46 protein-coding genes and 2 tRNA genes are annotated in these 52,144 nt (G+C 61.5%); 46 read left to right on the forward strand and 2 right to left on the reverse strand.

The features are described 5' to 3' along the window. Positions 1-317 precede the first annotated feature (317 nt). The 13 genes from HMPREF1136_RS09135 (at position 318) to HMPREF1136_RS09195 (ending at position 19,699) form a co-directional block, all read left to right on the forward strand. Positions 318-393: transfer RNA gene (locus HMPREF1136_RS09135), tRNA-Ala, on the forward strand. Positions 394-722: 329 nt separating this feature from the next. Then, positions 723-1,931 carry an IS1249 family transposase gene (locus HMPREF1136_RS09140; protein ID WP_442852137.1) on the forward strand — a complete coding sequence of 403 codons (1,209 nt, stop codon included), beginning with the start codon at positions 723-725 and terminating at the stop codon, positions 1,929-1,931. Positions 1,932-2,198: 267 nt separating this feature from the next. Beyond that, the gene (locus HMPREF1136_RS09145; protein WP_009649072.1) at positions 2,199-2,897 is read left to right on the forward strand and encodes a co-chaperone GrpE; all 699 of its coding nucleotides are present in this window, start codon (positions 2,199-2,201) and stop codon (positions 2,895-2,897) included. Positions 2,898-2,917: 20 nt separating this feature from the next. Further along, positions 2,918-4,534, forward strand: a complete 1,617-nt coding sequence (locus tag HMPREF1136_RS09150) for an Hsp70 family protein (RefSeq protein WP_009649100.1) — start codon at positions 2,918-2,920, stop codon at positions 4,532-4,534. 32 nt (positions 4,535-4,566) lie between these two features. Then, positions 4,567-7,305 carry a fibronectin type III domain-containing protein gene (locus HMPREF1136_RS09155; protein WP_009649079.1) on the forward strand — a complete coding sequence of 913 codons (2,739 nt, stop codon included), beginning with the start codon at positions 4,567-4,569 and terminating at the stop codon, positions 7,303-7,305. A 324-nt stretch (positions 7,306-7,629) separates the two neighbouring features. After that, a complete protein-coding gene (locus HMPREF1136_RS09160; RefSeq protein WP_009649078.1) occupies positions 7,630-8,520 on the forward strand; it encodes a GTPase domain-containing protein in 891 nt (296 codons plus the stop codon). Between the two features lie 4 nt (positions 8,521-8,524). Beyond that, positions 8,525-10,951 (forward strand): GAP1-N2 domain-containing protein, encoded by a 2,427-nt coding sequence (locus HMPREF1136_RS09165; RefSeq protein ID WP_034505679.1) that lies wholly within the window; start codon positions 8,525-8,527, stop codon positions 10,949-10,951. Next, positions 10,951-12,684, forward strand: a complete 1,734-nt coding sequence (locus tag HMPREF1136_RS09170) for a TRAFAC clade GTPase domain-containing protein (protein WP_009649070.1) — start codon at positions 10,951-10,953, stop codon at positions 12,682-12,684. The genes HMPREF1136_RS09165 and HMPREF1136_RS09170 overlap by 1 nt, the downstream gene beginning before the upstream one ends. A 451-nt stretch (positions 12,685-13,135) precedes the next feature. Further along, a complete protein-coding gene (locus HMPREF1136_RS09180; RefSeq protein WP_156791887.1) occupies positions 13,136-13,717 on the forward strand; it encodes a hypothetical protein in 582 nt (193 codons plus the stop codon). A 12-nt stretch (positions 13,718-13,729) separates the two neighbouring features. Next, positions 13,730-14,428: a toxin glutamine deamidase domain-containing protein gene (locus tag HMPREF1136_RS09185; RefSeq protein WP_009649077.1), complete on the forward strand. Its 699-nt coding sequence runs from the start codon at positions 13,730-13,732 to the stop codon at positions 14,426-14,428. A 940-nt stretch (positions 14,429-15,368) separates the two neighbouring features. Then, complete coding sequence (locus HMPREF1136_RS10745; RefSeq protein WP_269528463.1) at positions 15,369-17,453, forward strand: ATP-binding protein; 2,085 nt, start codon at positions 15,369-15,371, stop codon at positions 17,451-17,453. A 27-nt stretch (positions 17,454-17,480) separates the two neighbouring features. After that, positions 17,481-19,028 carry an Hsp70 family protein gene (locus HMPREF1136_RS09190; protein WP_034505663.1) on the forward strand — a complete coding sequence of 516 codons (1,548 nt, stop codon included), beginning with the start codon at positions 17,481-17,483 and terminating at the stop codon, positions 19,026-19,028. A gap of 56 nt (positions 19,029-19,084) precedes the next feature. Then, positions 19,085-19,699 (forward strand): vWA domain-containing protein, encoded by a 615-nt coding sequence (locus tag HMPREF1136_RS09195; protein WP_034505665.1) that lies wholly within the window; start codon positions 19,085-19,087, stop codon positions 19,697-19,699. Positions 19,700-19,838: 139 nt separating this feature from the next. Here HMPREF1136_RS09195 and HMPREF1136_RS09200 read toward each other — a convergent pair whose 3' ends face one another. Continuing rightward, complete coding sequence (locus HMPREF1136_RS09200) at positions 19,839-21,842, reverse strand: GmrSD restriction endonuclease domain-containing protein (protein WP_009649102.1); 2,004 nt, start codon at positions 21,840-21,842, stop codon at positions 19,839-19,841. Positions 21,843-22,042: 200 nt separating this feature from the next. Between HMPREF1136_RS09200 and HMPREF1136_RS09205 the strand changes: the two genes are divergently transcribed. Next, the gene (locus HMPREF1136_RS09205) at positions 22,043-22,900 is read left to right on the forward strand and encodes a fructosamine kinase family protein (protein ID WP_034505667.1); all 858 of its coding nucleotides are present in this window, start codon (positions 22,043-22,045) and stop codon (positions 22,898-22,900) included. 78 nt (positions 22,901-22,978) lie between these two features. Here HMPREF1136_RS09205 and HMPREF1136_RS09210 read toward each other — a convergent pair whose 3' ends face one another. Continuing rightward, a complete protein-coding gene (locus HMPREF1136_RS09210; protein WP_009649068.1) occupies positions 22,979-24,721 on the reverse strand; it encodes a pyruvate dehydrogenase in 1,743 nt (580 codons plus the stop codon). Positions 24,722-24,861: 140 nt separating this feature from the next. Between HMPREF1136_RS09210 and HMPREF1136_RS09215 the strand changes: the two genes are divergently transcribed. The 32 genes from HMPREF1136_RS09215 (at position 24,862) to HMPREF1136_RS09370 (ending at position 51,826) form a co-directional block, all read left to right on the forward strand. Next, positions 24,862-24,935: transfer RNA gene (locus HMPREF1136_RS09215), tRNA-Ile, on the forward strand. A 146-nt stretch (positions 24,936-25,081) separates the two neighbouring features. After that, on the forward strand, positions 25,082-25,273 hold the full coding sequence (locus HMPREF1136_RS09220) for a hypothetical protein (RefSeq protein ID WP_009649103.1): 192 nt from the start codon (positions 25,082-25,084) through the stop codon (positions 25,271-25,273). A gap of 397 nt (positions 25,274-25,670) precedes the next feature. Further along, on the forward strand, positions 25,671-29,147 hold the full coding sequence (gene rpoB / locus HMPREF1136_RS09225; RefSeq protein ID WP_009649082.1) for a DNA-directed RNA polymerase subunit beta: 3,477 nt from the start codon (positions 25,671-25,673) through the stop codon (positions 29,145-29,147). Between the two features lie 15 nt (positions 29,148-29,162). Continuing rightward, a complete protein-coding gene (locus HMPREF1136_RS09230; protein ID WP_009649080.1) occupies positions 29,163-33,065 on the forward strand; it encodes a DNA-directed RNA polymerase subunit beta' in 3,903 nt (1,300 codons plus the stop codon). Positions 33,066-33,675: 610 nt separating this feature from the next. Further along, on the forward strand, positions 33,676-34,050 hold the full coding sequence (gene rpsL, locus HMPREF1136_RS09235; RefSeq protein ID WP_003790639.1) for a 30S ribosomal protein S12: 375 nt from the start codon (positions 33,676-33,678) through the stop codon (positions 34,048-34,050). Continuing rightward, the gene (gene rpsG / locus HMPREF1136_RS09240) at positions 34,050-34,520 is read left to right on the forward strand and encodes a 30S ribosomal protein S7 (protein ID WP_003790637.1); all 471 of its coding nucleotides are present in this window, start codon (positions 34,050-34,052) and stop codon (positions 34,518-34,520) included. The genes rpsL and rpsG overlap by 1 nt, the downstream gene beginning before the upstream one ends. Before the next feature lie 80 nt (positions 34,521-34,600). Beyond that, complete coding sequence (fusA, locus tag HMPREF1136_RS09245) at positions 34,601-36,724, forward strand: elongation factor G (RefSeq protein ID WP_009649097.1); 2,124 nt, start codon at positions 34,601-34,603, stop codon at positions 36,722-36,724. A gap of 149 nt (positions 36,725-36,873) precedes the next feature. After that, on the forward strand, positions 36,874-38,061 hold the full coding sequence (gene tuf / locus HMPREF1136_RS09250; protein WP_009649075.1) for an elongation factor Tu: 1,188 nt from the start codon (positions 36,874-36,876) through the stop codon (positions 38,059-38,061). A gap of 1,109 nt (positions 38,062-39,170) precedes the next feature. Then, positions 39,171-39,479, forward strand: coding sequence for a 30S ribosomal protein S10 (gene rpsJ, locus HMPREF1136_RS09255; RefSeq protein WP_003790631.1), 309 nt, complete (start codon positions 39,171-39,173; stop codon positions 39,477-39,479). Positions 39,480-39,490: 11 nt separating this feature from the next. Beyond that, complete coding sequence (rplC, locus tag HMPREF1136_RS09260) at positions 39,491-40,156, forward strand: 50S ribosomal protein L3 (RefSeq protein ID WP_009649101.1); 666 nt, start codon at positions 39,491-39,493, stop codon at positions 40,154-40,156. A 2-nt stretch (positions 40,157-40,158) separates the two neighbouring features. Then, a complete protein-coding gene (rplD, locus tag HMPREF1136_RS09265) occupies positions 40,159-40,803 on the forward strand; it encodes a 50S ribosomal protein L4 (protein ID WP_009649086.1) in 645 nt (214 codons plus the stop codon). Continuing rightward, entirely contained in the window at positions 40,800-41,105 is a 306-nt protein-coding gene (gene rplW / locus HMPREF1136_RS09270; protein ID WP_003790626.1) for a 50S ribosomal protein L23, read from the forward strand. Before rplD ends, rplW begins: the two co-directional genes overlap by 4 nt. A gap of 22 nt (positions 41,106-41,127) precedes the next feature. Further along, positions 41,128-41,964, forward strand: a complete 837-nt coding sequence (rplB, locus tag HMPREF1136_RS09275; protein WP_009649090.1) for a 50S ribosomal protein L2 — start codon at positions 41,128-41,130, stop codon at positions 41,962-41,964. 16 nt (positions 41,965-41,980) lie between these two features. After that, a complete protein-coding gene (gene rpsS / locus HMPREF1136_RS09280) occupies positions 41,981-42,262 on the forward strand; it encodes a 30S ribosomal protein S19 (protein WP_003790621.1) in 282 nt (93 codons plus the stop codon). A 29-nt stretch (positions 42,263-42,291) separates the two neighbouring features. Further along, positions 42,292-42,663 (forward strand): 50S ribosomal protein L22, encoded by a 372-nt coding sequence (gene rplV / locus HMPREF1136_RS09285; RefSeq protein ID WP_003790620.1) that lies wholly within the window; start codon positions 42,292-42,294, stop codon positions 42,661-42,663. Between the two features lies 1 nt (position 42,664). Next, on the forward strand, positions 42,665-43,474 hold the full coding sequence (gene rpsC, locus HMPREF1136_RS09290; protein ID WP_009649095.1) for a 30S ribosomal protein S3: 810 nt from the start codon (positions 42,665-42,667) through the stop codon (positions 43,472-43,474). Between the two features lie 5 nt (positions 43,475-43,479). Next, positions 43,480-43,899, forward strand: coding sequence for a 50S ribosomal protein L16 (gene rplP, locus HMPREF1136_RS09295; RefSeq protein WP_009649094.1), 420 nt, complete (start codon positions 43,480-43,482; stop codon positions 43,897-43,899). Continuing rightward, positions 43,899-44,132, forward strand: a complete 234-nt coding sequence (gene rpmC / locus HMPREF1136_RS09300) for a 50S ribosomal protein L29 (protein ID WP_009649092.1) — start codon at positions 43,899-43,901, stop codon at positions 44,130-44,132. Before rplP ends, rpmC begins: the two co-directional genes overlap by 1 nt. A gap of 5 nt (positions 44,133-44,137) precedes the next feature. Continuing rightward, positions 44,138-44,404: a 30S ribosomal protein S17 gene (gene rpsQ / locus HMPREF1136_RS09305; protein WP_003790611.1), complete on the forward strand. Its 267-nt coding sequence runs from the start codon at positions 44,138-44,140 to the stop codon at positions 44,402-44,404. Between the two features lie 88 nt (positions 44,405-44,492). Next, on the forward strand, positions 44,493-44,861 hold the full coding sequence (gene rplN, locus HMPREF1136_RS09310; RefSeq protein WP_003790609.1) for a 50S ribosomal protein L14: 369 nt from the start codon (positions 44,493-44,495) through the stop codon (positions 44,859-44,861). Between the two features lie 3 nt (positions 44,862-44,864). Further along, positions 44,865-45,296, forward strand: a complete 432-nt coding sequence (gene rplX / locus HMPREF1136_RS09315) for a 50S ribosomal protein L24 (protein ID WP_009649081.1) — start codon at positions 44,865-44,867, stop codon at positions 45,294-45,296. Positions 45,297-45,298: 2 nt separating this feature from the next. Then, entirely contained in the window at positions 45,299-45,844 is a 546-nt protein-coding gene (gene rplE / locus HMPREF1136_RS09320; RefSeq protein WP_009058550.1) for a 50S ribosomal protein L5, read from the forward strand. A gap of 3 nt (positions 45,845-45,847) precedes the next feature. Continuing rightward, positions 45,848-46,033: a type Z 30S ribosomal protein S14 gene (locus tag HMPREF1136_RS09325; RefSeq protein WP_003790603.1), complete on the forward strand. Its 186-nt coding sequence runs from the start codon at positions 45,848-45,850 to the stop codon at positions 46,031-46,033. 62 nt (positions 46,034-46,095) lie between these two features. Continuing rightward, positions 46,096-46,494, forward strand: a complete 399-nt coding sequence (gene rpsH / locus HMPREF1136_RS09330; RefSeq protein ID WP_009649076.1) for a 30S ribosomal protein S8 — start codon at positions 46,096-46,098, stop codon at positions 46,492-46,494. Positions 46,495-46,509: 15 nt separating this feature from the next. Continuing rightward, complete coding sequence (gene rplF / locus HMPREF1136_RS09335; RefSeq protein ID WP_009649093.1) at positions 46,510-47,052, forward strand: 50S ribosomal protein L6; 543 nt, start codon at positions 46,510-46,512, stop codon at positions 47,050-47,052. After that, positions 47,052-47,423, forward strand: a complete 372-nt coding sequence (rplR, locus tag HMPREF1136_RS09340; protein ID WP_009649074.1) for a 50S ribosomal protein L18 — start codon at positions 47,052-47,054, stop codon at positions 47,421-47,423. The genes rplF and rplR overlap by 1 nt, the downstream gene beginning before the upstream one ends. Positions 47,424-47,451: 28 nt before the next feature. Continuing rightward, complete coding sequence (rpsE, locus tag HMPREF1136_RS09345; protein WP_009054680.1) at positions 47,452-48,141, forward strand: 30S ribosomal protein S5; 690 nt, start codon at positions 47,452-47,454, stop codon at positions 48,139-48,141. Continuing rightward, entirely contained in the window at positions 48,141-48,326 is a 186-nt protein-coding gene (rpmD, locus tag HMPREF1136_RS09350) for a 50S ribosomal protein L30 (protein ID WP_034505670.1), read from the forward strand. Before rpsE ends, rpmD begins: the two co-directional genes overlap by 1 nt. Positions 48,327-48,328: 2 nt before the next feature. After that, complete coding sequence (rplO, locus tag HMPREF1136_RS09355) at positions 48,329-48,793, forward strand: 50S ribosomal protein L15 (protein ID WP_009649091.1); 465 nt, start codon at positions 48,329-48,331, stop codon at positions 48,791-48,793. 256 nt (positions 48,794-49,049) lie between these two features. Beyond that, positions 49,050-50,342 (forward strand): preprotein translocase subunit SecY, encoded by a 1,293-nt coding sequence (gene secY / locus HMPREF1136_RS09360; RefSeq protein WP_009649087.1) that lies wholly within the window; start codon positions 49,050-49,052, stop codon positions 50,340-50,342. Next, complete coding sequence (locus HMPREF1136_RS09365; protein ID WP_009649085.1) at positions 50,339-50,914, forward strand: adenylate kinase; 576 nt, start codon at positions 50,339-50,341, stop codon at positions 50,912-50,914. The genes secY and HMPREF1136_RS09365 overlap by 4 nt, the downstream gene beginning before the upstream one ends. Before the next feature lie 3 nt (positions 50,915-50,917). Continuing rightward, positions 50,918-51,826 carry a type I methionyl aminopeptidase gene (locus tag HMPREF1136_RS09370; protein ID WP_009649066.1) on the forward strand — a complete coding sequence of 303 codons (909 nt, stop codon included), beginning with the start codon at positions 50,918-50,920 and terminating at the stop codon, positions 51,824-51,826. Positions 51,827-52,144: the final 318 nt, after the last annotated feature.

Consider the following 52,144-nt stretch of genomic DNA (forward strand, 5'->3'; position numbering starts at 1 on the left):
TCTTTTGTCGCTCATTGGTGACGCGGGGTTGTTCGCTGCGCTGTCCCCTCAATCCGGGGCGAGGTGGCCGGTGGAGTAGACATGCGGGGCATCCGCTTGTCTGTGGCGCGTTGACGAGTGCAGTGTGGTTGCGTGTGGTTTCGTTGCCTGTTGCCTGTTGCCTGTTGCCTGTTGCCTGTTGCCTGTTGAATGAAGGTGGGGGAGTATATCCCGACTGCTTATCGGTCGTTTTGTCGTGCGGTCTTCGGTGTGAAGCCTCGCTGATCGTTGTCGGTTTGCGTGAAGGCTTCGGAGGGTGCTAAGGTATATCCGTCCTTGGGGCTATGGCGCAGTTGGTAGCGCGTCTCGTTCGCAATGAGAAGGTCGGGGGTTCGAATCCCCCTAGCTCCACCACAGACCGGCATCCGATAGTGGGTGTCGGTTTTTCGTATGTGTGGGCCTGGTGTCGACCTGGTTCCGTGTGCTGCATGGCTGGTGTGGGTGTGCCAGTGCTGTGTGCTGAAGGAGGTTTGGGCGCTTCGAACGCACGTGGACCCTCTACCTGGAGCGCCGTCTCCCTCTTCTGCATGTGAATCTGGGGTTAAAGGAGGGCTATAGGACACTACGTGTTGTTGGAGGGGTAACTTTGGGTTAAAGGACAAAACGTGTTGGTTTTGTGGCGGGTTTTCGGCTTGCTGGTGCGGGAAAATCAACATTGAAGGTGGTTGTTTCATCGTGGGGGTATGAATACCCCTAAATGCCCGGCGTGTGGGCGAGTGATGACCAGGTATGGGCACTTAGCGTCAGGGGCGCAGCGATGGCGCTGCTCCCTGTGCAATATCAGCCAGGTCAGCCGCATTAATTCCATGGCGAAGCATCTGGATGAGTTCTTGGCGTGGCTCCTTGGAAGGCGCCGTCAGGCGGACATGCCGGGTGGGGGTCGTTCGTTTCGTCGGCGTTGTGAGCCGTTGTGGCAGTTATGGCCATTCAGCCCGATCATCGATGAGGTCCATGACGTCATCTTCGTCGACGGCATCCACCTGGGCCGAAACGCTGTGGTCCTTATCGCCCAAACACCCGATTGCGTGCTGGGCTGGTACGCGGCCAGGAGCGAGAACTCTCGGGCCTGGGGCGCGCTCATGAGCCGGATCGCACCCCCGGCCCTGGTCGTGACCGACGGGGGCAGCGGGTTCGCGAAAGCCTGCAAGAGAATCTGGCCGACCACGCGCGTTCAACGCTGCACTTTCCACGCGTATTGTCGTATCCGCCAAGCCACCACAATGCGCCCCAAACTGGAAGCCTCACGCAGGCTATACGCTCTGGGGCGCCAGCTCACCCACGTGACAGACATTGAAGGCGCCCAGGAATGGATAGGTGCCTACCAGGGGTGGTGCACGCGCTGGAAGGACTTCTGGGAGGAGAAAACACGTAGGCCTGAGGGGGGATGGGAATACACCCACGAACGTCTCGTGCGGGCTCGTAACAGCCTCAACAAGCTCATCTCCCAGGGGCTCCTGTTCACCTACCTGGACCCCACCTGGACACACCAGATGCCCGCGATGACCAACCAGATCGAAAGCACGAACGCCCAATTACGCCAGATACTGCGCGACCACCGCGGCATGCGCCTAACCCGACGCATGAAAGCCGTGTTTTGGTGGTACTACATCCACTCAGCTCACCCGCAACCAGCAGCGACGATCCTGGCGACCATGCCCACCGACGCAGCCCTCGAAAATGCCTGGTACCACGCCAGCCAAACACACCAAGCCACCGGCACCATCCCCGTCTGGGGCGACGCAATCTGCTTCAACGAACTCCACCACACCACCCCCTACCACAACACCTGGGACCAACCCCCAACCAACACGTTTTGTCCTACAACCCCCGTGTTGCTGGGGCCTAGATCCTATATTTCAGGGTTGCTATTGTATAAGTTGTTGGACAAATGAGTGCTAGACAAGTATAGATACGTGATGTAAGCTATATCTAGCTTAGAATTACGAAGTCATAACCAAAGATAGGGGTGTAGGTTAGATTACGGAGAGATTTGTGGGTGTTTTGTCAACTCGTTGCAATATTTCGTTCATTAAAGGGTATTGTGACAAAGAGTGATACTTGGAGATAGAGGCACAGCGAATCATATGTATTGACCTGCATGTACGTCGTTTTGGGATGACTTGTCTGGTTGGCCATTTGATCATCGAAGGAGATATGCGATGAGTGATTCAACAAGTGTCGTTCCGGACAGTGAGGCGACCTCACCAGCTTTTGAGACCGAGAGCGATACGGGTGCGGTTTTGGGAAACAGCGTCGATGATGCTTCTGTTAACGCGGCTAAATCGGTCGCGGATACGCTGCCTACGATGCGCAATGCGTATGACGAGTTCGGCAAGGCAGACATTGCTGAGCTTCTCTCTGGGGTGCGTGCGGATGTACAGGCTTTTTCCGAACGGGCAGAGTTCTATGAGAATCTGGTACGTCAGCTTCAAAGTCGCATTGAATTGCTCAGGGCCGATCAGATACAGCAGTTCTTCGGTCCTGTTTTGACAAGGATGGCCCTCCTATTGACCCAGGCCGCAGACTCTGCAGCGCTGGCACGTGCACAGGGGGAGGGGTATAAGGCGGATGTTGAATTCGACTACTTCCATGATGTGCTCATCGAGTCGCTTGACCTACTGGGAGTGGAATCTGTCGGTGTTAGGGTCGGTGATGCTTTCGACAGGGTTCTCCATGCCGCGCGGAAGACTACGCGAACGGGTGTGCGTGATCTGGATTGGACGGTGGCCAGGGTTCTGCGTCAAGGCCTGAAGCGCTCGGGAGCCGAGCGTGCTTTCCTACCTGCGCAGGTAACTGTGTACCGCTATGACGCTATGTTGGAAACAACATCTGACGAAGCAACAACAAACACGGAATGACATAAGGAAGGAACTATCGCATGAGTGACAAAGTCTATGGGATCGACCTGGGAACGACATACTCTGCTGTCGCCCTTGTTAATGACGATGGAATGCCTGAAATTGTCAAGAATTTTGTCGGTGAAGACACGACTCCGTCGGTTGTTTTCTTCGATGAAGACGGCACCGTTGTCATTGGCAGCCAGGCGAAGCAGACGCAGGTTAGCGACCCTGAGAATGCCTGTTCCCTTATCAAGCGCCACATGGGCGAGGAATTCCCGCTAGAATTCCGGGGGCGGGAGTACACTCCGGAGTCCATCTCTGCCTTGATCTTGAAAGAGCTGGTCAGCGACGCCAACAGCCAGAATAACCTGGATATCAGCAAGGTTGTTATCACTGTCCCGGCATATTTTGGAACCCAGGAAAGGCAAGCGACCAAGCAAGCCGGAGAGATCGCCGGTCTGGAAGTTGTCGGCATTATCCCGGAGCCGGTCGCGGCTGCCATCTCCCTGTGTGCCCGACAGGAGCAAGAACAGACCCTGCTTATCTTCGATCTCGGCGGTGGTACTTTCGATACGACCATCCTAAAGTCGTGTGCGGGGCAAGTAGAAGTTGTTGCTATCGACGGCAATCGTCTGCTTGGTGGTGCCGACTGGGACCAGTGCCTGGAGGATATATTCTTGGATCGTTTCAAGGAACAGGCGGGCCTTGACGATGACAATGATCCCTCGTTCGATGAAGACTTCATGACCGAGCTTCGAGTGGAAGTCGAAGACGCGAAGAAGACGTTGACCCAACGTGCATCTGCCAACATTCTTCTCCGGTACCAGGACAAGAAGGAACATGTCAAAGTCACGCGTGAAGAGTTCGAAGAAGCGACGTCACACCTTGTGGCACAAACCATTGAAATCACCCGGCGAGTCATCGAAACAGCGCAGAATAAGTTCCCGGGTCTGACCGTTGATCGTTACCTCCTCGTTGGTGGGTCCTCGCGTATGCCGATGATTAGGACAACGCTCGCAGAAGCGGGTTTTAACGCCGAAAATACTGACTTTGATCTGTCGGTGGCCAAGGGTGCCGCGATCTTCGGGCAGGGAGAGCTTCCCGATCCGGGCTTCGCAGAAATCGGTGCGGGGGCGACAGACAATACATCGGCTGATTTCGGCGATTCGAAGCCGATGTTCGGCATTGGCCCTGGCCGGACCGTGGTAACCAACGTGCTCTCGCGAGGGCTGGGAGTGCGACTCGTCAGGGAGAATGACAAGGGCAAGTTTGAGGAGTATGTCAATTTCCTCGCGCACGCAAATGAGACGCTTCCACTCGTTGCCTCGTTGACTGGTGGCATCGTTGAAGACGGGCAGTCGAGCGTCGAGGTCTCTCTCTTCGAACAAGGTGGTGAAGTGGAGTCCGAAGACACGCGGGATAACAAGGCGATGATTTCTGGACCGAGTACAACCATCGAGGGACTTCCCCCGATGCGAAGGGGAGATCCCATCGAGGTGACCCTGGAAGTGTCGGAGGAAGGCGTTGCAACCCTGCTCGTTGTCGAACCGGCAACAGGCCGGTCCTTTAAGGCGGAGGCAGCAGTCTCTGTCTTGAGTCAGGAGGACGTCAAGAAGGCAAGGAAGCAGATCGCCCAGATCATGACTCGGTCGTAGGCACCATCCCCGGGAGTGAGGCAGAGAGCATAATGTTCGACAAAAAGGCGTATCAGGATTCTGTTCTGAAACCTCTGAGCACTAATGCGGCGCAACAGTCCGCAATCAATGGCGCGCTGCGTGCGCTCAGCGGTGCGCAGGACGAAACAACGGTAATTGAAGCCCTGTGTAAGGCAGATATAGCCGCGCTCTTTGCCATCACTCCCGGCATGTCAAAAAATGAGCTAACAAAGCATGTTCAGGGGCTAGAGAGACATCTGAACGCCGCTCGTGTTCCAGTTGCAAAGCTGGTTAAACAGCTACTCGCAGCGGTAAATAAGGTGCTTGAGCAACATGTGTGCGACCCTGAATTTTGGGAAGAATTATCGCATTGCGCAGCGGAGATTGGCCAGGCGGAGTTGAATGACTTTGCACAGGCAGTTAAGCAGGATAATCCCCTCGCTGTCGTAACTGCTGAGCAATTGCGCCAAGCGGCATCGGCTTACGGAATTGCCGCGAGTGTGACGGATGCCGAGCTGGCGGGTGCTGTCAAAGGGCAGGGGGTCCGCGTGTGCCCTGACTTTGAGGTGCCAGTAAGCAAGGCGGCTAACGCATGGTCCAAAGGGAACTTGCCGCCTGGCATGACTAACATTGTTGAGGTATTGCTGTTACACGAACGATCAGAACACCCACGTGATATTCGTGTGATCGATGAGTTGAGCGCTGTCGTCGCCGGAAACAGACGGCGCGTGGTAGGGATCGCTGATCTGCGCCAGTCTAAGTCGGCCGTGAACACTAGGTCCGGCGACTCTATGGAAAGTGCGAAGAAGGTTCTCACTAAAATCGGAGAAGAGTGTACGACAGACTCCGATGTGCGTGACCTTATTCTTGCATGGTGGGCGAAATTGGCGGAACAACTTGTGCGGACTCAAGGGTTGACGCCAACGCTTGCACTCAACCGTCTGATGGCCATTGGCCTTGCTGATCTCGACGCGCGTAGATTGCTCGCGGGTGTAGCCACAGGTGGATCGGGACCCGACATTGCCAAGGTGAAGGATTTGATCGCAGCTGGGGATCTATCGGGTGCGCGCAGGCTTTACCTCGCGCTGGTCGGCGGGGATGAAGATAAAGCGCAATCCCCTATTGCCCGAGAGGCAGCCGAAGCGCTTACAGCTGCAGAGGAACGCAAAAGTGCCGCGATGGAGGCGTATCGCCAAGCGATAGCGGTGAAGGACCTTTCCGGAGCTCGTGCAGCGCTTGGGGATGCACGTTCGGTGGACCATGAAGATACGGAAATCACCCGTCTCTTGTCTCAGATTCCTCCCGACCAGCCAACGGGTCTGGACGTGAGCTATTCCCCGAGTAGGAAAGGTGTTGCCCTTGCGTGGCGAGGCGCGCAGGACCCTGATATCAGGTATACCGTGGTTCGCAGCGAATCGGGTACACCGGCGAATCCTAAGGTAGGACTGACGATTGCGGCAGCGACAGCTGATCAGGCGGCCTTCGATCCTTCGCCGCTCGTCGCACACCAGGCGGTCTACGCAGTTTTCGCGTTCCGTCAGGGGGCTAGCTACTCAGCTCCGGCGGTTTCGCGGATAACGGTCCTGCCACCGCCCTCCGATGCGCGCACGGTCGTGACCTCAGACGACGTGACGGTCTTCTGGCAAGCACCAGCTCAGGTTGCGGGTGTGTCGGGAGAGCTGATCAGCGCAGACGGAACGCGCAGGGCATTCCCCACGACGACACAGGGGCGATTGCGCATCGAAGGGCTTCAACTCGGACAGAAATACACTGTTGTTCTGAGAGCCCATTACGTGGTGAACGGACAGTCCGTTCTTTCTGAATCGACCACCCTCGACGCGACGCCACGCGGTACTGTCCATGCAGTACGCGATCTGAGCATCGGCAGTACCAGGATGCCGGATGGAAAACCCGGGGTACGTGCTGAATGGACCGAGGTCCCGGGCTACGCCACGGAATTATGGTCACTGCCTATCGACATGGCAGTGGAGACTGGGGCACGCGTTACTGCAGATCGACTTGACGTATTGACTGGGAAACGGGTCATGGGCGCAATCCGGAGTAGTGGAGTGCGCCAGACGATGGACTTCTACGTGCTGCCCGATGTGCGTTCGTTTGTGCCTGTCACATGGGATGGGACCGAGGGAATCGTCGGAGGGGCAGTCGTTGCCGGCGCAGCGCCACCACCTCGTGACGTGGAGGCGGTGCGTCTCGGCTCCGAACTGAACGTCTCGTGGGTGTGGCCCCACGGTGATTACTTGATGGACGTGACGTGGTCTGCCGTCAATGGGAAGAGCGGGCACAAGCGTGTTGATCGGTTTGTCTACAGACGCGACGGCGGTGTGCGTATTCCAAATGCTGAGCTGATCACCGAAGTGTCAGTTGGAACAGTAGTGCCAAGTCTTGGCAAAGAGCACACATTCGCGCCTGTTACCGTTCGCCTGAAAGCCGTACCTCCGAGTATACGGTATCAGCTCAAGCTGCCTCGAGGTCCCTTCGGGGGGCGCGAAGCGCGCGTAAGTGTCACGAGTGATGGATTCCGCGGCGAAGCGGATCTGGTTGCCGTGATGGCCGCTGGCGCGTTCATGCCGTCTCGTCCTGAAGACGGGCAACAGATAGCGAGCCTTCACTTCGATTTTTCAACGGACCTCACCCACTATCGTAGCTTTTCCATCCCGAAGATCAAAGGCGGCTATTGGGTACGTCTCTTTGCGGACTCGGCTTCACCAATCATTCTCAATGATCCGTCCACTTCATCGATGAAAGGATGACCGATGCCTCTACCGGGTTTTGTAGCGTCGTGCCCCTATTGCTATACGGATATCGACCTGCGTAAGGCGTCCTTCCGTTGCTTGGGACGCCCGGCAGCGGGGAAGCAACCGTGTATCAAAGTAGTCGATAGCGCACGAGAACGGTATTTCGGTGACCTGAACGAATACTATCCGGCCTTCACTCCTTTGACTCCGTCGATGCTTCGGGAGGTGCGGAGAGCAGAATGTCCGAAGTGTTTCGGGCCGACGGGTGTGCGTTTGTGCCCCCAATGCCATTCGCGGCTGCCCGACGGTTTCTCGAGTGATTCTCCGCTGTTTGGTCTGGTGGGCGCGCGTTCCTCGGGTAAAACCGTGATGCTGGCGGTTCTCATGCGTGAGCTGGCAACCAACGGGCCGATCGGCCGACGTTTCAAGCACGTTATCACGGTCTATGGTGCTGGTGAAGAAAACGGTCAGGCAGCAAAGCTCAAGAACCTTCTCGACCAGATGGAATCCACATCCGGTCAGCTTCCTCCACAGACCCAGCAAGCAGCCGGAGAAAAGACAACACCAGTGGTGTTTGAATGGAAGATTCCGCGCGACGGGATCGCGAAGGCCGCACTTGGTGACTACAAGTCGACGGTATTTTCGTTCTACGACACTGCGGGTGAGGATCTCGCCGTCGACGAGCGCGCTTTGAGTATGACGTACCTGCTGGCGACCGATGGGATTATTCTGCTCCTCGATCCCTTTAGCTTTCCGGGGAATGCGGGCCGCAGCAAAGCCTTAGATGATCAGCGGGTTGAGACTTCGCCGGAGAATGTTCTGCACGCCATCACGGAAGTCCTTCGGCAAAACGAGCGAGTCAAGCGCAATCGGAAGATTAAGCAGCCGGTTGCTGTCGTCATCTCTAAGATCGATGCTTTCTGGGAGGAAGTGCCCCAGAACAATCCGATACGGCATCCTTCGTCCAAGCTTCCCTATTTTGATGAGGAGGAGGCGAAATCCATGCATGATCACATTGCTTCCCTGGTTTCTCATTGGGGTGGGGATGGCCTGCTCACGATGCTCGATACGAACTACGCGAACTACAGGTTCTTCGGCTTATCTGCCTTGGGATCTGAACCGAATTACTCGACTCAGCGTATTGACGAGCGTGGCATCATCCCCCACAGGGTGGGTGAACCGCTGCTGTGGCTTATGGCTGAACGTGGGTTTATCCCACGCCAGGGGTGACGTGATGTTTGATGTAGCGATTTACACGGACACTCGGGCAAATGAGGCTGTCGATGGCATTGACGGATTCAACTTTCAGGCCCTTTCCGAGGGAATGACAGCACAGGACCGTCAGGTTATCCGTGACTACATGCTTCACCGCGTGGTTGTCGGCTGGAACGTCGATCACGATCCGCTGGAGCACCCGGCCTCCTTTGCTTACCGCGCGCACGCGGGGCGTTACTACCTCTCGCGGGGTATTTCGACGGGTGTCACCAACAATGGGAGACCCGGTAACCTTCTGACTCAAGCGATCGCGACGTCTGATCCAGACGACTTTGGAATGATGCGCCCTGCGCAGTTTCTTGGCGCGCGAAACTGGTCTCTTGAAAAGGCGCCGAGCCAGACACTAACTCAGTGGGCAGCGCCGCTCGAAGTAACGCGGGACTTTGAAGCCGACGCACTGCGTGACATGGTCAAGAATGATGCCTGGGCAGTCGCTCACTTCGCGGAATTTCTCACGATGGTCGAGCAAGTGACCGATGAGACTTCCAAGCGTCTGGTGATCGTCACCGCTGACGAGGCCCTCGCACGCAAGTGGATCGCACTCGGTACCCTTTTCATCGAGAGGGAACGTTCTCTCTCGCTCAGCATCCGGGGCCTCGTGCAGGATCCGATGATCACAAAGGCCGACATTGTGGCCGCCAGTCCCGCATTTGGCCCACAGCCGGATCCGAGTGTACCCCGGGCCGGGGTCAACGTGATTGATCTCGATCGTCGCCTTATTGCCCCACTGGAGGCGAGTGAGTCTGCGCTTACACAAGCGGACTGGTTCTTGCATGAAGATTCCGCCACTGCGCTTGCCGCGATTGATGTCGCGCGGTGCTGGGAGGGCTTTCTTGGGCGTGACCTGGCTACGCGTGCTGCTGCACTGGCGTCTTTCCCCCAGAACGTTGGGGATCATCGAAACTGGCTTGTCGCTATGCAAGCGCTACGAGGCCTAGCCATTACCAGGCAAGACGACGATCTTATGTTCTATGGGGATGATCTGCTGGATCTAGCCGTGACGTGTGCCGTGGAAACGCCCGAAGATGCGAAGTTGGCTGGGGAAACTATCGCTGCGCTTATGAGCACAGAGAGCCAGGACCTGGCTGCTGGTGTTCTCATGTCGGTGCTTGAGTCTGTGAGCGGAATTCCCCGTGCATCCGAGGCACTCCTACTGGCTCTGTCAAGCGCTCGTCCGCATGGACGTCTCACTTGGAAAGACGAGGGTGCCAGAGCGCAGGCCTCGATCCTTCTCTCGCAGGTGGCGGAGACCTCGGAAGATGTTCTCCTGCCTGCAACTCTGACAGTCGCTCGCGCTTGTGACGTACCTATCGCGGATGTGAGCCGAGCAGAAATCGTAGCGCGCGTTGCTCGGCTGTGGGCATCCAGCCCGGATTTGACCGAGCAAAGCGCGAGCTGGGAACACAGAGAGGAGATTGTTGAAGAACTCGCTCGCGTTCTCGTTCGCCGTTGGTGTTCGGGTGGCCAGGACGATCTCCGTACGCTCATGCAAGGAACGTGGACATGGCTGACGAGGAATTCCGCTTTGACACCAGCGATGCGGGTATGCGTCGAGCAATGGAACAGCGCTGTGATTGTTGCCAGGCTGCCCATCGGTGCACGCGCTGCTCAGCTGCGCACCATGGGACAGATCCCACCTGACAGCTGGCGGCTCGTGTGGTCTCAAGCGAAGCTGCCCGCCAATTACGAACTCTTCATGATGTGGGCGCAGACTCAGCGCGAAATCACGGACGAAGCAGGGGAATGGTTATTTGACCAGATCGCAGCTGCCCTGAAAACAGGCGAGCCAGCGGTGAGCCTTCGGGAACTTCTTGTGAGCTTGCATGAGTCGGGGATTGTCGTGCGTTATCGGAGGCTGAGTGAATACGCCGCGCAGGTGCATACTGTGGCGCAGTATTGCTGCGCAGCCCTCGGCTCGTCAACGAATCCGAATCCCTATCTGCCGACGGTGATCGCCTACGTTCCCACGATGTCGCCTCTCATGTTGGACTTCCTGGGTGCGATTATTCTGAGGTGCCCCGATACAGGTGGAGTCGCACATCTAGTTGGCGCTTATGAAGAATGGGCGCGTGAATCCGTCTATTACTTCCTGAACACCAGGGAGAACACCGTGTGTGGGATGGCAGAAACTATTTCGTTGGCGGTTGGTGCTATACAGGGCAGACTTAATGCTCCTGCCGTGGGTGCGGAGGACTTCCTGCTTGAAGTATGCGATGACCGTGTGCGCAGAGGCTTGGTGTATCAGGCTGCCACAGAGCAACTGGTGGATCGACGGGTCCTCGCAGCTTTCGAAGACTTCGCGAGAGATGCGAAAAAAGGACGTTTCAAGCGGAAGCTGTCGCGCGTAGCCATCGGATTTCTCAATCGGAAAGGACGGGATAACTAATGGATGACGGGTGTCTGGAAATCGTTTTCATTTTCTTTGCCGTAATCGTTGGTATTGGCTTGGCGATATGGATCGTCATCGCTACATTCTTGCGAATCTTGGCTTGGCTTGTCTTCTACTGGTGTTGCGCCTTCCTCATTGCTGCTATTGTCGGCTTGATTGTGGGCCTTTTTGTTCCCCTGCGTGTGCTGAGCGGGCACTCACGGACACAACCGGATATTGCGACACCCGACGAAGTTGCGGCGGAGCGTGTTATCAAGCATGCGCCGCGAGGGTTTACCAAGCACTTTGGGTGGGATAAAGCATGGCCTGAGTACAACCCCTATCAGGCACAGCGAGACGTCGTTGCCGTGGCCGCTGAGTTGCGAGTTCTTGCGTCGTGGCTGTGGCTCAAGGCTGGTGGCTCCGTGTGGAATCGAGCTTCGCGAGGCAAGGATGCCGACCAGAAGGGGAACCTCTCGGATGCAGCGATTGGTGCTCTTTCACGGCTCGCATGGGTAGCGGGGGTCCTCGTTCCATTCGTAGGTTTCGTTCTCGCGTTGTATACGTCTTTCATTGTGTGGCTACTCGTCATGCTGGTCATCGGTGGCGCAGTTTATTTGTGCCAGCAGCTGTTGACTCTGGGATACCGTTTGTGGGACCGCGGCATGATGTTCCGTGTCCGAGCAAAGGTGAAGTGTCCCCACTGCTATGAAACCAATCCGCGGCCTAGCTATCACTGCCCTAATTCGGATTGCTCGATCATCCACCGCGACGTGTCGCCGGGGCCGCTCGGTGTTGTCAAACGTCGTTGTGCTTGTGGGACAAGCTTCCGGACAACGATTAGTGCGGCTTCGAAGGTCCTCGTTGCGCTGTGTCCAAGCTGTGGAGAGCCACTTGTGAAAGGTAGCGGTGCGCGTCGGACTGTGCAACTCCCAGCATTCGGATCAGTCGGAGCCGGGAAGACTCGATTTTTTGCGGCGGCTCTTACTGCAGTAGGCCGTCAGCTTGATTCGGTTCACGGTTCACTTGAGGGACTCAACACCGAGGCGGAGGGTTTCCTTCGGGCCTCTGAACGGGCTATCGACTCAGGAACCGCCACCGAGAAGACGATCCACACAATGCGCCCCGAAGGACGTCCGCTCAAGTTGACGGATGCCTCGGGTAAGGTGCTTGAGCTGCAGGTTATGGACGCCGCAGGTGAGAGCTTCACAAGCCTCCAGGCCACTGAAGAACTCACTTATGTGAACGCTGCGATGACGATGGTATTTGTTCTTGACCCTCTTGCCCTGCCGCGCGTGCAGGTGGACATGCGAGCTGCGCGTGACCTGCCGGATATTCTGGTTGCATCCGGGGATCAAGAAGCGGCATACGCCTCAGTGGTCGACAGGATCCGATCAGAGGCTGTTGATCTCACGAAGCGGCATCTGGCGGTAGTCCTGACGAAAACGGAAGTACTCCAGAAGCTTCCGTCGGGAATGTCATTGGATCCTGAGAACTCGGACGGAATTCGTGATTGGCTCATTGACGTTGAGCAAGACGGACTCGTTCGGCGGATTGAAAGTGATTTCAGGGATGTTCGTTACTTTGCGATTGACTCGTTGGTATTGCGAGAACCACATGATCCTCTCAACCCCATGCGGGTCATTGACTGGGTGTTGAGTTCTCAGAAGGTCCCGATTACGCTAGTCCCACCTGTGGAAGAAGAGGCTAGCGTTACTTCCTCGGATAGGGAGAAAGCGAGCGCATCATGAAAAATGGGATTCCGATGTTGTATTGGATCTTTCGCTGGTCCTGGAGCCTCGTGCACCTCATTATCTTGGGTGTTTTCGCCTACCTCGTCCTCGATTGGGCGCTCACGGATAACCATGCCATAGATGCTCTGACAGATTGGCTGAACTGGAGTGAATCGCTTCGAGAGTATCTGAGTGGTTTGGTGCGGTATCCGTGGGAGTGACGATGAATGCTGATATCTGTCCTGATTGTGGTGGGAAACGAACGGTTAGGAAGGGAGTTTGTTTCAGGTGTGGTTATCGCCAACCGCGTGAAGCCACAACCGTGCGACCTGCTCGTCCTCTTCCGCCTCCCGCTACCTCTTCGCCCCCAGCCCCACATTGGTCTTCGGCCCCCCAACAGTCGCCGGTCGTTCCTACGACGCCCATACCGGCATCGCGCACTGGATCTACGGTCTCAAAGAAATCGCAGGTGGAGGGGCATGTGGTTGGCCGGGTCACGACTATGGGTATGCAAAGGACGGAGCTTGTTGTCCTCAAATGGGGTGACCTTCTGACGCGCACATTTGTTCGACTTGCGGTCGTTGTCGGTGCTGTCGTGTTTGTGAAGGCGTATCTTCCCTTTGTGATTGTGGTAGGTTTAGCGATCCTGTTCTTTGCGTCCGTTCGCTCGTTTCTCCCTGTTTTTTTGATGCCGATGCTCTCTGGGCGTGGAAGGGAAAGGCAACGTCAGGAACGGGAAATTGAAGTTTTGATTCAACCGTTTACCATTACTGTATCTGATGGAAAAGAGAAAGAAGTGATACTCCGCGGTGAGCTTCGTGGCGGAAGCCCACATTTGGGGGATTGCGTCGAGGTTTCAGGTAAGGAGATGCGAGATGGAACTATTCGTGCGCGCTCCGTGTACAACACGTCGACAGGTGCACGGATTACGATGAGAGAGCATCCGGCCATTGTGCGCTCGCGCGTGAAAGTCGTTGGGAGTCTCCTGGGAATCGCCATCCTTGGGTATGTGCTCGTTGTTTCGCTTCAATTTCTTTCTCAATTGGTGTGAGGAGACGTCGCGATGTCGGAACTTGATAACACATCGAACATGATGGAACAAGGGTGGCAAGAGGGGAACGAAATGCTGGATGAAGTAGGTGAGTGTTCGACCACTGAAGGTGCTACTGCACTTCATGGTGCGGAGGATCCGCGTACTTTTCGGCTGGAACGTTCGGAAGAGTATATCGAACCAATGAGTCGCGTTCGTGAAGTGGATCCTTTCCAAGATCCGAGTGCGACTGTTGAGCGTATCAATCCCCTCTACGATCCTGAGTGCGGTGACGATCCGTATACCGTGAACTGTGCGGACTGTGCGCGGTGCTTCGAAGCGACGTGGCGTGGGCTGGAACAAGAGGCAGCGGGGCGTGCTGTTCAGCTCGATGAGCAAGGTGGATTAGAGGTCGCGGGGGAAGCCTCGGAGCAGACCGAGGAATGGGCTCATGAGGAGTTTGAATTGGTTCGTGCCCCTGAGTTAAGGAGTGCTCTTGAAGCGGGAGGACATGGCTCCAGTGCCATCGTGCATTCCACGTGGGAGGGGACGATGCCAGGCGGTCATGCGTACAACGTCGTCAACTATGAGGGACAAATCATTACTGTCGACTCTCAAGAAGGCAAAGTCTTCGAATACTCGGACCGGGAGATCTATGCGGATCTTGAGACAATGCCAAGAGTATCGCATCGTGCGATAGTGTGGGACTCGAAGGGAAGGAGAATCCTATGAGTAGGATTACTGAGAATGAGGCGCGTGCACTTTTGGCGAGCACTGGTAGCCAAGCTGCTTCTCCGGAACGATACTCTGCGATACGGTGTGCCGGAGGATGGGCATTTGCTTGGGCAGATACGTCGCGACCGATCCCGATGGGTGTTCGAGGAATCGTGGTCACTGACGAAGGGCGTATCGGTCGGGCCAGGATAGGAGAGACTGCGGAGCAGGCCCTTCGGCGGTTAAAGGGATAGCTTTCATGGCATACCCGAGGTTAGCAAGCGTTATAGGGGACCCTGCGGAAGCGAGTTCTCCCGACGAGCGCGCTCAGAATATCCTCGACAGCCTAAAGTATGGGTTCAATCAAGGATTTGAGTGTGGCACCCCTTCTGTGGTGGCGAAGCACTGGGGAAAGGTGCAGATCCTTGAACGGTGGTCACCGGAGGACGGTGCGCCACCCTTCGAGCGCCTGACATCGGCCCTCGCTGGTATAATGACATTCACAGAGCTAGCGCTGGTCGGCATCGACGGTGAGCTGGGGCTGCTGCTCGGTTTCGAGGGTGCTGACGAGTTAGAACGCGCCCGTTTGCTGCTTGCTCCTGGAATTCGTATCGTCCCATCATCCCCTCCCACAGTTGCATTCCAACATGCGGTTGGAGTTACTCACAGACCGCAAGGGGAGGTTTTGGATTCCTCCGAGCAAGCGCTAGGGGATACCCTTATTGATCGCCTCGATGGGATCGAAGGTCGCTGGACATTGTTCATACGATGTGAGAGCGTGTCAATGCTCGATGTGCTCAATACGAGATATCGACTAGATGCTCTGGCGACGGAGGCTTCATCGTATGTCGAGATGACCAGCCAGGTGAGCGAAACGATGACGACTCGCGCGGTTTCCCATCGTTGGACACGCGTTCAGGACTGGACCGGGGTCATCGCAAGACTTATTTCACAGGGTATGGGTGTGGGTCTGTGGACTGTGGATACATGGGCGTCCTCTGACGACGACATTACAGCACGTCTTGTTGCGGGTGCCTTGCACACTGCAATTCCCAGTGATCAGGGGCGGTGCTATGAGACCTTGTCGTTCGATGACACCAAGCCGGGTGCTCCCCCTCCCACATCTGTGTTGACGAGTAGGGATATCGGTTGGCTCCTTGCGCCTCCCCGCTCGGGAAAACCTGGTCTCGCGGTGCGACCCGCACCTCCTGCGGGGCGACGTCCCTGCACGTCGGGTGCGCGTGTTTCAATCGGGACATATGAGGGGACAAATGTTGCGGCTTCTATCGGTGTGAGTGATTTTGAGGGGCACGCGTTTGTTACTGGAACAACGGGTTCGGGTAAATCCACGACTGTACATAAGCTTCTTGCAGACATGTGGAATCAGCACCGTATCCCCTTCCTGGTTCTTGACCCGGTTAAAGATGACTACTCAGAAGTGTCTGCACATTTTTCGGGAGGACTCCAGGTGGTGCGGGGTGCGGATCTCCATCTCAATTTGCTCGAGGCCTGGCCGGGTGAGAATAGCCGAGACCACATTGCCCGAGTCGCCAGTGCATTTCGTGGGGCGTTCTCAATGCCCTCACCCACGCCCTATGTTGTGACACAGTTGTTTGATCGCGTAGCAATGTTGCCATCTGAAGGGGCCGGTATGTCCCTGTTCGATGTTCGTGACATGGTGCCATCGCTCATTTCCTCTCTTGGGTACGCGCCCGAGCAGGAGGCGAATATTCGTGCGGCTCTCATGACCCGTCTGAACCTATTGCTCGCGCCGACGCGAGCTCATAGGTTTTCGTGGACAGATTCCTCAATGGTGGACAGGCTGTTCACTCAGCCTACGGTTGTGACTCTTTCTGATCTAGCCGACGACGAGGAACGTTCGTTCGTCGTGCTACTTCTTACTTTGGCGACGTGGGCGCGTGCGCGAAATCGGACGGTCACACGCGCAGTGGAACACCTCTTGGTCTTGGAGGAAGCACACCGGATACTTCCGGAGGTTAACGAGCACATTGCTGATCAAGAATCGGGATCCGCGAGACAGGTCTCGGCAGCGATGTTGTCGGCAATGATGGCTGAGGTCCGTAGCTACGGTGAACAAATCATCGTCATTGACCAGAGTCCCTCGCGTGTGTCATCGGATGTCTCACGAAATACGAATCTCAAAATTGTGCATCGAATCGTCCACCCTGAAGACCAGAAGCAGGTCGCGGGCGTACTCGGTCTTTCGCAGGACAATTCTCCCCTACTAGGTTTGCTTGAGCGTGGAGAGGCGATTTGTACGACGCGAACGGAGCCGAGTGCACAGACGATCTCGGTTTCTGCTCTACCTCGGCGCCCATTCGGTGTGAATGCGTGGACGCCTTCTCCGCCACCCACATTGTGGCCGTGTGGTTGTTCTCGGGCTGAAACTCACTTCCGAGCTTGGCGTATGGCGGACTGCGCCGCACCACCTATGAGTTTGTTTTTGGCGGGTGTTTTCTGGGGCGAGGGGGACGGGCGCAAGCTACGTCAATACGTGTACAGAGAACTGATTGCCGTTGCTGATGGTTCTCAGGCCATCACTGACTGCCTTGCGTGGGCTGGCTTGCGTCAATTGACGACAATGCGTCGAATGGCTGGCCCGGCTTCGGGTCCTAATAGTGCCGAATCCCAGCTTGAGGCGATGTATCAGGTGTGGGAGGGGCGTTTGCCGCTTACTATTCACAGTGCCGATCCAATTCTTGCTCGAATGCAGGGACAAGGGACGGCAGGGGGGCAAGAGCGCCCTTCCTGGGAAGAGCAAGCGATCGCGAATGCACTGCTATCGGTGGAACCGCGAAATGGCCTGAAACTTTTGCGTGGAGCGTCGTGGAGATCAGCTCTACCGGATCTGGTTGACTACCTGAAGGGGAGAAAAGCGTTCTTCGAACCTCTCCTCGGTGAAGGGGTGATCCCATTTCTTGCCAACCAAGTTCGTGAAGCTGTGGTCTCATCCAATTTGACACCAGACGTGATGGATTTTTTGCTGGCGAGGGCTGGACTCCTCGCACAGAAAACGAACTGATTCGAGTGATAAGAAAAGAGCAGTGCCTTGGATATTGGAATCGACTTGGGAACTACCTACTCGTGCGTCATGCACCATGGGCGCGATGGGGTGGACGAGTTAATTCGATCGACCGACGGAAAGGAGATTACTCCTTCCGTGGTGTGTTTTGAAGCTGATGGATCCGTGTTGGTGGGAGATGCTGCGAAGAGGCAACTACGTATGGATCCGGATAATGTCGTGGTCGGTATCAAGAGACATATGGGCACGAGCTTTGATCTCGAATTCCATGGAATTCGATATACGCCCGAAGCGATTTCTGGGATCATCCTCAAACGCCTCGTGATGGATGCGCAAGACCATTTTGGTGCGCGATCAACATCGCTGCGGGCAGTGATTACGGTTCCTGCTTATTTCGGAGTGGCTGAGAAGGAGGCAACATATGCCGCAGCCCGTATCGCGGGAATCGACTGCCTGGAGTTGCTGGCCGAACCGGTGGCGGCTGTTTACGCCTATGGGGTGGAGAAAGCGGGAGATGGCGGGTCCCTTGTCTTTGATCTGGGAGGAGGGACTTTTGACGTTGCTGTTGTAGGAATGGCGGACCGTCGTCCGAGGATCTGGGCTGTGGATGGCGAGACTCGGCTCGGTGGTCTTGACTGGGATCAGCGTATGTTCGATCTGTTGTGGGAGCGCCTCGTCACGCAGGGGATTGATGAGGGTGCCGAGTTCGATGAGGACTTTGCGGCTGCCCTGTCAACGGAAGCCGAACTCCTGAAGAGGAACTTGAGTGTTCGTGAGGCTGGGAAGGTACGTATCCGTTACGACGGTCGTATGTATACCGTTTCCGTCACCCGTTCAGCATTCGAAGAAGCTACTTCTGACCTTGTTATTATGTGCATAGAGGCAGCGAAGCGTGTGCTAGCAACGGCGCGTGAGCTTGGTGCGCGTTCTGTCGAACGTGTCTTGCTCGTCGGGGGATCGACAAGGATGCCGATGATCCGCGCGGCGCTGGAAGCTGGTCTTGGACTGCCTGTGATTATCCACGATCCGGATAAGGCTGTGGCCAGGGGTGCAGCTGTCCTAGCAAGTATGGTTGGCGCAAGTAAGGGAGCGGGGCAATATCGTTCGGCGGGCATTTTGGGGCCCAAGACTGTCGCTCCTGTCCTCCCCAAGGCTATCGGCATTAAACTGTATTCCAGTAGCCTCCCGGTACGGCCAGAACCTTATGTGTGCTGTATTATTCCGCAAAACACGCTTCTTCCGGTTGTCAAAAAGCGTGTGACTGTGGCGACTGCACTCTCGAAACAGAGCAAAGCGCGGATTGAACTCTATGAGCAAGCGGGAGTCATCGTATCTGACGAAATAGAAGGAAACAGGCTTCTCTTCGACGGCGAGGTCACTGGAATCGCCTCCGCTCCTGCTGGCAGTCCAATCCATTTGGACGTGAGCGTGTCGATTGAGGGAAGAATTGAGGTGGAAGCCGTGGACGGATCCACAGGGAAGACTCTGCGTGTGGATGCATTTATCCATGGAGTCGTTGATGAAGGTGAACTTGCTGAGCAGACTGACAATGTTTCTGGGTTGATGGTTCTGTGAGAAGTATTCGTCACTATTCAAACCTTGATGACCGGTTGTGAAAGGAAGATATCGCTATGGCAACGTGGACGAAGAAGGACTTCGATGCGGCTGGCGTCACAGAGTATCCTGTGGGTCCAGCATTGGATCAACTTAGGCGCAACTTTGGCGGCTCGGTTGTCCTCGCGCTGGATGTGAGCGGCTCGATGGAGGGAGAGCGGATTGAGAAGGCTGTTCGGGGTTGTCGGCGTTTTATTTGTGAGGCAGTTGAGGCTAACTATTCTGTTGGGCTGATTCTGTGGGACCATGGAATCAGCGGCTCTGTGCCAGTAGATTATGATCCTAGTGCCGCATACTGTCTGCTAGCCCAGGCAGCTATCGCGGGGGGAACCAACATTGTCCCCTGCCTTGAGCTGGCGCACAGAATGCTGCTGGACGCACGTGCATCTGACATGGTTCTTGCTGTTTTCGGTGACGGTGACCTAGGGGACCCTTTCGAAGCGAGTCGTGTGGCTGCCAAACTGACAGCAGACGGTATCCGTATCCTCACGTGCGGCCTCGGCCAGTCGAGCGCCGAAAGTCTGGCCATCATATCGACCGAGACATCGACTACACGTGTCGCGGAGACCAGCACTATCGCGGATTCGATCGCTGACATGGCGCGCGGTCTGCGTTTCCTTTCGCGATTATGAGAGGAATACGGAGCGAGGCAGACGTCGACTATCTGTTAAGGGGAGCAAAGTGCTGACGCCACGAGGTGACGGGGCTGTTGTAATCGAGGGGAGTATCAGGCCGCCCACGCGTCGCGCGGGCGGCCCCAGCCGTCACAACTCACGAGGCGAAGCGGCTCCTGTATTTGTCCCACAGGTCGCGCAGCTTCTTGCCGTCGGACTCGCGCACGAAGACGTCGAGGGCGGCGGCAGAGCTGTTGCCGGTCAACTCCTTGATGGCCGCGGAAGGAGAGGCAACGTCCGTGCCGTCGGGCAGGATGATGGTGCCTTCGGCTGAGATGGTCACGACGTAGACGTTGCCGAGGTTGCGGCGTCGCCACACGAAAGTGTCACCGGGGGAGATGATGCCGGTTGCGACGACGTCGGCCAGGCGCACTTGGCGGCCGCGCGCGGCGGAACGCTTGTCGACGGCGGCCTCCAGCTCGGAGCTGGACAAGACAGACAGATCCACGCCATCGGAATCGCGGCGAATGTCCCAATAGTCCAGGATGCTGCGCGTCAGGTAGGTCTGACGCAGCTCGAGGGCGGCGTTGCTGATCTCGCCTCTGTCGGAGGGGAGTGTACCGACGATGAGCGCGCCGACTGTCGGTGCTTCGTGGAGTGCACGCGACACGGTGTCCCAGTCGGGTGCCTGGTTAACGGTGCGTGATTTGATTGTCGTCAGAACCAGGCCTCCCAGACGCCTGTTCCAAATACGAGGATCCACGTCGGCTGCGACGCCGCGGATCGCGGTGGTGGGCAGCCCCGCCAGGACTCCCAGGCTGCGTGGCAGACGAGCCGGGAATCCACCCTGGTCGGCGACCATCGCGTGGTAGAGCAACACCTTGCGGAGAGAGGACTGAGGCAGGGCGCTCGACAGCGTCTTGGCCGCCCGGTGGCGAGTATCGTCGGAGACCGCGCAGGCGGCAGTGATGGACTCGCCGTCCTCGACGGCGGCGATGAACTTGGCGATGATCGACTCTCGGGAACTCGGGACCAAGCGCGCGGCGACTGCCGTGCCGTACAGGCGCTCAAGCGAGGACATGAGAGAGGCGACCTCCTCGTCACTGCGCTCCACGCTCAAGATCGCCATGGCCGCCGGCTTCCAGTCGGATGCCTCGTACAGGCGCAGCAGCTGTAGGGATGTGGCGGCTGGGTGCCCGGCGAGGGACTCCAGCGTCGCCAGAGAGTACGCGCGAGCGTTGGGAACCACGACCTCGTCGATGAACTCCTCGCCGCTCTTGGACGCGAGGAAGGGGGTGAGGACCTGCTCGCCGAACGCGTCGATGAGGGCGCGCTTGGCGGGCGAGCGCAGGGCGAGGGTGAGCAGGTGCCCGAAGAAGGCGTCCGGGTTCTCCGTGCCCAGCGAGTCGATGCTCTGCTCCCACAGGGCCGCGTAGCGCGCCCGGGCGTCGGATTCGACGTGGGCGAGGACGCGCGCCTTGAAGATGTCGGCGGCCGACAGGGGGACGCCGCGCGTGTTGAGCACCGCGAAAATGCGGTGCGCGGCCTGGTAGGAGTCGGTCGACACCTCGATGAGGGAGACCTGCAGCATGAGGTACTGGACGAAACTCTGGATCTCGTCCGGTGCCAGCACATCCGGGTCGCTCAGCACGTCGAGCATCGCCCGCGCGTTGTCGTTGATGCGGCGCACCGAGGCCGGGGTCAGCGCACTCGCGTCGACGTCAAGTAGAGAATCGATATTGTCGCCGACGATGAACGTGTCGAAGAACTCGCGGTCACATTCGCGCACGAGCAGGCGCGGCCGCTCGTCCAAGCCCTTGAAGGTCGACTCAGCGATGCTCAGGCGTTTACTGAGGTCGCCGTGCAGTCCGGAACCGACACCCGCCAGGTGACGCAGGAGCGCCAAGAGGATGCACAGCGTCGTCATGCGCTGCTGCCCGTCGATGATATCCACGTCGTCGCCGCTGGGGTGCTGCACGAGCACAGCCGAACCCAGGAAGTAGTCGCCGTCGTTCGTGCGCCACGCGCCCAGCAGGTCATTGACCAGGGCGATTGCCTGCGGCTCCTCCCACACGTAGGGGCGCTGGAAGTCGGGGATCTGGTACTGCCTGTCTCCGGTCAGCAGGGCGTCGATGGACTTCTGTGTCGTCGTGAGGGTCATGGAGGCCTACATCCTCGTCGGGGGACTTTACTCTACTCGGAAGTATAACGATGTTTATTTGGTATGTGTCTAAGCGGGACGAGGCCTGGGCACCCCTCGCTCCTCCGCGCGCCCTGTGTGTGGCAGGGTGGGGATAGCATGGTGCGTACGTAGTGGGAGCCTCTCGCGCGGTGGCAGTGGAACGGAACGGGGATGCGTCGATGGAGACGATAAGAAAGACGGATAGCCGTCGCGGGCGGATCGCCTACGAGGTTGCGGGCCTCGCATGGCTCGCCGAGGCCTCGGACCCCGGGGCGGCGGTCGTGCCCGTGCTCGATTACGGGGCGACGTGGCTGGAGGAACCTCGCGTGGTCTCGGTATCACCATCGGCGAAGGATGCCGAAGCATTCGGCCGCGCCCTTGCCCACACGCACGCTGCCGGTGCCACGCACTTGGGTGCCGCCCCCGACGGGTACGCGGGTGACGGCTGGATGGGGGAGGCTCACCTCTCCCTCCCTGAACGCCCGAGCGCTCGCGGCGAAGCGGGCGGCGCGAACCGCGCGGATTCTGCCGAGGCCACCCCGGCCTCGTCCCCTCGCGAGTCGTGGGGAGCGTTCTATGCGCGTGAGCGAATCGCGCCGTACCTGGACACGCGCGTCTTCACCGCCTCCGAGCGGCACCTCATCGAGCGGCTGTGCGAGCTCCTCGACTCCGGCGACCTCGACCACGGCCAGCCGCGCTTGGTCGCGGACGCGATCGCTCGGCGCGAGGACGTCGGTGCCGCGCGCACCCACGGCGACCTGTGGAACGGCAACGTCATGTGGACGCCCGGCGGAGCCGTCCTCATCGACCCCGCCGCGCAGGGCGGGCACGCCGAGGAGGACCTCGCTGCCCTCGCCGTCTTCGGCTGCCCGCACTATGAGCGCATCCTCGCCGCCTACGACGAGGCCTCGCCCCTGGAGGACGGCTGGTGCGAGCGCATCGCCCTGCACCAGGCGCACATCATCATGATCCACTGCGCCGTCTTCGGGCGCACCTACGTGCCCGACGCGGTGGCAATCGCCCGGCGGTACGCCTAAACCACGAGGCCGGGGCCAGGCCGCGTCGCGCGACTCAGCCCCGGCCTCGTCCCCTGAGAGCCTCCCGAGGGGAGGGGCCTACAGGCGCGGGATGTTGCGCATGTTGGAGGTCGCCATCGAGAAGGCTTCGGCGATGCCACGGTTGAGGACGATCTTGCTCATTGCGGTCGCAAAACCGACGACCTGGCCGCCCGTGATGGCCGGCGGGAGGGAGAGGGCGTTCGGGTCCGTGATGACCTCGACGAGGGCCGGGCCGGGCGCTGCGAAGGCCTCGCGGTACGCGGCCTCCAGGCGAGACGCATCCTCGACACGCTCCGCGTGGAAGCCAATTGCGCGAGCGATCTCCGCGTAATTCGTATCCGGGACATCCGTCTGGAAGTCCGGGAGGCCGTTGACCAGCATCTCCAGCTTCACCATGCCCAGCGTCGAGTTGTTGAAGACGACCACCTTGACGGGCAGGTTGTACATCGTCGCGGTGATCAGCTCGCCGAGCAGCATCGACAGGCCACCGTCACCCGATACCGACACGACTTGGCGATCCGGGTAGGCGACCTGGGCACCCAGGGCCATCGGCAGGGCGTTCGCCATCGAGCCGTGCAGGAGCGAACCGATGATGCGGCGCGTGCCGAGCGGATCGATGTAGCGGGCGGTCCACACGTTGCACATGCCCGTATCCGCCGTAACAATCGCGTCCTTCGCAGCCGTCTCGTTGAGCAGATGCGCGGCGTACTCGGGGTGGATCGGACGCATCTTCTCCACGTTGCGCGTGTAGGCGCCCACGGGAGCGTGCATGATCTCCGAGTGCTTCTTGATCTTGGCTTTCAGGAAAGAATCGGAGCGACCTGCGCGCAGGTGGGGGAGGAGCGCCTCAATGAAGGGCTTGACCTGAGCGTGAATCGCGAGGCCAACGTCCGTGCGGCGACCCAGCTTCTCCGCGTGCGTGTCCACCTGAATGGTCGGGGTATCGGGCAGGAACTGGTCGTAGGGGAAGTCGGTGCCCAGCAGAACCAACACATCGGCGTCGTTCATGCCCTCCGCGGCCGCACCGTAGCCCAGCAGGCCCGTCATGCCCACGTCGAAGGGGTTGTCGTACTGGATGAAGTGCTTGCCGCGCAGAGAGTGGCCGATCGGGGCCTTGAGCGCGTCGGCCAGGGCGATAACCTCGTCGTGGGCGCCCTCGACGCCCGCGCCGGCGAAGATCGCGACCTTGTCCGCCTTATTCAGGAGGGCTGCGGCCTCGTCGATATCCGCCGGGTTCGGGGCCAGCGTCGCCGGGCGCGCGGGCGCATAGGTGGGAACGTGCTCGACGGCCTTGAGGTCGGAGACGTCACCGGGCAGAGTGATGATCGACACGCCGCCCAGACCGACCGCGTGGCGGATCGCCGAGTTCACGGTGCGCGGCGACTGTGCCGCGGAGGAGATCAGCTCGTTGTAAACCGAGCACTCCTCGAAGATACGGTCCGGGTGCGTTTCCTGGAAATAGGTGGAGCCGATCTGGACGCTCGGGATGTGCGAGGCAATGGCCAGGACAGGCGCGCCCGTGCGGTTCGCGTCGTACAGACCGTTGATGAGGTGCAGGTTGCCCGGGCCGCATGAACCCGCGCACACGGCGAGTTTGCCAGTCAGCTGAGCCTCGGCCGAAGCAGCGAACGCCGCCGCCTCCTCGTGGCGGACGTGAATCCAGTCGATGCCGCCCTTCTTCGAGCCGCCGGTCTTGCGCACGGCGTCGACGATGGGGTTGAGCGAATCGCCGACAATGCCGTAGATCCGATGGACTCCCGCGTCGACGAGCTGGGCCACGATCTGTTCCGCGACGTTCATGCCATCTCCTTAAAATTATTGGCTGTGACCTTGTCAAATCACCATAGGCATGACTAAGGTCCTATGTCGCTGTGGCGTGACCGACGGATCAGGGAGGGTGTCGGTGGAAGAGCGGCGTCTTCCTCCGCTAAGATGGCCACGCCCCAATAGCTCAGTCGGTCAGAGCAGCGGACTCATAATCCGTGGGTCGTCGGTTCAAGCCCGACTTGGGGCACCGTTAGCCACAACTGGGAGCCGCACCCGCCGCACCTGACGGGCAAGTCGGCCACGGCCTCGTCGATGGCGCTGGCCTCGGATTGTGCCTTGCGGTTTTGTTGATCCCCGTATGGTGGATTGTGAGGTCGTTGAGCGGAGGACCGTATGAGCGACGAAATTCCCGATGGTTTCTATGACTTTGACGAGGTGGTGCGCGAAGCGCGCGCCACATACACGCCCGAGGAACTGGCGCGGGAGCGCGAGTTGGAGGAGCGCGCTGAGGAACAGCTTGAACGTGCTGAACTCGTCTACGCGATGCGCGCGGGCGCCCCTAGCAGCGTTGTTCATAAACCGTGAAACGATTGTCCAGCCTGTCTCGCGTGGTGGCGGCGCCTGTAGTCCGTCGTTAACATAGTGACCCGCGACCAATTGCAAGCGTAGTGATCGGTCGTCAGTCGCCCTGATGTCGGTCGTCGGTTCACGCCCGACTTGGGGCACCGCCAGCCACAACTGGGAGCCGCACCCGCCGCGCCTGACGGGCAAGCCGACCACGGCCTCGTCGTCGTGAATCCCTGCACATAACACACTCAGCCTTGACTCGCGATGGGAGTCACGGTAGGCTGAGTATTTGCGCCTTATCATGCCCGAGGTGACCCGTATCCAGCCGTCGTAACAGGCGCTTGACGGACCAGGACGCGTCAGATAATGGGTGATAAGGAAGCGTGCGCACCGTAACAGCAGGGAAGGACCCCCTTTGGCTGCCAACAGCACCGCCAAACAGCCCAGCCACCGCATTTCGTTCGCGAAGCTCCGTGAACCCCTCCAGGCCCCTAATCTGCTGGGCCTGCAGGTCGAGAGCTTCGACTGGCTGCTGGGCAACGACGCGTGGAAGGCCCGCGTCGAAGCCGCACAGGCATCCGGCCGAGGTGACGTCCCCGACGTCTCCGGCCTCGAAGAAATCTTCCACGAGATTTCCCCCATCGAGGACGTCGCAGGCACCATGAGCCTGTCGTTCCACGACCACCGCCTCGAATCCCCCAAGTACTCCATGGAGGAAGCCAAGGCGAAGGACTACACGTACTCGGCACCCATGTACGTGACCGCCGAGTTCATGAACTACGAGACCGGCGAAATCAAGTCTCAGACCGTGTTCATGGGCGACTTCCCGCTCATGACCCCCCGCGGTACCTTTATCATTAACGGCACCGAGCGTGTCGTCGTCTCTCAGCTCGTGCGTTCCCCCGGCGTGTACTTCGAGAAGCTCTCGGACCGCTCGACCGACAAGGAAACCTTCGGCGCGAAGATCATCCCCTCGCGCGGCGCATGGCTCGAGTTCGAGATCGACAAGCGCGACGCCGTCGGCGTGCGTATCGACCGCAAGCGTAAGCAGTCGGTCACCCACTTCCTCAAGGCCGTCGGCATGACCGAATCCGAGATTCGCGACACCTTCGCCGCCTACCCGGTCCTCCTCGAAACCCTCGAAAAGGACACGGTCGCCACGCAGGAAGAGGCCCTGCTCGACATCTACCGCAAGCTGCGCCCCGGCGAGCCCGCGAACGTCGACGCCGCCCAGACGCTGCTCAACAACTTCTACTTCGACTCTCGTCGCTACGACCTGGCAAAGGTCGGTCGCTACAAGATCAACAAGAAGCTGGCCATCGAAGCCGACCCCAAGGCATCGACCCTGTCCCTCGAGGACATCGTCGCCACCGTCAAGTACCTGCTCGCCCTCCACCAGGGCGACAAGACCTTCGCCGGCACCCGAAATGGCGAACCCGTCGAGGTCCGCGTCGAGGTCGACGACATCGACAACTTCGCGAACCGTCGCATCCGCGCCGTCGGCGAACTCATCCAGGGCCAGGTCCGCACCGGCCTCGCCCGCATGGAACGCACCGTGCGCGAGCGCATGACCACCCAGGAGACGGACTCGATCACGCCCCAGACGCTGATCAACATCCGCCCCGTCGTGGCCGCGATCAAGGAGTTCTTCGGAACCTCCCAGCTCTCGCAGTTCATGGACCAGAATAACCCGCTCGCCGGCCTGACCCACAAGCGCCGCCTGTCGGCCCTGGGCCCCGGCGGCCTGTCCCGCGACCGCGCGGGCATGGAAGTTCGAGACGTCCACCCCTCGCACTACGGCCGCATGTGCCCGATCGAGTCCCCTGAAGGCCCGAACATCGGCCTCATCGGCTCGCTCGCAACCTTCGCGCGCATCAACCCCTTCGGCTTCATCGAGACGCCCTACCGCGTCGTCGAAAACGGCCGCGTCACCGACGAAATCCGCTACCTCACCGCGGACGACGAGAAGGGGCACTTCATCGCCCAGGCCTCGTCGCCCCTCGAGGCCGACGGATCCTTCGCCGAGCACGACGTCCTGTGCCGTGTCGCCGGCGAAGACCCGACCCTCATCGCCCGCGATCGCGTCGACTACATGGACGTCTCCGCCCGCCAGATGGTGTCCGTTGCCGCGGCCTTCATTCCGTTCCTCGAGCACGACGACGCGAACCGAGCCCTCATGGGCGCGAACATGCAGCGTCAGGCCGTGCCGCTGCTCACCACGGAAGCCCCGCTGGTCGGCACCGGCATGGAGCTGCGCGCCGCGCACGACTCCGGCGAAATGATCCTCGCTGCCCACTCCGGCGTCGTCTCCGAGGTCTCTGCGGACCTGATCGTCGTCTCCACGGACGAGGGCGGCCGCGACTCCTACCGCCTCGAGAAGTTCGAGCGCTCCAACCCCGGTAACTGCACCAACCAGCGCGTTATCGTGGACGAGGGCGACCGCGTCGAGGCCGGCGACGTCCTGGCCGACGGCCCCGCCACCTCCAACGGCGAGATCGCGCTCGGCAAGAACCTGCTCGTCGCCTACATGTCGTGGGAAGGCCTCAACTACGAGGACGCCATCATCCTCAGCCGCCGCGTCGTGGAAGAGGACATCCTCACCTCGATCCACATCGAGGAGTACGAGGTCGACGCCCGCGAAACCAAGCTCGGTGAGGAAGAAATCACCCGCGACATCCCCAACGTCTCCGAGGAATCCCTCGCTGACCTGGACGAGCGCGGCATCATCCGCATCGGTGCCGAAGTCACCGCCGGCGACATCCTCGTCGGCAAGGTCACCCCGAAGGGTGAGACCGAGCTGACCTCCGAAGAGCGCCTGCTGCGCGCCATCTTCGGCGAGAAGGCCCGCGAGGTGCGTGACACCTCCCTGCGCGTCCCCCACGGCGAAGAGGGCATCGTCATCGGCGTCCGCGAGTTCAACGATGACGACGACGACCTCAACCCCGGCGTCCGCCAGACCGTGCGCGTCTACGTCGCCCAGCGACGCAAGATCACGATCGGCGACAAGATGGCCGGCCGCCACGGCAACAAGGGCGTCGTCTCCAAGATCCTCCCCGTCGAGGACATGCCCTTCCTCGCCGACGGCACCCCCGTCGACATCATCCTCAACCCGCTGGGCGTCCCCGGTCGAATGAACGTCGGCCAGGTGCTCGAGTACCACCTCGGGTGGCTTGCCCACCAGGGCTGGGATGCTTCGGCCGCTGTCGAGGCCGGCGAAGAGTGGGCGGCGCACCTGCCCGCTGACGGCATCAAGACCGGCCCGTGCACGCACGTGGCCACCCCCGTGTTCGACGGCCTCGAAGCCGACGAACTCGCCGGCCTGCTGCGCAACGTCAACCCGAACCGCGACGGCGACGTCCTCACCAACTACGAGGGCAAGGCACGCCTGTTCGACGGCCGCTCCGGTGAACCGTTCCCGTACCCGATCTCGGTGGGCTACACCTACATGCTCAAGCTCCACCACCTGGTCGACGACAAGATCCACGCCCGCTCCACGGGTCCGTACTCGATGATCACGCAGCAGCCGCTGGGCGGTAAGGCCCAGTTCGGCGGCCAGCGCTTCGGCGAGATGGAGGTGTGGGCCCTGGAAGCCTACGGTGCCGCCTACGCCCTCCAGGAGCTGCTGACCATCAAGTCCGACGACACCACCGGCCGAGTCAAGGTGTACGAGGCCATCGTCAAGGGCGAGGACATCCCCGAGCCCGGCATCCCCGAGTCCTTCCGAGTCCTCATCCAGGAAATGCGCTCGCTGTGCCTGAACGTCGAAGCCCTCGACGCGGCCGGCAACGTCATTGACCTGCGTGAGCAGGACGAAGACTTCAATGCGCGTGAGGACCTGGGCATCACCCTCGATGCTCGTCCGAACGCTGCGGCGACCATCGATGCGATCTGATAGGGAGAGATAACTTTGCTGGACGCCAAAACGTTCGACAGCCTGAAGATCACCCTGGCCACCGGCGACGATATTGCCGTCTGGAGCCACGGTGAAGTGAAGAAGCCGGAGACCATCAACTACCGTACGCTCAAGCCCGAGCGCGACGGCCTGTTTGGTGAGCAGATCTTCGGCCCCACCCGCGACTGGGAGTGCGCGTGTGGCAAGTACAAGCGCGTGCGCTACAAGGGCATCATCTGCGAGAAGTGCGGAGTTGAGGTCACTCGCTCCCGCGTCCGCCGTGAGCGCATGGGTCACATCGACCTCGCCGCCCCCGTCACGCACATCTGGTACTTCAAGGGTGTTCCCTCGCGCCTGGGCTACGTGCTCAACCTCGCGCCCAAGGACCTCGAGAAGGTCATCTACTTCGCTGCCTACATGATCACCGAGGTCGACGAAAAGGGTCGCCACGAGGATCTGGCTGAACTGCGCGCCGAACTCGAAGTGCAGAAGAAGCAGATGGAGAACAACCGCGACGCCACGATCAACGACTTCGCGGAGCAGCTCGAGTCCGACATCGCTGCCCTTGAACGCGACGGTGCCTCGCAGGCGGAGCGCGAGCGCGCACGCAAGCAGGGCGAGCGCGAGATGGCTAAGATCCGTCGCCGCTTCGACGGCGATATCGACGGCCTCGAGGCCGTGTGGGAGCGCTTCAAGGACCTCAAGGTCGGCGACCTCGAGGGCGACGAGCGCCTCTACCGCGCCATGGTGGCCCGCTACGGCACCTACTTCAAGGGTGACATGGGCGCGTCCGCCATCCAGAAGCGCCTGGAGACCTTCGACCTGGTGGCCGAGGTGGCCGCCCTGCGTCAGACCATCTCCTCCGACTCCGGCCCGCGCAAGGCCCGCGCCATCAAGCGCCTGAAGGTCATCAACGCCTTCGTCGCCACCGGCAACTCGCCGGCCTCGATGGTGCTGACCAAGATCCCCGTGATCCCGCCGGATCTGCGCCCCATGGTTCAGCTGGACGGCGGCCGCTTTGCGACCTCCGACCTCAACGACCTGTACCGTCGCGTCATCAACCGCAACACTCGACTCAAGCGTCTGCTCGAGCTGGGTGCCCCCGAGATCATCGTCAACAACGAGAAGCGCATGCTTCAGGAGTCCGTTGACGCCCTCTTCGACAACGGTCGCCGTGGTCGCCCCGTCGCGGGTCCGGGCAACCGTCCGCTGAAGTCGATCTCGGACATGCTCAAGGGCAAGCAGGGTCGTTTCCGTCAGAACCTGCTCGGCAAGCGCGTCGACTACTCGGGTCGTTCCGTTATCGTCGTCGGCCCGCAGCTGCAGCTGCACCAGTGCGGTCTGCCCAAGCAGATGGCCCTGGAGCTGTTCAAGCCCTTCGTCATGAAGCGCCTGGTTGAGAAGAACTACGCGCAGAACGTCAAGGCCGCCAAGCGCAAGGTCGAGCGCCAGCGCCCCGAGGTGTGGGACGTCCTCGACGACGTCATCCGCGAGCACCCCGTGCTGCTCAACCGTGCACCTACGCTCCACCGCCTCGGCATCCAGGCGTTCGAGCCCCAGCTGATTGAGGGTAAGGCCATCCAGCTGCACCCCCTGGCCTGTGGCGCGTTCAACGCCGACTTCGACGGCGACCAGATGGCTGTCCACCTGCCGCTGGGCGCTGAGGCGCAGGCCGAGGCCCGCATCCTCATGCTGTCGACGAACAACATCCTCAAGCCCTCCGACGGTCGCCCCGTTGCCATGCCGTCGCAGGACATGATTATTGGTCTGTTCCACCTGACCTCGAACCCCGACCCGTCGATCCCGGTCGAGACGGACGAAGACGGCAACCCTGTCGTCCCGTACTTCTCCAGCCAGGCGGAGGCCCAGATGGCGTTCGACGCCGGCAACCTGGACCTGAACGCGACCGCGCGCATCCGCTTCGCCGACGGCACCGTGCCCCCCGAGGGCTGGGAAGCCCCCGAGGGTTGGGAGAGCGGCGACGAGCTGATCCTCGAGACCAGCCTCGGCCGTGCGATCTTCAACGAACTGCTGCCCACCGACTACCCGTTCGTCAACGAGGTCGTCGGCAAGAAGCAGCTCGGCAACATCGTGAACACGCTGACGCAGCGCTACCCGAACGTGCTCGTCGCGGACTGCCTCGACGCCCTGAAGTCGGCCGGCTTCCACTGGTCGACCTGGTCGGGCATCACGATTGCGTTCTCCGACATTCAGGCGTCCCCGCGCAAGCGCGAGATCCTGGCCCGTTACGAGGCCAAGGCCGCCGAGATCGTCGAACAGTTCGAGACGGGTATCATCCTCGAGGAGACCCGCTACGAGGAACTCGTGAAGCTGTGGCTGCAGTGCACCGAAGAGGTCGCCGAGGACATGCGCGCGAACTTCTCCGAGCGCAACACCGTGTACCGCATGGTGAACTCGGGCGCCCGTGGTAACTGGTCGCAGGTTCAGCAGATCGCCGGTATGCGTGGCCTCGTGTCCGACCCGAAGCAGAAGCTGATCGAGCAGCCCATTAAGGCAAACTACCGCGAGGGCCTCACCGTTCTCGAATACTTCATCGCCACGCACGGTGCCCGTAAGGGCCTGGTCGATACGGCTCTGCGTACCGCCGAGTCGGGCTACCTGACCCGTCGTCTCGTCGACGTCTCCCAGGACGTCATCGTCCGCGAGGCCGACTGTGGCACCCGCGCCGGCCTGAAGATCGACATCGCGAAGAAGAACGAGTTCGGTGAGTGGGAGGCGTCCGACACCATCGAGACGACCGCCTACGCCCGTAACCTCGCCCGCGACGCCGTGAACGAGGCCGGAGAGGTCGTCATGCCCGCGGGCACCGACCTCGGTGACGATCAGCTCGCCGAGCTGGTTGCCGCCGGCGTCTCGCAGATCGTGTGCCGTTCCGTCCTCACCTGTGAGTCCCAGGTCGGCACCTGCGCGAAGTGCTACGGTCGCTCGCTGGCCACCGGCAAGCAGGTCGACATCGGCGAGGCGGTCGGCATTATCGCCGCCCAGTCGATTGGCGAACCCGGCACGCAGCTGACGATGCGTACGTTCCACACCGGTGGTGCCGCCTCCGCTGCGGACATCACGCAGGGTCTGCCCCGTGTTCAGGAGCTTTTCGAGGCGCGCAGCCCGAAGGTCGAAGCCAAGATGAACGAGGCAGCCGGCCGCGTCCACATCGACGACGAGGATCCCAGTGCTCGTAAGGTGATCATCACCCGCGACGATGGCAAGGAAGACCTGGTCATCGAGGTGTCGCGTCGCCAGAAGCTCCTCGTGTCCGAGGGCCAGCACATCGCCGCCGGCACCCCGCTGACCGAGGGCCAGCTGGACCCCAAGGAAATCCTGCGCATCATGGGCCGTAACGTGGCCCAGAAGATGCTCGTGGACGAGGTCCAGAAGGTGTACCGCGACCAGGGCGTGGGCATCCACGCCAAGCACATCGAGGTCATCGTCCGTCAGATGCTGCGCCGCGTCACCATCCTGGAGCCCGGCGACACCACGTTCATGCCCGGCGAGCTCGTCGACCGCATGGCGTACCTGACGCAGAACCGCCGCGTCGCGTCCGAGGGCGGCCAGCCCGCTTCCGGCCGCCAGATGCTGATGGGTATCACCAAGGCGTCGCTGGCCACGGATTCGTGGCTGAGTGCCGCGTCCTTCCAGGAGACCACCAAGGTCCTGACCGAGGCCGCCATGAACGGCAAGTCGGACTCCCTGGTGGGCCTCAAGGAGAACGTCATCCTCGGTAAGCTCATCCCGGCTGGCACCGGTCTGTCGCGCTACAACGACGTTATCGTCGAGCCGACGGCTGAGGCCATGGCGAACTCGAACTACACCGAGGCCGACTTCGGTGACGGCTCCGTGTCCGAGGACTTCCTCGACGCGCTGGGTGCCATCGACTTCGGCATGAACTTCCGCGAGTAGTCCGGTTTCGTGACCGCTTGGGGCCCCGGCCTCGTCCGTACACACGTGACGAGGCCGGGGTCCTGTGCGTGGGCACAGCGGCGGGTGCACGGCAGGGGAGGGGCTGGTGGGTGGTAGTCAAGTCCCGGGTTGTGTGGAGGCTTGTTGAGGTCGTTTCATGGGGTTGTCGGCACAGGATGACAGCAAATGCGTGGAAACACTGGCGAGAGGGAACCGTCAGCAGTGCAGATGCGAAATCTCGGCACCGCAGGGATCGTTGCGGATAACAGGAAACCTCAGCACTACGCATGGGAGACGAGCCCCGGAAACCAGCCCCGACCTCGTCGATGAGGGACGAAACACAAGGCGCACCCTTTGACGCCCGACGAGGTTCCCCGCTATCCTTGAGGGTGGTTCCCGCCTCTGTGGAACCTCTGTGCCCGGGAAACCGGGAGCGGGCTCCGTCCGTCGGAGCTCCGGGCGTCATCCTCTGACCCGCGTGGTTATCATGGCGCACCGGCCCCTGCGGACACGTGTGCCCACACGGGGGTTTACGGTCGCGGAAGACTGACAATCAGGGCAGCCCCTCGACGTGAGGGGAGGCCGCCGACGGAAAGAAACTGGAGACCCAGTGCCTACCATTCAGCAGCTCGTCCGCAAGGGACGTGTCTCGAAGCGCGCGAAGGTGAAGACCCCCGCGCTGAAGGGCTCCCCCCAGCGTCGCGGCGTGTGCACCCGCGTGTACACCACCACGCCGAAGAAGCCGAACTCGGCTCTGCGAAAGGTCGCTCGTGTGCGCCTTTCGTCCGGCATCGAAGTCACCGCGTACATCCCCGGTGAGGGCCACAACCTGCAGGAGCACTCGATCGTGCTCGTGCGCGGTGGTCGTGTGAAGGACCTGCCCGGCGTGCGTTACCGCATCGTCCGCGGTTCGCTGGACACCCAGGGTGTCCGCGGCCGTCAGCAGGCCCGTTCCCGTTACGGCGCGAAGAAGGAGAAGAAGTAATGCCTCGTAAGGGCCCCGCTCCCCGCCGCCCCCTCGTCGATGACCCGGTCTACGGCTCCAAGGTCGTGACCCAGCTGGTCAACCGCGTCCTCCTCGACGGCAAGAAGACCGTCGCCGAGCGCATCGTCTACGGCGCACTTGAGACCGTTCGCGAGCGCACTGAGCAGGAGCCCGTCTCCGTGCTCAAGCGCGCCCTCGAGAACATCCGCCCGGCCCTCGAGGTCCGCTCCCGCCGCGTCGGCGGCGCGACCTACCAGGTCCCCGTCGAGGTTCGCCCCGCGCGCGCCACGACTCTCGCCCTGCGCTGGCTGGTCGACTTCTCGCGTCAGCGTCGCGAGAAGACCATGACCGAGCGTCTCGCCAACGAGATCCTCGACGCCTCCAACGGCCTCGGTGCCGCTGTGAAGCGCCGTGAGGACATGCACAAGATGGCTGAGTCCAACCGCGCGTTCGCGCACTACCGCTGGTGATGTAAAGACGAGGCCTGGGCAACCGGGCCTCGTCTCACGCAGCAATAACACCTATCACTTCGAACGAAGGAACCACACTCGTGGCACTAGAGGTGCTGACGGATCTCAACAAGGTCCGCAACATTGGCATCATGGCTCACATCGATGCCGGCAAGACGACCGTGACGGAACGCATCCTGTTCTACACGGGCATCAACTACAAGATCGGCGAGACGCACGACGGTGCCTCGACGACCGACTGGATGGAACAGGAAAAGGAACGCGGCATCACGATTACGTCCGCCGCAGTCACCTCTTTCTGGAACGGTAACCAGATCAACATTATTGACACCCCCGGTCACGTTGACTTCACCGTTGAGGTTGAGCGCTCGCTGCGCGTCCTCGACGGCGCTGTCGCCGTGTTCGACGGCAAGGAGGGCGTTGAGCCCCAGTCCGAGACCGTGTGGCGTCAGGCCGACAAGTACGACGTCCCGCGTATCTGCTTCATCAACAAGATGGACAAGATGGGTGCCGACTTCTACTTCTCGGTTGGCACGATTAAGGATCGTCTCCACGCGACCCCGATCGTCATGCAGCTCCCGATGGGCGCCGAGAACGACTTCGTTGGCAACATCGACCTGCTGACCATGGAGGCGCTGACCTACCCGGCCAAGGATGACAAGGGCAACGACACGCTCGGCTCCCTCGTTGTGCGCGGCCCCATCCCGGAGGAGTACCAGGAGCAGGCCGAGGAGTACCGTGAGGCCCTCGTCGAGGCCGCCGCTGAGGGCTCCGACGAGCTGACCGAGGCCTACCTGGAGAACGGCGACCTGACGCTCGAGCAGATCAAGGAAGGTATCCGCCTCCTGACCATCTCCTCGCGCGCCTTCCCCGTGTACTGTGGTACCGCTCTGCGCAACATGGGCGTGCAGCCCGTCCTCGACGCCGTCGTGGACTTCCTGCCCTCCCCGCTCGACATCGGCGACGTTCGCGGCTTCCTCCCCGGCTCTGAGACCGAGGAAGAGACCGAGGTTCGTAAGCCCGACGAGAAGGAACCCTTCTCCGCTCTGGCCTTCAAGATCGCCGCGCACCCCTTCTACGGCAAGCTCACCTTCATCCGCGTGTACTCCGGCAAGGTTGAGTCCGGTTCCCAGGTCCTCAACTCGACCAAGGGTAAGAAGGAGCGCATCGGCAAGATCTTCCAGATGCACTCCAACAAGGAGAACCCCGTCGACGTGGCGCACGCTGGCCACATCTACGCGGTCATCGGCCTGAAGGACACGACCACGGGTGACACGCTTGCCGCTATCGACAAGCCGATCGTCCTCGAGTCGATGACCTTCCCCGCCCCCGTTATCCAGGTCGCCGTCGAGCCTAAGTCGAAGGCTGACCAGGAGAAGATGGGCGTTGCCATCCAGAAGCTCGCGGAAGAAGATCCGACGTTCACCGTCGAGCTCGATCCCGAGACCGGCCAGACCATCATCGGTGGTATGGGTGAGCTGCACCTCGACATCATCGTCGACCGTATGCGTCGCGAGTTCAAGGTCGAGGCCAACGTGGGTAACCCGATGGTTGCCTACCGTGAGACCATCCGCAAGGCGGTCGAGAAGTACGAGTACACGCACAAGAAGCAGACCGGTGGTTCCGGTCAGTTCGCGCGTGTCATCATCGCCCTTGAACCCCTCCCGGCCGACTCCGAGGAAGAGTACATGTTCGAGGACAAGGTCACCGGTGGCCGCGTCCCGCGCGAGTACATCCCCTCGGTCGATGCGGGCATCAAGGACGCCATGCAGTCCGGCGTTCTCGCCGGCTACCCGATGGTTGACATCAAGGCCACGCTGCTTGATGGCGCTTACCACGAGGTTGACTCCTCCGAAATGGCGTTCAAGGTTGCTGGCTCGATGGCGCTGAAGGAAGCCGCCAAGAAGGCGAACCCCGTCCTCCTCGAGCCGATCATGGCTGTCGAGGTCCGTACTCCCGAGGAGTACATGGGCGACGTCATCGGCGACCTGAACTCCCGTCGTGGCCAGATCTCCTCGATGGATGAGCAGCACGGCGTCCGCGTCGTCAAGGCTCAGGTGCCGCTGTCCGAGATGTTCGGATACGTGGGCGACCTGCGTTCCAAGACGCAGGGCCGCGCTGTCTACTCCATGGAGTTCGACAGCTACGCCGAGGTTCCGCGCGCCGTCGCGGATGAGATCGTCGGCAAGTCTCGGGGCAACTGAGTCCCACCGGGGGTTCGTGGGGGCAGGGTGACCTGCCCCTGCGAGCCGCCTCACACACAAGTAAACCCAGTAGGTCTCAAGCCCTAGGGGTGTTAAGCTGACACCTAGCCGTAGGCTGAGAATATCTACCCGAGTCCAGGAGGACACAAGTGGCGAAGGCCAAGTTTGAGCGCACCAAGCCGCACGTCAACATCGGCACGATTGGTCACGTTGACCACGGCAAGACGACGCTGACGGCAGCTATCACGAAGGTGCTGCACGACAAGTACCCCGATCTGAACGAGTACACCCCCTTCGATCAGGTCGACAACGCTCCCGAGGAGCGCGATCGTGGTATCACGATCAACGTCTCCCACGTCGAGTACCAGACCGAGGCGCGTCACTACGCTCACGTTGACGCCCCCGGCCACGCCGACTACGTCAAGAACATGATCACCGGCGCTGCCCAGATGGACGGCGCGATCCTCGTGGTCGCCGCCACCGACGGCCCCATGGCCCAGACCCGCGAGCACGTTCTGCTCGCCCGTCAGGTCGGCGTTCCCACCATCCTCATCGCCCTCAACAAGTCCGACATGGTCGACGACGAGGAAATGATGGAACTGGTCGAGGAAGAGTGCCGCGACCTGCTCGAGTCCCAGGACTTCGATCGCGACGCCCCGATCATCCAGGTCTCCGCTCTGAAGGCCCTCGAGGGCGACCCGGAGTGGGTTGCCAAGGTCGAGGAGCTCATGGACGCGGTGGATTCCTACATCCCCACCCCCGAGCGTGACATGGACAAGCCCTTCCTCATGCCGATCGAGGACGTCTTCACGATCACCGGTCGTGGCACCGTCGTCACCGGTCGTGTTGAGCGTGGCAAGCTGCCCATCAACTCCGAGGTCGAGATCCTCGGTATCCGTGAGCCCCAGAAGACCACGGTTACCGGCATCGAGATGTTCCACAAGTCCATGGACGAGGCCTGGGCTGGCGAGAACTGTGGTCTGCTGCTCCGTGGCACCAAGCGCGACGAGGTCGAGCGCGGCCAGGTTGTGGCCCGCCCCGGCTCCATCACGCCCCACACCGAGTTCGAGGGCCAGGTCTACATCCTCAAGAAGGAAGAGGGCGGCCGCCACAACCCCTTCTTCTCGAACTACCGTCCGCAGTTCTACTTCCGTACCACGGACGTGACCGGCGTCATCACCCTCCCCGAGGGCACCGACATGGTCATGCCTGGCGACACCACCGAGATCTCCGTTGAGCTGATCCAGCCCATCGCCATGGAGCCCGGCCTCGGTTTCGCTATCCGTGAGGGTGGCCGCACCGTTGGTTCCGGTCGTGTCACCAAGATCATCAAGTGAATCGTCCTCTGAGTTTGTCTCAGATCTGATTCGCTGCTGATCCAGCGGCATTGAGGGTCCCACCTCCGCGAGGAGGTGGGACCCTTCGCTATGCCAGCGCGGGTGGGTGCCTCGTACCTATGGTGTCGGGGTACGGGTACGAGGCCGGGGTGTGGGTACGAGGCCGGGGTGCGTGGCGCGCGGGAGGCCAGCGCAGCCACGGCCTCGTGGCGGATTGCCTTGCGTCGGGGTTATTGGACACGACGTGTTGCTGGGGTGTTGATTTTTCGGCTTTGTTGCGCGGAAAAATCGGTGTTTTAGGTGTCGCGTGTACCTCGCTTCTGTGAATGTTGAAGCGCCGTGGGCGTGCGGCTGCCCAATGATTCGTGGAGCATCCGCGTGTGATAGCTACTCCAACGTGTCCTGCGTGTGAACCAGCTGACCCGTATGGGGGCCGCCTGTTGCGCACGTTAACCCGCTGTTCCGTACGTGGGCGTGGTTGCCCAGGCTCGGAATAGCGGGCCCACGTGCGGATGAGAAGGCCCAGGCTCGGAATAGCAGGCCCACGTGCGGATGAGAAGGACACGCCAGGGAACGCAAGGCGCGAACCTCAGCGACATGGCACGTCCTATAGCCCTCGCGTCGTGTGGTCGTCGAGTCGAGCCGTCTACGGGGGAATGGGTAGCCAGTGGCGGAGGGCGGGGGAGTGGGCGTGAGGATGGTGCATTCGCGCACACTACTCCTTGTCACCGCAGGCCATAACGCTGATTTTCGTGACGCTGTGACGCATCCCCAGTTGCGACACGCCCGAGTGCGGGGTACGGTAGTTTCTTGGTGACGGTCAAGGCTGTATCTGCGGATTTGATCGTCGCGTGCGCCACTCTGTCGGTGGTTTCACATGCGAGAACGCCCCCTTGGGTTTGTACCCGTGGGTGGAACTCTGACAGAATGGCACGGTTGCCCCAGCGTATCTGGGGTGGCCCATGCGTGCCATCACGTATGGGTCGGGCAATATGCCCAAGATCTTTGGACAAGACGTCGGTCTGCGCGAGGGATCGCGAGCACAACGGCTGCGACACGCCCGAGTGCGGGGACCGGCGGCGAATCTGTACGAGAAGAGGTAAGACGGCATGGCGGGACAGAAGATCCGCATCCGGCTCAAGTCGTATGACCACGAGGTCATCGACAGCTCCGCGCGCAAGATCGTGGACACCGTACAGCGTGCTGGCGCCACGGTCGTGGGCCCGGTGCCGCTGCCGACCGAGAAGAACGTGTTCGTCGTTATTCGGTCGCCCCACAAGTACAAGGACAGCCGCGAGCACTTTGAAATGCGCACGCACAAGCGGCTCATCGACATCATCGACCCGACCCCCAAGGCCGTCGACTCGCTTATGCGCCTCGACCTGCCTGCGGACGTCAACATCGAGATCAAGCTCTGAGGACATCTGCAATGACTAACAAGAAGCAGCACGCTGGCGCGCCCATCAAGGCGCTGCTCGGCCGCAAGCTCGGCATGACCCAGGTCTGGGATGCCGACGGCCACCTCGTGCCCCTGACTGTCGTGCAGGTCGGCACCAACGTCGTGACCCAGGTTCGTACCGAAGAGGTCGACGGCTACTCCGCTATTCAGCTTGGCTTCGGTGAGATTGACTCCCGTAAGGTCACCAAGCCCCTGCAGGGCCACTTCGAGAAGGCTGGGGTTGCCCCCCGCCGTCACCTCGCTGAGGTCCGCACGTCCGAGCAAGACTCTTACGAGCTCGGTCAGGAACTCGACGCCGCCACCTTCGAGGCTGGCCAGTCCGTCGACGTTTCCGGCACCACCAAGGGCAAGGGCTTTGCCGGCGTTATGAAGCGTCACGGCTTCGCCGGTGTCTCCGCCTCCCACGGTGCGCACCGCAACCACCGCAAGCCCGGCTCCATCGGCGCTTGCGCGACCCCCGGTCGCATCTTCAAGGGCCTGCGCATGGCCGGCCGCATGGGTGGCAACCGTCGTACTGTTCAGAACCTGACGATCCAGGCCGTGGACACCGAGAAGGGTCTGCTGCTCATCAGCGGCGCTATCCCGGGTCCGAAGAACGGCGTGGTCCTGGTTCGCTCCTCCGTGAAGGGTGCGTGATCATGGCTGACGATCGTAACGTTGACGTCATCGACCTCGAGGGCAAGAAGGCGGGTACCGTCGTTCTCCCCGGTTCGACCTTTGACGTCCCCACCAACATTCCGCTGATGCACCAGGTTGTCGTCGCTCAGCTTGCGGCCGCTCGTCAGGGCACGCACGCGACGAAGACCCGCGGTGACGTCGCTGGCGGCGGCAAGAAGCCGTTCCGCCAGAAGGGCACCGGTAACGCTCGCCAGGGCTCCATCCGTGCGCCTCACTTCACCGGCGGCGGCGTCGTCCACGGCCCTCAGCCGCGTGACTACGACCAGCGCACCCCCAAGAAGATGAAGCAGGGCGCGCTGCGCTCCGCTCTGTCCGACCGTGCGCGCGCCGACCGCATCCACGTTGTCACCGCCCTGTTCGAAGGTGAGAAGCCCTCGACCAAGGCTGCTCTGGCCGCCCTGCGCGCCATCGTCGAGGACCGCCAGGCTCTCGTCGTCCTCGAGCGTGGCAACGAACTGACCGCGCTGTCCCTGCGCAACGTTCCCGAGGTTCACGTCCTGTGGGCCGACCAGCTGAACACGTACGACGTCCTGGACGCCGATGACATCGTCTTCACGCAGGCCGCCCTTGAGTCCTTCCTCGGTACCAAGGAGGAGACCAAGTGAGCACGATTGAAGCGGGCAAGAACCCCCGCGACATCATCCTGAAGCCGGTCACCACCGAGAAGTCGCTCGCCCTGATGGACCTGGGCAAGTACACCTTCGAGGTTGACCCCCGCGCGAACAAGACCGAGATCAAGATTGCCCTGGAGCGCATCTTCGGCGTCAAGATCGGTTCCATCGCGACCCAGAACCGCAAGGGCAAGACCTACCGCACCCGTAACGGGATCGGTAAGCGCAAGGACGTCAAGCGTGCCATCGTCACCGTGCGTGAGGGCACCATCGACATCTTCGGCGATCAGGCCTGAGGACCGAAGGGACATTTGAACAATGGGAATTCGCAAGTACAAGCCCACGACTCCGGGCCGTCGCTTCTCGTCTGTCTCTGACTTTGTCGAGATCACGCGCGACACCCCCGAGAAGTCGCTGCTGCGCCCGCTGCACAAGACCGGTGGCCGTAACAACAACGGTCGCGTGACCTCCCGCCACCGCGGCGGCGGCCACAAGCGCCAGTACCGCGTGATTGACTTCCGTCGTCACGACAAGGACGGTGTTCCTGCGACGGTCGCTCACATCGAGTACGACCCCAACCGCACCGCTCGTATCGCTCTCCTGCACTACGCGGACGGCGAGAAGCGCTACATCCTCGCTCCGTCCGGCCTCAAGCAGGGCGATCACATCGAGGCTGGCGTTGGTGCCGACATCAAGCCCGGCAACTCGCTGCAGCTGCGCAACATCCCCCTGGGTACCGTTGTGCACGCCGTCGAACTCTACCCGGGTGGCGGCGCCAAGATCGCTCGCTCCGCTGGCACCTCCGTGCAGCTCGTCGCTAAGGAAGGCCGCTTCGCCCAGCTGCGTATGCCCTCCGGCGAGATCCGCAACGTTGAGGCCACCTGCCGCGCCACCATCGGCGAGGTCGGCAACGCTGAGCAGTCGAACATCAACTGGGGCAAGGCCGGCCGCATGCGCTGGAAGGGCAAGCGCCCGCACGTCCGTGGTGTCGTCATGAACCCGGTTGATCACCCGCACGGCGGTGGTGAAGGCCGTACGTCCGGTGGTCGTCACCCCGTGTCGCCTTGGGGCAAGCCCGAGGGCCGTACGCGTCGTCCGAAGAAGGCGTCCGATCGTCTGATCGTCCGCCGTCGCAAGACCGGCAAGAACCGCTGAGTAGGAGTCGATTGAAATGCCGCGTAGTTTGAAGAAGGGCCCGTTCGTCGACGACCACCTGCTCAAGAAGGTCGACGCCGCGAACGAATCCGGCTCGAAGAACGTCATCAAGACCTGGTCGCGTCGCTCGGTCATCACCCCGGACTTCCTGGGTCTGACCATCGCCGTCCACGACGGCCGTAAGCATGTGCCCGTTTTCGTCACCGAGTCGATGGTGGGCCACAAGCTCGGCGAGTTCGCTCCCACGCGCACTTTCCGCAGCCACGACAAGGACGATCGTAAGGGACGTCGGCGCTGAGCCGGCCCCACGGAAGAAGAGGCAGATACATGGAAGCCAAGGCGCAGGCGCGATTCATCCGCGTCACGCCCCAGAAGTCCCGCCGTGTTGTGAACGAGGTTCGCGGCAAGCGTGTTCTGGAGGCCGCCGACATTCTGCGGTTCGCCCCGCAGGCCGTCGCCACCGATGTCCGCAAGGTGCTGCTGAGCGCAGTCGCCAACTCGAAGGTCAAGGCTGAGAACGCCGGCGAGACCTTCAACGAGGCCGATCTGCTCGTGCTCGAGGCATACGTGGACGAGGGTCCGACCATGAAGCGCATCCGTCCCCGTGCTCAGGGACGCGCCGGTCGTATTCTCAAGCGCACCTCCCACATCACCATCGTGGTGGGGACCAAGGAAGACAAGAAGAAGGGAGACCGCTGATATGGGTCAGAAGGTCAACCCCCGCGGGTTCCGTCTGGGAATCACGACTGACCACCGGTCTCGCTGGTTCTCCGACTCCACCACCAAGGGACAGCGCTACGCGGACTACGTGGCCGAAGACGTCGCGATCCGCAAGTTCCTGACCGACAACCTCGAGCGCGCCGGCATCGCCGAGGTGGCAATCGAGCGTACGCGTGACCGCGTTCGCGTCGACCTGCACACCGCCCGCCCGGGCATCGTCATCGGTCGCCGTGGTGCCGAGGCCGACCGCCTGCGCGTTCAGCTCGAGAAGCTGACGGGCAAGCAGGTTCAGCTGAACATCCTCGAGGTCAAGAACCCCGACCTCGAAGCGCAGCTCGTTGCGCAGGGCATCGCCGAGCAGCTCGCTGCCCGCGTGTCCTTCCGTCGTGCGATGCGTAAGGGCATTCAGTCCGCGCAGCGCGCTGGCGCCAAGGGCATTCGTGTCCAGGTGTCCGGCCGTCTGGGTGGCGCCGAAATGTCCCGCTCCGAGTTCTACCGCGAGGGCCGCGTGCCGCTGCACACCCTCCGCGCGAACATCGACTACGGATTCCACGAGGCCCGCACGACCTTCGGTCGCATCGGCGTCAAGGTGTGGATCTACAAGGGCGATATCACCGAGCGCGAGTTCGCTCGCCAGCAGGCCGAGCAGGCCCAGCGTGGCGGACGCCGCGATGGCCGCCGTGGCCCCCGCCGCGGTGGACGCCCCAACCAGGAGACCGCTGCGCAGCAGACCCCCCGTGAGGCTTCCGCCTCCGAGGCCGCTGCGCCCACGACCGGATCGGAGGCCTGAGCCCAATGCTCATTCCCCGTCGGACTAAGTACCGCAAGCAGCACCGTCCTCACCGCACTGGCTTCGCGTCCGGTGGCACCGAACTGGCGTTCGGCGACTACGGCATCCAGGCTCTTGAGGGTGCGTACATCACCAACCGTCAGATTGAGGCGGCTCGTATTGCCGTGACCCGTCACATCAAGCGTGGCGGTAAGGTCTGGATCAACATCTTCCCGGACCGCCCGCTGACCAAGAAGCCCGCCGAAACACGAATGGGTTCCGGTAAGGGTGCTCCGGAGTGGTGGGTTGCCCCCGTCAAGCCCGGACGTGTCATGTTCGAGCTGGCAGGCGTCCCCGAGGAGCTCGCTCGCGAGGCCCTCAGCCGTGCCCAGCACAAGCTTCCTATCAAGACCCGTTTCGTGGTCCGAGAGGGTGGTGACATCTGATGGCAGATAAGGGTCTGACCACCGAGGCGCTCGACGCCATGGACAATGCCCAGCTCACCAAGGAGCTGGAGAAGGCCAAGGCCGAGCTGTTCAACCTGCGTTTCGCGCAGGCCGTTGGCAACCTCGAGGATCACGGTCGCATGAAGACCGTGCGCCGCGACATTGCCCGGATCTATACCATCGCGCGTGAGCGGGAGCTTGGCTACCGCACCGCCCCGAGCACTGAGGAGTGAGCCTGATGGCAGAAACCACCGCTCGTAACGAGCGTAAGGTCCGTCGCGGCTACGTCGTCAGCGACAAGATGGACAAGACCGTTGTCGTCCAGATCGAGGACCGCGTCAAGCACGCCCTCTACGGCAAGGTCATGCGCAAGAACAAGAAGGTCAAGGTTCACGACGAGCACAACGAGTGCGGCGTCGGCGATCTCGTCCTCATCATGGAGACCCGCCCGCTGTCGGCCACCAAGCGCTGGCGCGTTGTGGAGATCCTCGAAAAGGCGAAGTGACCTTCGCTCACAGACCGAAATCCGTTCGGCAAGGCTCGACCGGTACAACCCGGGAGAGAACCGGCACGACGACAGGAGTCAATAGAAAATGATCCAGCAGGAGTCGCGACTGAAGGTCGCCGACAACACAGGGGCCAAGGAGATCCTGACCATCCGTGTTCTCGGTGGCTCGGGTCGGCGCTACGCGGGTATCGGCGACACGATCGTCGCCACCGTGAAGGACGCCATCCCCGGCGGCAACGTCAAGAAGGGCGAAGTCGTCAAGGCAGTGATCGTTCGCACGCGTAAGGAAACCCGCCGCCCCGACGGTTCCTACATTCGTTTCGACGAGAATGCGGCCGTCATCATCAACAACAATGGCGAGCCGCGTGGCACGCGTATCTTCGGCCCCGTGGGCCGTGAGCTGCGCGACAAGAAGTTCATGCGTATCGTCTCCCTCGCTCCGGAGGTGATCTGATCCATGGCAGCCAAGATTCGTAAGAATGACCTCGTGGAGGTCGTTCGCGGACGCACGTCCGACGAGCAGGCGCTGGCCAAGCGCAACGCCCGCCGCGCCGAGGAGGGCCTCGAGCCCTTGAAGCCCGGCGACAAGGGCAAGCAGGGCCGCGTCATCCAGGTGTTCCCGGCCGAGGGCAAGGTCCTCGTCGAGGGCGTCAACCTCAAGACGCGCCACGTGCGCCAGGGCCAGCAGGGTAGCGCTGGCGGCATCGAGACCATCGAAGCCCCCATCTCGCTGTCCAAGGTCGCTCTGGTCGACCCCGAGACCAAGAAGCGCGTTCGCGTCGGTTTCCGCGAGGACACCGTTGAGCGCGGCGGCCGCACCCGCACCGTCCGAGTCCGCGTGACCCGTGGCGGCGCGAAGCGCGGCGTTGAGCAGGGCAAGGAGATCTGAGCATGGCCCCGCGTCTGAAGGAAAAGTACGTCTCCGAGATCCGCGAGGCGCTCCGTGCTGAGTTCAAGCACGAGAACGTCATGCAGGTCGGCGGACTGACGAAGATCGTCGTCAACATGGGTGTCGGCGAGGCCGCTCGCGATTCGAAGGCACTCGAGGGCGCGATCCGCGACCTCACCGCTATCACCGGCCAGAAGCCCGTGACCACCCGCGCCAAGAAGTCCATCGCGCAGTTCAAGCTGCGTGAGGGCCAGGCGATCGGTGCGCACGTCACGCTTCGCGGTGACCGCATGTGGGAGTTCCTGGACCGCCTCCTCTCGACGGCGCTTCCCCGTATCCGTGACTTCCGCGGACTGTCCTCCAAGCAGTTCGACGGTCACGGTAACTACACCTTCGGTCTCACGGAGCAGTCGATGTTCCACGAGATCGACCAGGACTCGATCGACCGAGTGCGCGGCATGGACATCACGGTTGTCACCTCGGCCACCACCGACGAAGAGGGTCGCGCCCTTCTCCGTCACCTCGGCTTCCCGTTCAAGGAGGACTGACCCATGGCCAAGACATCCCTGAAGGTCAAGGCTGCCCGCAAGCCGAAGTTCGGCGTGCGTGCCTACACCCGGTGCAACCGTTGCGGTCGTCCGCACTCGGTGTACCGCAAGTTCGGACTGTGCCGCGTGTGCCTGCGCGAGCTCGCCCACCGTGGCGAACTCCCCGGTGTCACCAAGAGCAGCTGGTAAAACGAACGTCGCAGGTCCCGGGTAACCGGAGAAACCGCGACGAGGAAGGGGAATAAACCCCCATGACAATGACAGACCCGATTGCAGACATGCTGACGCGTCTGCGCAACGCGAATCGTGCGCACCACGATACGGTCTCCATGCCGTACTCGAAGCTCAAGAACGCGATTGCGAACATCCTGGTCGAGGAAGGCTACATTGCCTCGACCACCGTCGAGGATGCCCGCGTGGGCAAGACCCTGACGATCAACCTGAAGTACGGCTCGCACCGTGAGGCTGCGATCCAGGGGCTCAAGCGCGTGTCCAAGCCCGGTCTGCGCGTGTACGCCAAGTCCACCAACCTGCCCAAGGTCCGCGGCGGCCTCGGCGTGGCTATCCTGTCCACGTCCTCCGGCCTGCTCACCGACCGTCAGGCAGCCGAGAAGGGTGTGGGTGGGGAAGTCCTCGCCTACATCTGGTGATGAGGAGGCTGAACAATGTCGCGAATTGGTAAGAACCCCATCGCTATCCCCGCCGGCGTCGACGTCGTGATCGACGGCCAGAACGTGACCGTGAAGGGCCCCAAGGGCACCCTCTCTCACGTTGTTGCCGAGCCGATCACCGCGAAGATCGAGGACGGCCAGGTTGTCGTCGAGCGTCCGAACGACGAGCGCACCTCGCGTTCGCTCCACGGACTGTCCCGCACCCTGATCGCCAACATGATCGTTGGCGTGACTGAAGGCTACAAGAAGGATCTCGAGATCACGGGTACCGGTTACCGCGTGGTTGCCAAGGGCAAGGACCTTGAGTTCTCCCTGGGCTTCTCCCACACGATCACCATTACCCCGCCCGAGGGCATCGAGTTCACGATTGCGCCGAAGTCCCAGACGCTGTTCTCGGTGTCCGGTATCGACAAGCAGCTCGTCGGCGAGACTGCTGCTCGCATCCGCAAGCTGAAGAAGCCTGAACCCTACAAGGGCAAGGGCATCCACTACGTGGGCGAGACCATCCGTCGCAAGGTCGGAAAGGCTGGTAAGTGATGGCTTACTCGATCAAGGGCAAGGGCAAGTTCGTCGCTCGCAAGCGCCGTCACCTCCGCCTCCGCAAGAAGATCAACGGCACGCCCGAGCGTCCCCGTCTGGTCGTCACCCGTTCGAACCGCCACATGGTGGCTCAGGTCATCGACGATACGGTTGGCCACACCCTGGTGTCGGCTTCCGACATCGAGGCCGACGTCGCCGGTGCCGAGGGTACGAAGACCGACAAGGCTCGCAAGGTCGGCGCGCTGATCGCCGAGCGTGCGAAGGCCGCCGGTATCTCCGCCGTCGTCTTCGACCGTGGTGGTAACAAGTACGCAGGTCGCGTTGCGGCCGTTGCCGAGGCCGCCCGTGAGGGCGGACTCGAGCTGTGAACGAGCCGAAAGAAAGAGAGATCATCTGATGGCTGCACAGCAGCGAGACAGGAACGGTTCGGGCGCGGGCGAGAACAACGATCGCCGTGAGCGCCGCTCCGGCCGCGGCAACGATCGCGATAACCGCCGGAACAACGAGAACAAGAACGAGTACATCGAGCGCGTCGTTACGATCAACCGCGTGTCCAAGGTCGTGAAGGGTGGACGTCGTTTCTCCTTCACCGCCCTGGTTGTCGTGGGTGACGGCGAAGGCACGGTGGGCGTCGGCTACGGAAAGGCCAAGGAAGTTCCCCAGGCTATTTCCAAGGGCGTCGAGGAGGCGAAGAAGAACTTCTTCCGCGTCCCGATGATCCGCCGCACGATCACGCACGTGGTGCAGGGGCGCGATACCGCCGGTATCGTCCTGCTCCGACCGGCTGCCCCCGGTACCGGCGTTATCGCCGGCGGCCCGGTGCGCGCCGTCCTGGAAGCCGCGGGCGTCCACGACGTGCTCACCAAGTCGCTGGGCTCGTCCAACGCGATCAACATCGTCCACGCGACGGTTGACGCACTCAAGCAGCTCGAGCAGCCCGAGGCTGTCGCCGCTCGACGCGGCCTGCCCCTCGAGCGCGTTGCTCCCGCGTCCATGCTGCGCGCTCGCGCAGAGGGCGAGGCCGAGAAGCGCGCGGCTGCCGAGGCCGCCGAGGCCGACAAGGCCGCTGCAGGGGAGGCTAAGTGATGGCGAAGAACATCAAGATCACGCAGGTCAAGTCCTCTGCTCACGCGAAGCAGAACATGAAGGACACGCTGCGCACCCTCGGGCTGCGCAAGATCGGCCAGAGTGTCGTGCGTGAGCAGACGGAAGCCGTTCTGGGCGCCGTTCGCACCGTGCGTCACCTGGTGACCGCTGAGGAGGTCGACTGACAATGGCGGACTCCACGAAGAAGACGCAGATCGTTAAGCTGCACCACCTGCGTCCTGCCCCGGGAGCCAAGACCGCGAAGACCCGCGTGGGTCGCGGTGAGGGTTCGAAGGGTAAGACCGCTGGCCGTGGCACCAAGGGCACGAAGGCCCGTTACCAGGTTGCTGCCGGCTTCGAGGGTGGCCAGATGCCGATTCACATGCGTCTGCCGAAGCTTCGCGGCTTCAAGAACCCCTTCCGCGTTGAGTACCAGGTCGTGAACGTTGGCAAGCTCGGGGAACTCTTCCCCGAGGGCGGCAAGGTCACGGTCGAGGATCTCATCGCCAAGCACGCCGTTCGCGATTCCGCGCCCGTTAAGGTGCTCGGTTCCGGCGAACTCAGCGTGAAGCTCGAGGTTGAGGTCGACTCCTGGTCGTCCTCCGCCGAGGCGAAGATCACTGCCGCCGGCGGGTCCATCTCGGCCCGCTGAGGTCAGACGGGGGTGGTCCTTCACAGGACCACCCCCGTTATCTTTGCCCGCTCGCGCCGGAAGAAGGTTGTCAAACGATCTCTCACGCGCGAACGCATAGCCCCGGGCCTCCGGGGCGCACGCACGCCGAGTTTCGTTAAATACACGGACGTGCGTTCTGTTTAATGATTGGATCTCGCCATTTCTCACCCCTGTCGGGTAAGCTAAGTCAGTCTAGGGGCTGTGCCCCGCTGCCCATCATTCGTAGGAGGAAGCCTTGCTCGGTGCATTTGCCCAGGCGTTCCGTACCCCCGACTTGCGTCGGAAACTGCTCTTTACTCTGTTCATCATGGCCGCGTTCCGGCTCGGGTCGTTTATTCCGACGCCCGGTGTCGACTCGCAGGCTGTACAGCGCTGCATGGCGCAGGAGTCTCAGGCGTCGCTGCTTGACCTCGTGAACCTGTTCTCGGGCGGTGCTCTGCTGCAGCTCTCGATCTTCGCGCTGGGCATCATGCCCTACATCACCGCGTCGATTATCATCCAGCTGCTGCGGGTCGTGATTCCCCGATTCGACGACCTGCATAAGGAAGGACAGACGGGACAGGCGAAGCTGACACAGTACACGCGCTACCTGACGATCTTCCTCGGCATCCTTCAGGCGACGACGACGATTTCGCTGGCGCGTAGCGGCCAGCTCTTCCAGTCGTGCTCGGAGCCGGTCATTCGTGACCAGACTGTGCTGACCTTCATCATGATGATCATCGTCATGATGGCTGGCACCGGCGTCATCATGTGGCTGGGCGAACTCATCACGGAGCGCGGCATCGGCAACGGCATGTCCCTCCTGATCTTCACCTCGATTGCGGCCCGTCTGCCCGAGCAGCTGCTGTCGATCGGCCAGGCCGGCAAATGGGGTTCGGTCGCCGCTATCGTCGCGCTTCTGCTCGTCGTGGCCATCGCCGTTGTCTATGTTGAGCAGGCGCAGCGCCGAATCCCGGTGCAGTACGCCAAGCGTATGATCGGTCGCCGCCAGTACGGCGGGACGACGACGTACATCCCGCTGAAGATCAACATGGCGGGCGTTATCCCCGTCATTTTCGCCTCCTCGATCCTGGCTCTGCCTCCGATGATTGCCCAGTTCGGCAAGCCTCAGGACGCGTGGGTCCAGTGGATCTCCGGCCACTTCACGCAGGGCAGCACGTTCTACCTGACGATCTACTCCCTTATGACCCTCTTCTTCGCCTTCTTCTACACGGCGATTACGTTCAACCCGGACGAGGTCGCGGACAACATGAAGAAGTACGGAGGCTTTATCCCCGGGTATCGTGCGGGTCGCCCCACGGCCGAGTACCTGCGCTACGTGATTAATCGGATCACGTCCGCTGGCGCCCTCTACCTGGTGATTATCGCGCTCTTGCCGTCGCTGGCTATCATCCCGCTGAAGCTGTCGAGCTCGCAGATGCCCTTCGGTGGCACGACGCTCCTCATCATCATCGGCGTTGGTCTGCAGACGGTGAAGGAAATCAACACCCAGCTGCAGCAGCATCACTACGAAGGATTCCTGAAATGACAGTCGTCATCCTCCTTGGCCCTCCCGGAGCTGGCAAGGGCACCCAGGCCTCGCGCATCGCTGAGCGCCTGGATATCCCCGCCATTTCGACGGGTGACATCTTCCGCGCGAACATGGCGGAGGGCACGGAGATCGGCAAGCAGGCGCAGGCCTACATGGACCGCGGCGAGTTCGTTCCGGACTCGGTCACGAACGCCATGGTCAAGGCCCGCCTGGCAGCCCCCGACACCGCGAAGGGCTTCCTGCTAGATGGCTACCCGCGTTCCGTGGAGCAGGCTCACGTGCTGCGCGACATGCTCCTGGACCTGGGCACATCCATCGACGTCGTCCTGGAGATCCAGGTGGATGAAGACGAGGTCGTGGAGCGTATGCTCAAGCGCGCGCAGGAACAGCACCGCACCGACGACACCGAGCCCGTCATGCGCCACCGCCTCGAGGTCTACCACCAGCAGACGGAGCCCGTTGCCACGTACTACGTGGACCAGGACCTGCTCGAGGTCGTGGATGGACGCGGCACCATCGACGAGGTGACGGAGCGCATCTTCGCGATCCTGGACTCGGTGGCGAAGTAAACGATGCCTCACATCGAGCTCAAGACCGTCGAACAGCTCCGCTGGATGCGCGAGGCCGGACTGGTCGTCGCGTCTATCCACGAGGCGCTGCGGGCTGCGGTTCGCCCGGGAGTTACGACTCGGGAGCTGGACGAGGTGAGTGCTCAAGCTATTGCTGACGGCGGCGGCGCGTCCAACTTCCTCGGCTACTACGGCTATCCGGCGACGGTGTGCATCTCTGTCAACGACGTCATCGTCCACGGCATCCCCGGCGACTACGAGCTGGCCCCCGGCGACATCGTGTCTTTCGACTGTGGAGCCTTCATCGAACGAGGCGGCAAGCAGTGGCACGGCGACGCCGCGTTCAGCGTCATCGTCGGCGAGCAGTTCATTGAGGACGCGGACTTCGCGGCTGGCACACGCGCCACTGGCGCAATCGCCGGAGTCGACGAGGACCTGCTCCGGGAACGTCGCGAGCTCGACGCCGTTACGCGCGAGTCACTGTGGGCCGCCCTCGCGGGCCTCGCGACCGGCAAACGAATCAGCGCCGTCGGCAAGGCGGTCGAGACGGTTGTCGCCGAGAACGCCCTCATCAACGGCTGGGAGGCCGGCATCGTCGAAGAGTTCGTGGGACACGGCATCGGCACGAGGATGCACATGCCTCCGGACGTCCTCAACTACAACGTTCGCGGTATCCAGGCTCGCCTCAAGCCCGGCATGGTCCTCGCAGTCGAGCCGATGCTCACACGCGGAGATATTGCCTCGCAGACGGATGACGACGAGTGGACGGTGCGCACGGTCGACGGCCGCGACGCAGCCCACTGGGAGCACTCGATTGCGATCACGGCGGACGGCGTGAGCGTCCTGACCGCACGCGATGGGGGAGTGGCAGGCCTGGCACCCTACGGTGTCACGCCAGTCTCGCTCGACTGACATCACAGACGGCCTCGGGCCCGTTACTCGGTGGAGTGCCGGGCCCGAGTCTTATATCGACGAGGTCGTGGCTGCGTCGCCGATGTTCCGGGTGCCGTCGGGCCCGCCCGCCCGCCGCCCGGGTTTGCAGTGCTTTCTTGCCCTGGTGAGCCTGTCTTGGTGCCTGAGGGCGGCGGCCCGCCCGCGAGATCGCCACACGCGAGCCTGCGGCTCGGAGTGGTCGATCTCAAAGCCCGGCCAGGCCCTGCCGCCGCCCATGGGCGCCGCGGCCAGGCCCAGTAGTCCATGAGGTTCCACTGGTGCCCTCCGGGCAGCAGG

Origin of the sequence: Actinomyces sp. ICM47 (genome assembly GCF_000278725.1) — a bacterium.
Lineage (GTDB): Bacteria > Actinomycetota > Actinomycetes > Actinomycetales > Actinomycetaceae > Pauljensenia.

Coding starts and splice junctions, on each gene's coding strand:
- HMPREF1136_RS09140 (WP_442852137.1), top strand. CDS start 723: ATGAATACCCCTAAATGCCCGGCGTGTGGGCGAGTGATGACCAGGTAT.
- HMPREF1136_RS09145 (WP_009649072.1), top strand. CDS start 2,199: ATGAGTGATTCAACAAGTGTCGTTCCGGACAGTGAGGCGACCTCACCA.
- HMPREF1136_RS09150 (WP_009649100.1), top strand. CDS start 2,918: ATGAGTGACAAAGTCTATGGGATCGACCTGGGAACGACATACTCTGCT.
- HMPREF1136_RS09155 (WP_009649079.1), top strand. CDS start 4,567: ATGTTCGACAAAAAGGCGTATCAGGATTCTGTTCTGAAACCTCTGAGC.
- HMPREF1136_RS09165 (WP_034505679.1), top strand. CDS start 8,525: ATGTTTGATGTAGCGATTTACACGGACACTCGGGCAAATGAGGCTGTC.
- HMPREF1136_RS09170 (WP_009649070.1), top strand. CDS start 10,951: ATGGATGACGGGTGTCTGGAAATCGTTTTCATTTTCTTTGCCGTAATC.
- HMPREF1136_RS09185 (WP_009649077.1), top strand. CDS start 13,730: ATGTCGGAACTTGATAACACATCGAACATGATGGAACAAGGGTGGCAA.
- HMPREF1136_RS10745 (WP_269528463.1), top strand. CDS start 15,369: ATGGGTGTGGGTCTGTGGACTGTGGATACATGGGCGTCCTCTGACGAC.
- HMPREF1136_RS09195 (WP_034505665.1), top strand. CDS start 19,085: ATGGCAACGTGGACGAAGAAGGACTTCGATGCGGCTGGCGTCACAGAG.
- HMPREF1136_RS09200 (WP_009649102.1), bottom strand. CDS start 21,842: ATGACCCTCACGACGACACAGAAGTCCATCGACGCCCTGCTGACCGGA.
- HMPREF1136_RS09205 (WP_034505667.1), top strand. CDS start 22,043: ATGGAGACGATAAGAAAGACGGATAGCCGTCGCGGGCGGATCGCCTAC.
- HMPREF1136_RS09210 (WP_009649068.1), bottom strand. CDS start 24,721: ATGAACGTCGCGGAACAGATCGTGGCCCAGCTCGTCGACGCGGGAGTC.
- HMPREF1136_RS09220 (WP_009649103.1), top strand. CDS start 25,082: ATGAGCGACGAAATTCCCGATGGTTTCTATGACTTTGACGAGGTGGTG.
- rpsG (WP_003790637.1), top strand. CDS start 34,050: ATGCCTCGTAAGGGCCCCGCTCCCCGCCGCCCCCTCGTCGATGACCCG.
- rpsJ (WP_003790631.1), top strand. CDS start 39,171: ATGGCGGGACAGAAGATCCGCATCCGGCTCAAGTCGTATGACCACGAG.
- rplC (WP_009649101.1), top strand. CDS start 39,491: ATGACTAACAAGAAGCAGCACGCTGGCGCGCCCATCAAGGCGCTGCTC.
- rplD (WP_009649086.1), top strand. CDS start 40,159: ATGGCTGACGATCGTAACGTTGACGTCATCGACCTCGAGGGCAAGAAG.
- rplB (WP_009649090.1), top strand. CDS start 41,128: ATGGGAATTCGCAAGTACAAGCCCACGACTCCGGGCCGTCGCTTCTCG.
- rpsS (WP_003790621.1), top strand. CDS start 41,981: ATGCCGCGTAGTTTGAAGAAGGGCCCGTTCGTCGACGACCACCTGCTC.
- rplV (WP_003790620.1), top strand. CDS start 42,292: ATGGAAGCCAAGGCGCAGGCGCGATTCATCCGCGTCACGCCCCAGAAG.
- rpsC (WP_009649095.1), top strand. CDS start 42,665: ATGGGTCAGAAGGTCAACCCCCGCGGGTTCCGTCTGGGAATCACGACT.
- rplP (WP_009649094.1), top strand. CDS start 43,480: ATGCTCATTCCCCGTCGGACTAAGTACCGCAAGCAGCACCGTCCTCAC.
- rpmC (WP_009649092.1), top strand. CDS start 43,899: ATGGCAGATAAGGGTCTGACCACCGAGGCGCTCGACGCCATGGACAAT.
- rpsQ (WP_003790611.1), top strand. CDS start 44,138: ATGGCAGAAACCACCGCTCGTAACGAGCGTAAGGTCCGTCGCGGCTAC.
- rplN (WP_003790609.1), top strand. CDS start 44,493: ATGATCCAGCAGGAGTCGCGACTGAAGGTCGCCGACAACACAGGGGCC.
- rplX (WP_009649081.1), top strand. CDS start 44,865: ATGGCAGCCAAGATTCGTAAGAATGACCTCGTGGAGGTCGTTCGCGGA.
- rplE (WP_009058550.1), top strand. CDS start 45,299: ATGGCCCCGCGTCTGAAGGAAAAGTACGTCTCCGAGATCCGCGAGGCG.
- HMPREF1136_RS09325 (WP_003790603.1), top strand. CDS start 45,848: ATGGCCAAGACATCCCTGAAGGTCAAGGCTGCCCGCAAGCCGAAGTTC.
- rpsH (WP_009649076.1), top strand. CDS start 46,096: ATGACAATGACAGACCCGATTGCAGACATGCTGACGCGTCTGCGCAAC.
- rplF (WP_009649093.1), top strand. CDS start 46,510: ATGTCGCGAATTGGTAAGAACCCCATCGCTATCCCCGCCGGCGTCGAC.
- rplR (WP_009649074.1), top strand. CDS start 47,052: ATGGCTTACTCGATCAAGGGCAAGGGCAAGTTCGTCGCTCGCAAGCGC.
- rpsE (WP_009054680.1), top strand. CDS start 47,452: ATGGCTGCACAGCAGCGAGACAGGAACGGTTCGGGCGCGGGCGAGAAC.
- rpmD (WP_034505670.1), top strand. CDS start 48,141: ATGGCGAAGAACATCAAGATCACGCAGGTCAAGTCCTCTGCTCACGCG.
- rplO (WP_009649091.1), top strand. CDS start 48,329: ATGGCGGACTCCACGAAGAAGACGCAGATCGTTAAGCTGCACCACCTG.
- HMPREF1136_RS09365 (WP_009649085.1), top strand. CDS start 50,339: ATGACAGTCGTCATCCTCCTTGGCCCTCCCGGAGCTGGCAAGGGCACC.
- HMPREF1136_RS09370 (WP_009649066.1), top strand. CDS start 50,918: ATGCCTCACATCGAGCTCAAGACCGTCGAACAGCTCCGCTGGATGCGC.